The 56322-nt window shown below is 72.9% G+C and carries 54 protein-coding genes (1 of these 54 running past the window's edge); 13 read left to right on the top strand and 41 right to left on the bottom strand.

Translation table 11 applies throughout. The features are described from left to right. Positions 1–23: 23 nt before the first annotated feature. The 18 genes from ABD808_RS12800 to mraZ form a co-directional block, all read right to left on the bottom strand. Entirely contained in the window at positions 24–947 is a 924-nt protein-coding gene (locus tag ABD808_RS12800) for a DivIVA domain-containing protein (protein WP_344894972.1), read from the bottom strand. A gap of 48 nt (positions 948–995) precedes the next feature. Continuing rightward, a complete protein-coding gene (locus ABD808_RS12795; protein WP_344894970.1) occupies positions 996–1280 on the bottom strand; it encodes a YggT family protein in 285 nt (94 codons plus the stop codon). Between the two features lie 21 nt (positions 1281–1301). Then, the gene (locus ABD808_RS12790; protein WP_344894967.1) at positions 1302–1838 is read right to left on the bottom strand and encodes a cell division protein SepF; all 537 of its coding nucleotides are present in this window, start codon (positions 1836–1838) and stop codon (positions 1302–1304) included. Between the two features lie 109 nt (positions 1839–1947). Further along, positions 1948–2694, bottom strand: a complete 747-nt coding sequence (locus tag ABD808_RS12785; protein ID WP_344894964.1) for a YggS family pyridoxal phosphate-dependent enzyme — start codon at positions 2692–2694, stop codon at positions 1948–1950. Then, a complete protein-coding gene (gene pgeF, locus ABD808_RS12780; RefSeq protein ID WP_344894961.1) occupies positions 2691–3419 on the bottom strand; it encodes a peptidoglycan editing factor PgeF in 729 nt (242 codons plus the stop codon). The genes ABD808_RS12785 and pgeF overlap by 4 nt, the downstream gene beginning before the upstream one ends. Further along, entirely contained in the window at positions 3416–4936 is a 1521-nt protein-coding gene (gene ftsZ, locus ABD808_RS12775; RefSeq protein WP_344894958.1) for a cell division protein FtsZ, read from the bottom strand. Before ftsZ ends, pgeF begins: the two co-directional genes overlap by 4 nt. Positions 4937–5362: 426 nt before the next feature. Continuing rightward, positions 5363–6115 (bottom strand): cell division protein FtsQ/DivIB, encoded by a 753-nt coding sequence (locus ABD808_RS12770; protein ID WP_344894955.1) that lies wholly within the window; start codon positions 6113–6115, stop codon positions 5363–5365. A gap of 77 nt (positions 6116–6192) precedes the next feature. Beyond that, positions 6193–7602 carry a UDP-N-acetylmuramate--L-alanine ligase gene (murC, locus tag ABD808_RS12765; protein WP_344894952.1) on the bottom strand — a complete coding sequence of 470 codons (1410 nt, stop codon included), beginning with the start codon at positions 7600–7602 and terminating at the stop codon, positions 6193–6195. Continuing rightward, complete coding sequence (murG, locus tag ABD808_RS12760; protein ID WP_344894949.1) at positions 7599–8693, bottom strand: undecaprenyldiphospho-muramoylpentapeptide beta-N-acetylglucosaminyltransferase; 1095 nt, start codon at positions 8691–8693, stop codon at positions 7599–7601. The genes murC and murG overlap by 4 nt, the downstream gene beginning before the upstream one ends. 39 nt (positions 8694–8732) lie before the next feature. Then, the gene (gene ftsW / locus ABD808_RS12755) at positions 8733–9986 is read right to left on the bottom strand and encodes a putative lipid II flippase FtsW (RefSeq protein WP_344894946.1); all 1254 of its coding nucleotides are present in this window, start codon (positions 9984–9986) and stop codon (positions 8733–8735) included. Next, positions 9983–11446, bottom strand: coding sequence for a UDP-N-acetylmuramoyl-L-alanine--D-glutamate ligase (murD, locus tag ABD808_RS12750; RefSeq protein ID WP_344894943.1), 1464 nt, complete (start codon positions 11444–11446; stop codon positions 9983–9985). Before murD ends, ftsW begins: the two co-directional genes overlap by 4 nt. Further along, positions 11443–12504, bottom strand: a complete 1062-nt coding sequence (gene mraY / locus ABD808_RS12745) for a phospho-N-acetylmuramoyl-pentapeptide-transferase (RefSeq protein ID WP_344894940.1) — start codon at positions 12502–12504, stop codon at positions 11443–11445. The genes murD and mraY overlap by 4 nt, the downstream gene beginning before the upstream one ends. A 73-nt stretch (positions 12505–12577) precedes the next feature. Then, the gene (locus tag ABD808_RS12740; protein WP_344894937.1) at positions 12578–13963 is read right to left on the bottom strand and encodes a UDP-N-acetylmuramoyl-tripeptide--D-alanyl-D-alanine ligase; all 1386 of its coding nucleotides are present in this window, start codon (positions 13961–13963) and stop codon (positions 12578–12580) included. Then, positions 13960–15495: a UDP-N-acetylmuramoyl-L-alanyl-D-glutamate--2,6-diaminopimelate ligase gene (locus tag ABD808_RS12735; protein ID WP_344894934.1), complete on the bottom strand. Its 1536-nt coding sequence runs from the start codon at positions 15493–15495 to the stop codon at positions 13960–13962. Before ABD808_RS12735 ends, ABD808_RS12740 begins: the two co-directional genes overlap by 4 nt. A gap of 84 nt (positions 15496–15579) precedes the next feature. Next, on the bottom strand, positions 15580–17289 hold the full coding sequence (locus ABD808_RS12730) for a peptidoglycan D,D-transpeptidase FtsI family protein (RefSeq protein WP_486303653.1): 1710 nt from the start codon (positions 17287–17289) through the stop codon (positions 15580–15582). 428 nt (positions 17290–17717) lie between these two features. After that, complete coding sequence (gene ftsL / locus ABD808_RS12725; protein WP_344894928.1) at positions 17718–18383, bottom strand: cell division protein FtsL; 666 nt, start codon at positions 18381–18383, stop codon at positions 17718–17720. Next, positions 18380–19372 (bottom strand): 16S rRNA (cytosine(1402)-N(4))-methyltransferase RsmH, encoded by a 993-nt coding sequence (gene rsmH, locus ABD808_RS12720; RefSeq protein WP_344894925.1) that lies wholly within the window; start codon positions 19370–19372, stop codon positions 18380–18382. Before rsmH ends, ftsL begins: the two co-directional genes overlap by 4 nt. Positions 19373–19625: 253 nt before the next feature. After that, a complete protein-coding gene (gene mraZ, locus ABD808_RS12715; protein WP_344894922.1) occupies positions 19626–20057 on the bottom strand; it encodes a division/cell wall cluster transcriptional repressor MraZ in 432 nt (143 codons plus the stop codon). Positions 20058–20496: 439 nt separating this feature from the next. Between mraZ and ABD808_RS12710 the strand changes: the two genes are divergently transcribed. From ABD808_RS12710 to ABD808_RS12700, 3 genes are read left to right on the top strand one after another with little or no spacing between them, the layout of a single operon-like run. Next, positions 20497–21513 carry an AAA family ATPase gene (locus tag ABD808_RS12710; protein WP_425548923.1) on the top strand — a complete coding sequence of 339 codons (1017 nt, stop codon included), beginning with the start codon at positions 20497–20499 and terminating at the stop codon, positions 21511–21513. A gap of 3 nt (positions 21514–21516) precedes the next feature. Further along, positions 21517–22764 carry a DUF58 domain-containing protein gene (locus ABD808_RS12705; protein WP_344894916.1) on the top strand — a complete coding sequence of 416 codons (1248 nt, stop codon included), beginning with the start codon at positions 21517–21519 and terminating at the stop codon, positions 22762–22764. After that, positions 22761–25235 carry a transglutaminase TgpA family protein gene (locus tag ABD808_RS12700; protein WP_344894913.1) on the top strand — a complete coding sequence of 825 codons (2475 nt, stop codon included), beginning with the start codon at positions 22761–22763 and terminating at the stop codon, positions 25233–25235. The genes ABD808_RS12705 and ABD808_RS12700 overlap by 4 nt, the downstream gene beginning before the upstream one ends. Positions 25236–25472: 237 nt before the next feature. On the opposite strand, the gene ABD808_RS12695 is transcribed toward ABD808_RS12700, so the two are convergent. The 8 genes from ABD808_RS12695 to ABD808_RS12660 form a co-directional block, all read right to left on the bottom strand. Then, the gene (locus tag ABD808_RS12695; protein ID WP_344894911.1) at positions 25473–25889 is read right to left on the bottom strand and encodes a DUF3040 domain-containing protein; all 417 of its coding nucleotides are present in this window, start codon (positions 25887–25889) and stop codon (positions 25473–25475) included. A 150-nt stretch (positions 25890–26039) separates the two neighbouring features. Further along, the gene (locus tag ABD808_RS12690; RefSeq protein ID WP_344894908.1) at positions 26040–27302 is read right to left on the bottom strand and encodes a DNA polymerase IV; all 1263 of its coding nucleotides are present in this window, start codon (positions 27300–27302) and stop codon (positions 26040–26042) included. After that, positions 27299–28081 (bottom strand): methyltransferase domain-containing protein, encoded by a 783-nt coding sequence (locus tag ABD808_RS12685; RefSeq protein ID WP_344894905.1) that lies wholly within the window; start codon positions 28079–28081, stop codon positions 27299–27301. The genes ABD808_RS12690 and ABD808_RS12685 overlap by 4 nt, the downstream gene beginning before the upstream one ends. 144 nt (positions 28082–28225) lie before the next feature. After that, positions 28226–28642: a transcription antitermination factor NusB gene (nusB, locus tag ABD808_RS12680; RefSeq protein WP_344894901.1), complete on the bottom strand. Its 417-nt coding sequence runs from the start codon at positions 28640–28642 to the stop codon at positions 28226–28228. Continuing rightward, a complete protein-coding gene (gene efp / locus ABD808_RS12675; RefSeq protein ID WP_344894898.1) occupies positions 28642–29199 on the bottom strand; it encodes an elongation factor P in 558 nt (185 codons plus the stop codon). The genes nusB and efp overlap by 1 nt, the downstream gene beginning before the upstream one ends. Before the next feature lie 32 nt (positions 29200–29231). Continuing rightward, the gene (locus tag ABD808_RS12670) at positions 29232–30323 is read right to left on the bottom strand and encodes a M24 family metallopeptidase (RefSeq protein WP_344894896.1); all 1092 of its coding nucleotides are present in this window, start codon (positions 30321–30323) and stop codon (positions 29232–29234) included. 218 nt (positions 30324–30541) lie between these two features. After that, a complete protein-coding gene (locus ABD808_RS12665) occupies positions 30542–31591 on the bottom strand; it encodes an LLM class F420-dependent oxidoreductase (RefSeq protein ID WP_344894893.1) in 1050 nt (349 codons plus the stop codon). Between the two features lie 59 nt (positions 31592–31650). Next, positions 31651–32328: an enoyl-CoA hydratase-related protein gene (locus ABD808_RS12660; protein ID WP_344894890.1), complete on the bottom strand. Its 678-nt coding sequence runs from the start codon at positions 32326–32328 to the stop codon at positions 31651–31653. Positions 32329–32444: 116 nt separating this feature from the next. On the opposite strand from ABD808_RS12660, the gene ABD808_RS12655 reads away from it, so the two are divergent. Continuing rightward, entirely contained in the window at positions 32445–33020 is a 576-nt protein-coding gene (locus ABD808_RS12655; RefSeq protein WP_344894887.1) for a TetR/AcrR family transcriptional regulator, read from the top strand. On the opposite strand, the gene aroQ is transcribed toward ABD808_RS12655, so the two are convergent. The 11 genes from aroQ to ABD808_RS12600 form a co-directional block, all read right to left on the bottom strand. Further along, complete coding sequence (gene aroQ, locus ABD808_RS12650) at positions 33017–33469, bottom strand: type II 3-dehydroquinate dehydratase (RefSeq protein WP_344894884.1); 453 nt, start codon at positions 33467–33469, stop codon at positions 33017–33019. The two genes, ABD808_RS12655 and aroQ, sit on opposite strands and share 4 nt — an antisense overlap. 82 nt (positions 33470–33551) lie before the next feature. Further along, positions 33552–34625, bottom strand: a complete 1074-nt coding sequence (gene aroB / locus ABD808_RS12645) for a 3-dehydroquinate synthase (RefSeq protein WP_344894881.1) — start codon at positions 34623–34625, stop codon at positions 33552–33554. Further along, a complete protein-coding gene (locus ABD808_RS12640; RefSeq protein ID WP_344894878.1) occupies positions 34622–35128 on the bottom strand; it encodes a shikimate kinase in 507 nt (168 codons plus the stop codon). Before ABD808_RS12640 ends, aroB begins: the two co-directional genes overlap by 4 nt. Positions 35129–35162: 34 nt before the next feature. Next, the gene (gene aroC / locus ABD808_RS12635) at positions 35163–36356 is read right to left on the bottom strand and encodes a chorismate synthase (protein ID WP_344894875.1); all 1194 of its coding nucleotides are present in this window, start codon (positions 36354–36356) and stop codon (positions 35163–35165) included. Between the two features lie 81 nt (positions 36357–36437). Beyond that, on the bottom strand, positions 36438–37133 hold the full coding sequence (locus ABD808_RS12630) for an SseB family protein (RefSeq protein WP_344894872.1): 696 nt from the start codon (positions 37131–37133) through the stop codon (positions 36438–36440). A gap of 71 nt (positions 37134–37204) precedes the next feature. Further along, positions 37205–38368, bottom strand: coding sequence for a pyridoxal phosphate-dependent aminotransferase (locus ABD808_RS12625; RefSeq protein WP_344894869.1), 1164 nt, complete (start codon positions 38366–38368; stop codon positions 37205–37207). Positions 38369–38386: 18 nt separating this feature from the next. Continuing rightward, the gene (locus ABD808_RS12620; RefSeq protein WP_344894866.1) at positions 38387–38992 is read right to left on the bottom strand and encodes a response regulator transcription factor; all 606 of its coding nucleotides are present in this window, start codon (positions 38990–38992) and stop codon (positions 38387–38389) included. Then, on the bottom strand, positions 38989–40266 hold the full coding sequence (locus ABD808_RS12615; RefSeq protein ID WP_344894863.1) for a sensor histidine kinase: 1278 nt from the start codon (positions 40264–40266) through the stop codon (positions 38989–38991). Before ABD808_RS12615 ends, ABD808_RS12620 begins: the two co-directional genes overlap by 4 nt. Before the next feature lie 48 nt (positions 40267–40314). Beyond that, entirely contained in the window at positions 40315–41121 is an 807-nt protein-coding gene (locus ABD808_RS12610; protein WP_344894860.1) for an ABC transporter permease, read from the bottom strand. After that, complete coding sequence (locus ABD808_RS12605) at positions 41118–41699, bottom strand: AAA family ATPase (RefSeq protein ID WP_344894857.1); 582 nt, start codon at positions 41697–41699, stop codon at positions 41118–41120. Before ABD808_RS12605 ends, ABD808_RS12610 begins: the two co-directional genes overlap by 4 nt. Positions 41700–41801: 102 nt before the next feature. After that, a complete protein-coding gene (locus ABD808_RS12600; protein ID WP_344894854.1) occupies positions 41802–42284 on the bottom strand; it encodes an NAD(P)-dependent oxidoreductase in 483 nt (160 codons plus the stop codon). On the opposite strand from ABD808_RS12600, the gene ABD808_RS12595 reads away from it, so the two are divergent. Then, entirely contained in the window at positions 42243–42590 is a 348-nt protein-coding gene (locus ABD808_RS12595) for a hypothetical protein (protein WP_344894851.1), read from the top strand. The two genes, ABD808_RS12600 and ABD808_RS12595, sit on opposite strands and share 42 nt — an antisense overlap. On the opposite strand, the gene ABD808_RS12590 is transcribed toward ABD808_RS12595, so the two are convergent. Beyond that, positions 42587–43978, bottom strand: coding sequence for an acyl-CoA synthetase (locus ABD808_RS12590; protein ID WP_344894848.1), 1392 nt, complete (start codon positions 43976–43978; stop codon positions 42587–42589). The genes ABD808_RS12595 and ABD808_RS12590 overlap by 4 nt on opposite strands. Positions 43979–44018: 40 nt before the next feature. On the opposite strand from ABD808_RS12590, the gene ABD808_RS12585 reads away from it, so the two are divergent. Continuing rightward, the gene (locus ABD808_RS12585) at positions 44019–44609 is read left to right on the top strand and encodes a uridine kinase family protein (RefSeq protein WP_344894845.1); all 591 of its coding nucleotides are present in this window, start codon (positions 44019–44021) and stop codon (positions 44607–44609) included. 379 nt (positions 44610–44988) lie between these two features. Here ABD808_RS12585 and ABD808_RS12580 read toward each other — a convergent pair whose 3' ends face one another. After that, positions 44989–45462 carry a hypothetical protein gene (locus ABD808_RS12580; RefSeq protein ID WP_344894842.1) on the bottom strand — a complete coding sequence of 158 codons (474 nt, stop codon included), beginning with the start codon at positions 45460–45462 and terminating at the stop codon, positions 44989–44991. A gap of 140 nt (positions 45463–45602) precedes the next feature. On the opposite strand from ABD808_RS12580, the gene ABD808_RS12575 reads away from it, so the two are divergent. Next, entirely contained in the window at positions 45603–45977 is a 375-nt protein-coding gene (locus ABD808_RS12575; protein ID WP_344894840.1) for an FKBP-type peptidyl-prolyl cis-trans isomerase, read from the top strand. A gap of 251 nt (positions 45978–46228) precedes the next feature. Next, positions 46229–47077: a polysaccharide deacetylase family protein gene (locus ABD808_RS12570; RefSeq protein WP_344894838.1), complete on the top strand. Its 849-nt coding sequence runs from the start codon at positions 46229–46231 to the stop codon at positions 47075–47077. 115 nt (positions 47078–47192) lie between these two features. Here the strand turns inward: ABD808_RS12570 and ABD808_RS12565 are convergent, their stop codons facing one another. Both ABD808_RS12565 and ABD808_RS12560 read right to left on the bottom strand, forming a co-directional pair. Next, entirely contained in the window at positions 47193–48641 is a 1449-nt protein-coding gene (locus ABD808_RS12565) for a uracil-xanthine permease family protein (protein WP_344894835.1), read from the bottom strand. 55 nt (positions 48642–48696) lie between these two features. Then, positions 48697–50463 carry a PucR family transcriptional regulator gene (locus tag ABD808_RS12560; RefSeq protein ID WP_344894832.1) on the bottom strand — a complete coding sequence of 589 codons (1767 nt, stop codon included), beginning with the start codon at positions 50461–50463 and terminating at the stop codon, positions 48697–48699. A 284-nt stretch (positions 50464–50747) separates the two neighbouring features. Here ABD808_RS12560 and ABD808_RS12555 point away from each other — a divergent pair, with 284 nt between their 5' ends. The 5 genes in view from ABD808_RS12555 to ABD808_RS12535 are tightly spaced (at most 47 nt apart) and all read left to right on the top strand, a layout consistent with a single transcriptional unit that may run on beyond the window. Then, positions 50748–51740 carry an oxamate carbamoyltransferase subunit AllH family protein gene (locus tag ABD808_RS12555; RefSeq protein WP_344894829.1) on the top strand — a complete coding sequence of 331 codons (993 nt, stop codon included), beginning with the start codon at positions 50748–50750 and terminating at the stop codon, positions 51738–51740. Then, complete coding sequence (locus ABD808_RS12550; RefSeq protein ID WP_344894825.1) at positions 51737–52924, top strand: AllF/FdrA family protein; 1188 nt, start codon at positions 51737–51739, stop codon at positions 52922–52924. The genes ABD808_RS12555 and ABD808_RS12550 overlap by 4 nt, the downstream gene beginning before the upstream one ends. 2 nt (positions 52925–52926) lie before the next feature. Then, complete coding sequence (locus tag ABD808_RS12545; protein WP_344894821.1) at positions 52927–54351, top strand: YlbE family protein; 1425 nt, start codon at positions 52927–52929, stop codon at positions 54349–54351. Between the two features lie 28 nt (positions 54352–54379). After that, positions 54380–55288 (top strand): aldose 1-epimerase family protein, encoded by a 909-nt coding sequence (locus ABD808_RS12540; RefSeq protein WP_344894817.1) that lies wholly within the window; start codon positions 54380–54382, stop codon positions 55286–55288. Between the two features lie 47 nt (positions 55289–55335). Beyond that, positions 55336–56322, top strand: partial view of a DUF6986 family protein gene (locus ABD808_RS12535; protein ID WP_344894814.1) — the 5' portion only. Its footprint extends 234 nt past the window's final position; the window shows 987 of its 1221 coding nt (coding positions 1–987); it begins with the start codon at positions 55336–55338; its stop codon lies beyond the right edge, outside the window.

Raw genomic sequence — 56322 nt, 5'->3', positions numbered from 1 at the left:
ACACTTCTCGCCCGGCGCCGGCGTCAGCGCCGGTCGTGCGGCGGGTTGTCGCCGCCGCCCGCGTGGAACGCGCCGGTCGCGGAGTGCTGCACCTGCTGGGCGTGCTCGGCGGGCGCCGGGAACGGGCCGGGGCTCGCGGGGGCGGAGCCGGGGGCGCCGTTGCGGTTCTCGTGCAGGGTCGCCTGCGGGCCGGTCTGGGGGGAGGACGGCTGCGACGGGACGGGGGCCGCGCCAGGGACGGCGGCGAAGGCGCCGGTCTCGGTGCTGCCCGCCTCCAGGTCGCGCAGCTGACCCTCCAGGTAGACCTTGAGGCGGCTGCGGTACTCGCGCTCGAAGGCGCGCAGGTTGTCGACCTCGCGTTCGAGCTCCTCGCGCTGCTGCACGAGCGAGCCCATCACCTGACGGTGCCGCTCCTGCGCGTCGCGGTCGAGGGCCTCGGCGCGGGACCGGGCCTCGCTGACGATCTGGTCGGCCTGCCGGCGGGCCTTGCCGAGGATCTCCTCGGCCTCGCGGCGGGCGCGGCCGAGCGTCTCGTCGGCCTCCCGGCGGGCGTCGGCGATCGCCTGGTCGGCGGTCTGCTGCGCGAGCGCGAGGACGCGGGCGGCGGTGTCCATGTTGTCCTCGCCGGTGGGCGCCGAGGGCGTCATCCCACCGAGGGCGCCGAGGACGGGCTCCGGCTCAGGCTGGTGCTGCGGCTCGGGACGGGGAGGCTCGGGGATCTTCTGCACGTCGGGCTTCGGCTCGACGATCGGCGCGGCCATGGCCGGAACCTTGCCGCGCAGGCACTCGGCGAGCTTGGCCCGCAGCTCCTCGTTCTCCTGGATGAGGCGGTCGAGCTCGGCCTCGACCTCGTCGAGGAACGCGTCCACCTCCTCCTCGTCGTACCCCGGCCTCAGCCTGGTGGTACTGAACTGCTTGTTCCGCACGTCGGCGGGTGTCAGCGGCATGTTCGTCTCCTCGGCGCGCTTGGAGTCTGTCCAAAGGACGGTATCCGATCAGAGCTTCTGCACGAAGATGATCAAGATCCAGACCACAAGGATGAGCACGGTGAAGCTGAGGTCCAGCGCCACGTTACCGAGTCGTATGGGCGGGATGAAGCGCCTCAGGAATTTCAGTGGCGGATCGGTGACGGTGTACGTCGCCTCGGCGATCACCAGAACAACCCCGGTCGGCTTCCACTGCCGGGCGAACGACTGCAGGACCTCCAGGATCAACCTCCCGATGAGGAACAGGAGGAAGAAGTACAGGATCGCCTGTAGCACGGTTCCAACGATGTTCACGGATACTCTCGCATGTGGATCTCAGCTTTGGTTGAAGAACCCTCGTTCTGCCATCCGGGCCTTGTCCTCCGCCGTCACCTCCACGTTGGCGGGCGACAGCAGGAACACCTTGTTCGTAACACGCTCGATGCTCCCATGGAGGCCGAACACGAGACCCGCCGCGAAGTCGACCAGACGCTTGGCGTCGCTGTCGACCATCTCGGTCAGGTTCATGATGACCGGAGTGCCGTCCCTGAAGTGCTCCCCGATGGTCCTCGCTTCGTTGTAGGTCCTTGGGTGCAGCGTAGTGATACGAGCGAGGTCGGTGGTACCGGTCTCGTACAGCGCCACGGAGCGTCGCTCGATCGTGGGCGCCGCGTGATGATCGCGTTCGCGGTCCGGGGTGTCCTCGGCTCGGGTAAGCTGACCGCCGGATTCGTCCTCGCGGCGACGGCTCTGCCCGGTGTCGGACTCTTCGTCGTAGGCGTCGTACTCGTCGTAGTCGCCGTACTTGTCGTCGTACCGGTCGTCCTCCACAAGGCCGAGGTAGACCGCCATCTTGCGCATCGCGCTGGCCATACGCCCCTCCGTGTCCTGTGGCCGCGGCGCCGGGCGCGTCCGGCGCCGTCGTTTGGACTGGTCCGTCGTGGTGTCCCGCCGCGTCGCGGCTGGTACCACTGGGGGGACATTACCTGACGATTGCCCGTCGGCCGCCGAGCAACGCCGTACCGACCCGAAGGTGTGTCGCGCCGCACGCGATCGCCTGTTCCAGATCGCCGCTCATACCCGCAGAGACGATCCGGGCGTCCGGATGGTTCCCTCGCAGATCCGCCGCGATCGCAGCGAGTCGGGTGAAGGCGGGCAGCGGGTCGGCGCCGAGCGGGGCGACCGCCATCACGCCGCCGAGCTCCAGGCCCCCGGCCGCGGCGATCTCGTCGGCGAGCCGCGGCACGTCGTCGGGCACCGCGCCACCGCGTCCCCCCTCCTGCTCCTCCTCGTCCAGTGAGACCTGGACGAGGCAGCGCGGCGTGCGGTCCGCGCGGACGGCGGCTTCCGACAGCGCGGACACCAGTCTGGAGCGGTCCACGGAATGGATCACGTCGGAGTATCCGGCCACGGCGCGCGCCTTGTTGGTCTGGAGGCGTCCGACGAAATGCCAGGTGAGCGGCAGGTCGGCGCATTCGGCGGCCTTCGGCCTGGCCTCCTGGTCGCGGTTCTCGCCGACCTCGGTGAGGCCGAGTCCGGCCAGCAGCCGCACGTCGGACGCGGGGAACGTCTTGGTCACCGCGATGAGGGTGATCTCGCTCTCGTCCCGTCCGGCGGCGGCGCAGGCGGCGGCGACGCGGGCGCGGACGGCGGCGACGCCCTCGGCGATCTCGGCGCGGCGCCGCGAACTCTCGGGGGTCTCGGAGATGGGGCGCTCCTCGTGGGTCACACGTCTTCCTTGAGCCAGACGAACCCGGCGAAGCGGCCGGTGCGGCCGTCACGGCGGTAGGAGAAGAGGCCGGGGTCCTCGATGGTGCAGCGCGGGTCGACGTGCACGGCGGTGACGCCGCCCGCGGCGAGCTGCTCGACGACGCCCGCGCGGATGTCGAGACCCGGCGTGCCCTTGGACGTGGTCGCGTACGCGGCGGGCACGGCGGCGGCGACGTCGGCGCGCATCTCCGCCGGGACCTCGTAGCAGTGGCCGCACGCGGCGGGGCCGATCGCGGCGGTCGTCCTGGCCGGGTCGGCGCCGCGCTCGCACATCGCCTTCAGCAGGGCGGGGACGACGCCGGCGGCGGTGCCGGGACGGCCCGAGTGGGCGGCGCCGACGACCCCGGCGACGGGGTCGGCGAGCAGGACGGGCGCGCAGTCGGCGACGAGAACGCCGAGCGCGAGGCCGGGCGCGGTCGTGACGACCGCGTCGACGGGGCCGGGGAGGTCGGGGGACGTCGCGAACGCGACCTCGGCGCCGTGCACCTGCCGCATCCAGACGACGCGGCCGGGGTCGAGGCCGAGCGCGGCGGCGGCGCGGCGCCGGTTGGTCAGCACGGCCGCGGGGTCGTCGTCGACCGCGCCGCCGAGGTTGAGGGAGTCGAGGGGGGCGGTGCTCACGCCGCCGGCGCGGCCGGTGAAGGCGGCGCCGACGCCGTCGCCCAGGGCGACGGCGGTGATCACTTCAGGAAGTCGGGGACGTCGAGGTCGTCGTCCTCGTCGAACACGACGGGACGGCGGCGCTGCCCGGAGGCGGGCCCGCCGTCGCTCTCGCCCGCGTGCACGCGGGAGGGGGTCTGCTCGGAAGGCGGGCGAGGGCCGGGCGTGCGCGAACCACCGGGGTCGGCGGGCGCCGGGTCGTGGTCGCCGGGCTGGCCCGGCTGCGCGGCCGGGGCGTTCTCCGGCCGTGCGGGCTCCTCGCGCCCGGCGACGACCCGGTCGTCCTGCCCGTGCTGCGTTCCATGCCCGCCCTGCCCCTGCTGGTGGCCGGGGGCGGGCGGCTGTGCGCCGTGCTCGGGCCGTTGCGGCGGCGAGGTCGCGGAGGGCGGCGGCGCGGCGGCGGCCTGCGCCACCGACGGCTGACCCCCCGGCCGCGGCGCGGCCTGGTGCACGGCGTCCGACCGGCCGACGCGGCTCGGGATCGGGTTGGCCTGCGGCGCTGTCGGGGTGGCGGGCGCGGACACGGGCGGCGGCGCGGGACGCGGCGGCGGCGGCATCCGCTTGGTCTCCGGCTCGGGGCCGGGCCGGGCCGGTCGCCCCTCGTCGAACCCGGCCGCGATCACGGTGACCCGGACCTCGTCGCCGAGCGCGTCGTCGATGACCGCGCCGAAGATGATGTTGGCGTCGGGCGCGGCGGCGTTGGACACCAGCTGCGCCGCCTCGTTGATCTCGAACAGGCCGAGGTCGGAGCCGCCGGAGATGGACAGCAGCACGCCGTGGGCGCCGTCGATGCTGGCCTCCAGCAGCGGGCTGGAGATCGCCATCTCGGCCGCCGCGACCGAGCGGTCGTCGCCGCGCGCGGAGCCGATGCCCATCAGCGCCGACCCGGCGCCGGACATGACGGACTTGACGTCGGCGAAGTCGAGGTTGATCAGGCCGGGCGTGGTGATGAGGTCGGTGATGCCCTGGACACCGGACAGGAGCACCTGGTCGGCGGCCTTGAAGGCGTCCAGCACGCTGACCTGCCGGTCGGAGATCGACAGCAGCCGGTCGTTCGGGATGACGATGAGGGTGTCGACCTCGTCGCGCAGGGTCTCGATGCCCGCCTCGGCCTGCATGGCGCGGCGCTTGCCCTCGAAGCTGAACGGGCGGGTGACCACGCCGATCGTCAGGGCGCCGAGCGTGCGGGCGATGTTGGCGACGACGGGCGCGCCGCCGGTGCCGGTGCCGCCGCCCTCTCCGGCGGTGACGAACACCATGTCGGCGCCCTTGATGACCTCTTCGATCTCCTCGCGGTGGTCCTCGGCGGCCTTGCGGCCGACGTCGGGGTTGGCGCCCGCGCCGAGACCCCGGGTGAGCTCGCGGCCCACGTCCAGTTTCACGTCGGCGTCACTCATCAGCAGCGCCTGGGCGTCCGTGTTGATCGCGATGAACTCGACGCCCTTGAGTCCCTCTTCGATCATCCGGTTGACGGCGTTGACGCCGCCGCCGCCGATGCCGACGACCTTGATGACCGCGAGGTAGTTCTGCGGTGCTGCCACGACGAGGGGCCTTTCCGCTCTCTCCGACCGCCCTGCCCGGTCTGCCGACCGTGCCGCCGCGGTATTACCTGACCTGTGTGCGTTTCTGGGCCGAGTCCGAATTGGATCCGGTCGCGAAGACCGATCCCCTTCCGAACCCTCACCCTCAACCTGAGGCTTACAGTTATGTCAACCTGGAACTGATACGGACAGTAGGGCGGCCTTACGGCCAGGGTCAACTAACCTCCCGGCGTGTCGCACTGGGCACGGATTTGCCCAGGTTGGCGAAGGACATCTGCCTCTGTTCATCGCCATCGGCCGTCCCATCAGTCGTTTCACCGGGCAGTTCCCCGGCGTACCGGCCGGGTCGTCCCGGCCGACCGTTCAAGCGTGCCCCATCGGACGGCCGGAATCGTCGCGACACACGCACCGGACCCGAACGATCGCTCACTTCGTCTTGAGGATCTCGGGCGAACTGATGTCGGCGGTGCCGACCGCACGCCCCTCCGGGGTGCGCCACAGCGCGTCCAGGAGCCGGATCTTCTGCTCTGCCCGATCGGCGGCGCCCCACACCACCGTCTGCCCACCTTTCATGTGCAGCGTGACGGCGTCGGGCGCGGTCGCCTCGACCTCGCCCACCTTCCCGCGCACCCGTTCGGGCAGGTCGGACAGCACGGTGAGGGCCGCGATGGACGCCCCGTCGGACGGCCCCGGCGAGGCGACCGTCAACGTCGGAAGCCCGGGCGGCCGGGACTCGTCGTCGGCCACGACGACGCCGTGCCGGTCGATCCGGTGATAACGCCCACCGCTCTCGAACACCGCGACGGGCACCCTTTCGTGGACGACGATACGGACCGTCCCCGGCCAGTCCCGCTCGACCCGGGCGGACTCGACCTCCCGGAGCCGCTCGACGCGGCCGCGGACGGCGCCCGTCCCGAGCCGCACCATCGGCGTGCCGAGATCGATCCCGGCGGCGCCGACGATCCGGTCGCGGGGCGCGAGCCCGGCGCCCGACACCTCGACGTGCCGGACGACCAGCAGCCGCGACCCGAGCAGGACCCAGGTGACCGCGCCGACCGCGCCCAGCACGAGCAGGGTGACGAACACCACCTTCCACCGGTTCGACCGGCGGCCGCCCGAAGAGTCTCCCTCTCCGGGCGGGTCGGTCTGAGCGCGTTGGTCCGCCTGCGCCTCGGTCATGACCCAAGCTTGGCAGTGTTCCCGCCGCGCGCCGCCGACCGCGCCGGGGGCGGCGTGTCACGGACCGGCCCGCGGGCTCAGCGCGCGGTCAGGCGGTCCAGAACAATGGGCCCGAGCTGCGTCACGTCACCGGCGCCGAGCGTGATCACGACGTCGCCGGGCCGGGCGAGGGAGGCCGCGACGTCCGGCGCCTCGTCGCGGACGGGCACGTACACCGAGGCCGTCCCGGCCGGGACCGCGTCGGCGACCAGCGCGCCCGTCACCCCGGGCTCGGGGTCCTCCCGGGCACCGTAGACGTCGAGCACGACGGCGGTGTCGGCGAGGCCGAGCGCCACGCCGAACTCGGTGGCGAAGAACCGGGTGCGGCTGTACAGATGCGGCTGGAACACCGCGACGATCCGCCCGTCGCCGCCCTTCTCGCCGAGGTAGTCGCGGGTGGCGGCCAGGTCGGCGGTCAGCTCGGTCGGGTGGTGGGCGTAGCTGTCGAACACCTCGACGCCGCCCGCCTCGCCCTTGCGCTCCAGCCGCCGCATCGCGCCGCCGAACGCGGCGAGGCCGGTGCGGACGGCAGCGTCGTCGACGCCGAGGGCGCGGGTGACCGCGACGACGGCAGCGGCGTTGAGCGCGTTGTGCCGTCCGGGGACGGCCAGCGTGAACTCGCCGATCCCCGCGATCTCGAACCGGGAGCCGAGCCCGCGCGGGGTGAATCCCGTCACGCGCAGGTCGGCGCCCTCGGCCGTGCCGTAGGTCCGGACGGTCAGGCCCCGGGCCCGCCCCCGGTCGGCCAGGTCCATGGCGACGGGGTCGTCGGCGCCCGCGACGAGCGTCCCGCCGGGCTCCACGCGGTCGACGAACTTGGCGAAGTTCTCCTTCACCCGGTCGAAGCCGCCGTAGTTGTCGAGATGGTCGGCCTCGACGTTGGTGACGACCGCGACGTGCGGGCTGTACATGAGGAACGAGCCGTCGCTCTCGTCGGCCTCGGCGACGAACACGTCGCCGGTGCCCTCGTCGGCGCCGAGACCGGTGGTGACGAGCTGCCCGCCGATGCAGTAGGACGGGTCGGCCCCGGCGTGCTGGAGCGCGACCGTCAGCATCGACGTCGTGGTGGTCTTGCCGTGCGTCCCGGCGACCGCGACCGCGCGGCGGCCCGCCATCAGCGACGCGAGCGCCGCCGAGCGGTGCAGGACGCGCAGCCCGCGCTCGCGGGCGGCGACCAGTTCGGGGTTGGTGTCGCGGATCGCGGTGGACACCACCACCGTGTCGGCGTCGCCGACGTGCGCGGCGTCGTGGCCGACGAACACCTTGGCGCCGAGACCGCCGAGCTGGGTGAGCAGCTCGGAGTCGCGGGCGTCGCTGCCGGTCACGGTGAGACCGCGGCGCAGCATGATGCGGGCGATGCCGGACATGCCCGCGCCCCCGATCGCGATGAAGTGGACCCGGCCGAGGTCTTCGGCGGACACGACGTCTCGGGGATCGATCAGGCTCATCGGGCGGCGCCCGCCGAGCGGACCACGTCGTGCACCATCCGCGCGAGGGCGATGTCGGCGTCGCGGCGTCCCATCCGGCCCGCGGCCTCCGACATGTGCGCGACGCGGCCCGGGTCGGCCAGCACCGGCAGCAGGTGCTGCGCGATCCAGTCGGGCGACAGCTCGGCGTTGTCGACGACCAGGCCGCCGCCCGCCTCGACGATCGGCAGGGCGTTCAGCTTCTGCTCGCCGTTGCCGATCGGCAGCGGCACGTACACCGCGGGCAGCCCGACCGCGGCCAGCTCCGCGCACGTCATCGCGCCCGCCCGGCACATCGCCATGTCGGCGGCGGCGTAGGCGAGGTCCATCCGGTCGCAGTACGGGATCGTGACGTACTGCGGGCCGCCCGCCGCGGGCTCGGGCTCCTCGGTGTTCTTCGGCCCGACGATGTGCAGGACCTGGATGCCCGCCTGCCGGAAGTAGGGAGCGGACGCGACCGCGGCCTGGTTCAGCGACCGGGCGCCCTGCGAGCCGCCGAAGATCAGCAGCGTGGGCAGGTCGGGCAGCAGCCCGAAGTACGAGCGGGCCTTGTCGCCCATCGCGAGCCGGTCGAGCGTGGCGATGTCGCGGCGCAGCGGGATGCCGACGAACGTGGGGTTCGGCAGCGGCGAGTCGGCGTGCGAGACGGCGACGTGGTCGGTGAAGCGGGCGCCGAGCTTGTTGGCGAGGCCCGGCTTGGGGTTGGCCTCGTGCACGATGATCGGGACCTTGCGCTTGCGTGCCGCCAGGTAGCCGGGGGTGGCGACGTAGCCGCCGAACCCGACCAGGACGTCGGCCTGGGCCTGGTCCAGGACGGCCGCCGCCGCGTTGATCGCGCCGCGCAGCCGGCCGGGGACCGACAGCAGCTGCGGGGTCAGCGTGCGCGGCAGCGGCACCGGCGGGATCAGGGCGAGCTCGTAGCCGCGCTGCGGGACGAGACGGGTCTCCAGCCCCCGCTCCGTCCCGAGGCAGACGATCCCCACGGTGGGGTCGTCGCGGCGCAGCGCGTCGGCGAGCGCCAGGGCGGGCTCGATGTGTCCGGCGGTGCCGCCGCCGGCCAGGACAACCCTCATGCTCCTTGACAACTCCTCAGCATGGTTCGAAGGGGGGATTCAACGCCGTGCCAGACCAAGCCAGCTTAGAGCCCTCACGACTGGTCCGGGGCCCCGTGCGGAGAGTGCCTGCCGTGCGCCGGGCTCACGTTTGGCGAAGGCGAGCAGCATCCCGAGGACGAAAAGCGTCGGAATGAGCGCCGAACCGCCGTAGGAGACGAGCGGCAGCGGGATACCGGTGATGGGCAGCACGCGGATCACGGCGCCGATGTTCACCACCGCCTGCACGACAAGCCAGGCCGTGGCGCCCGCGGCGGCCAGCCGGGCGAACGGGTCGTGCACGCGCCGCGCGATCCGCAGGCCCGCGTAGGCGAGGAGACCGAACAGCCCGAGGACGACGAGGGTGCCGACGAGCCCGAGCTCCTCCCCCACGATCGCGAAGATGAAGTCGGTCTCGGCGTGGGGAAGGTAGTCCCACTTGGCGCGTCCCTCGCCGAGGCCGGTGCCGAACAGGCCGCCGGACGCCACCGCGAACAGGCCCTGCGTGCCCTGGTAGTTGGTGGTGAGCTGGTTGCCGGACGAGTCGAGGAACCCGGTGATCCGCTGCATCCGGTACGGCTCGACGACGATGAGGATCGCCACCAGCAGGCACACGAGCCCGGCCATGCCGACGAACAGCCGTCCGGGCGCGCCGACGACCCACAGCAGCGCCAGGAAGATGGTGAGGAGCACCAGCGTGGTCCCGAGGTCGCTGCCCAGCATGACCAGCAGGACCAGCACGCCCGCGCCCGGCATCAGGGGGACGAGCAGCGGCCGCCACTCGGTGAGCTGCCCGAGCCGGTCCTTGCGGGCCAGCAGGTCGGCGCCCCACAGCACCAGCGCCAGCTTGGCGATCTCGGACGGCTGCACCTGCACCGGGCCGAGGTCGACCCAGCGGGTCGCGCCGCCCGCGCTGCGGCCGAGCCCGGGGACCAGCACCATCGCCAGCGAGACGATCGACAGCAGCAGCAGCGGGTAGGCGAGCGCGCGGAACGTCCGCACCGGCAGCCGGGACGCCAGCCACATGCCGGGCAGCCCGATCGCCATCCACATGGCCTGCTTCTGGAACAGCGTGTACGCGGACCCGGTCGCCTGGAGCTGCTTCACGCTGGACGCCGACAGCACCATCGTCAACCCGAGCGCGAGCAGCATCACCGAGCAGCCCAGCACCAGGTAGTAGGACGTGAGCGGACGGTCGAGCAGCCCGACGGCGGCGACCACCTGCTCGCGCGGCCCCGACCGGCGGCCGCCCTTCTCCTCGGCCGCGGCGGTCACCGCTGCGCGGCGTCCCGTCCGGCGGGCCTCGGCAGGCGCTCGACGGCGGCGATGAAGGCGGCGCCGCGCGCGGGGTAGTCGGTGAACATGTCGAAGGAGGCCCCGACGGGGGCGAGCAGCACGGTGTCCCCGGGGCGGGCGAGCGCGGAGGCTTCGTTGACGACGCGGTCCATGGCCCCAGTGTCGGTGTCGGGGACGTCCACGACGGGGACATCCGGCGCGTGTCGCGCGAGTGCCTCGGCGAGCCGGTGCCGGTCGCGTCCCATCAGCACGGCGCCGCGCAGCCGCGGGGCGCACGACCGGACCAGGTCGTCGACGTCGAGGCCCTTGAGGAGGCCGCCCGCGATCCACACGACGGGGTCGTAGGCGGCCAGGGACGCGGCGGCGGCGTGCGGCTGGGTGGCCTTGGAGTCGTTGACGTAGGCGACGCCCGCGATGTCCGCGACGTGCTGAATGCGGTGCGGTTCGGGCACGAACGCGCGCAGCCCGTCCCGGACGGCCTCGGGCGGCACCCCGTAGGCGCGGGCCAGGGCGGCGGCGGCCAGGGCGTTGGCGACGTTGTGCGGCGCGAACGGGTGGACGTCGCCGAGTTCCGCCAGTTCGGCGGCCTCGGTCGGGGAGCCGGTGAACGCCCGGTCGACGAGCAGGTCCTCGACGACGCCCAGCTCGCCGGGACGCGGCACCTTGAGCGTGAACCCGGCCCGCCGGTCGACGCCGTCGGCGCGTTCGGCGAGGGCCGTGGACGTCTCGTCGTCGGCGTTGTAGACGGCGAGGCAGCCCGGCGCGAAGATCTTCGCCTTGGCGTCGACGTAGGCGTCCATGGTGCCGTGCCAGTCGAGGTGGTCGGGCGCGATGTTCAGCACCGTCGCCGCGAAGGGCGCGAGGGAACTCGACCAGTGCAGCTGGTAACTCGACAGCTCCACGGCCAGCACGTCATACGGCTCGGCCTGCTGCCCCTGGGGGGGCGACCCCCCAGACCCCCCGGAACCCCCTATGGCCTCCACGATGGGGGTGCCGACGTTCCCCACGGCGAGGGCCTTGTGACCGGCGGAGGTGAGGATGGACGCGAGCATCCGGACGACGGTCGTCTTGCCGTCCGTCCCGGTGATGGCGAGCCACGGCGCGGCGTTGTCGGGACGCAGCCGCCACGCCAGCTCGACCTCGCCGATGATCTCGATGCCCGCCTCGGCGGCCGCGGCGAGCAGGGGGACGTCCGGCCGCCAGCCCGGGGACGTCACGACCAGGTCGACGCCGCCGGGCAGGGTCTCGCCGTCGCCGAGCCGGACCGTGACCCCGTGCGCCTCCAGCTCGGCGGCGTGCGCGCGCTGCGCCTCGTCGTCGCGGGCGTCGACGCCGGTGACGCGGGCGCCGTGCGCGGCCAGCACGCGGGCGGCGGCCCGGCCGGACACGCCGAGGCCCGCGACGCACACCGACAGGCCGTCCCAGCGGCGTTCGCTCATTTCTTCGGCATCCATTCCAGGTAGAACAGCCCGATGCCGATCGCGACGAACAGCGCCGACATCAGCCAGAACCGCACGACGATCGTGGTCTCGGCCCAGCCGGACAGCTCGAAATGGTGCTGCAACGGGGCCATCTTGAACACACGTTTCTTCGTGAGCTTGAACCCGCCCACCTGGATGATCACCGAGAGGGTGATCATGACGATCAGCCCGCAGAGGATCGCGAGCAGGAACTGGGTGCGGGTGAGGATCGCGAGGCCGACCAGCACGCCGCCGAGGGCCAGCGAGCCGGTGTCGCCCATGAAGATCTTCGCGGGCGGCGCGTTCCACCACAGGAAGCCGAACACGCCGCCGAGCACGCCCGCCGCGACGACCGCGAGGTCGAGGGGGTCGCGGACGCTGTAGCAGTTCGGGGCGAGGGCGAAGTCGGTGCAGCTGTTGCGCAGCTGCCAGTTACCGATGATCACGTAGGCGGCCAGCACCATCCCGGCCGGGCCCGCCGCGAGCCCGTCCAGGCCGTCGGTCAGGTTGACGCCGTTGGACATGGCCGCGATCAGGATCAGCGCCCACACCACGAACAGGTACGGGCCGATCGAGGGGCCGAAGTCGCGCAGGAAGGACAGGTGGGGGTCGGCGGGGGTGATGTCGTACCCGTTGGGGAAGTTGAGGGACCCGACCGCGAACACCACCCCGACCAGGATGATGCCGATCATCTTGGCGCCGCTGCGCAGGCCGAGGCTGCGCTGCTTGAACACCTTGATGTAGTCGTCGACGAACCCGACGAAGCCGAGCCCGGTCATCAGGAACAGCACCAGGACGCCGGAGATGGTCGGCTCGGTCCCGGTGAACAGGTGCGCCGCCGCGTAGCCGACGAGCGAGCCGACGATGAAGACCGTCCCGCCCATCGTGGGGGTGCCGCGCTTGGCGACGTGCGCCTCCGGGCCCTCGTCCCGGATCATCTGGCCGTAGCCGAGCCGGTTCACGATCCGGATCCACACCGGTGTGCCGACCATCACGAAGATCAGCGCGACCCCGGCCGCGATGATGATGTTGGTCATCGGGTCCTGCCCTTCTGGGGGGCGCCCCCCAGACCCCCGCGGCGGACGCCCGAAGATCCTCGCTCCGCTGCGGTCATCGGGCGTCCTCCAGGAGGAGCGCCTCGGCGACCCGTTCCAGCCCGGCGATCCGGGAGGCCTTCACCAGCACCACGTCCGGCGGCGCGAGCCGCCCGCCGACCGCGGTCACCGCCGCGCCGACGTCATCCACCTGCACGCATTCTCCCGTCCATGACCTCACCCGCCGTGCCCCGTCCGCCATCGCCGCCGCGTTCGCGCCGACCACGACGAGGCCGGCGACCCCGCTCCGCGCGGCATGCTCACCGATCTTGGCATGTTCCGCTGTGGACAAGGCGCCAAGTTCGCCCATTTCTCCCAGGACCGCGTAGGCGCGGCGCCCGCGGGCCATGTGCGCGAGGACGTCGAGCGCGGCACGCATCGAGTCGGGGTTGGCGTTGTAGGCGTCGTTCACCACGGTCACGCCGTCGGCCCGCTCGGTGACCTCCATCCGCCACCGGCTCACGGGCCCGGCCTCCGACAGGCCCGTGGCGATGTCGGAGAGCGCCATCCCGGTCGCGCGGAGCGCGGCGGCGGCGGCCAGGGCGTTGGGCACGGCGTGCGCCCCGTGCAGGCGGAGCGCGACGGGCGCGGACCCTTCCGGCGTCACGAGGGTGAACCTCGCGCGGCCCAGGTCGTCGAGGGACTCGCCCTCGGCGCGGACGGTCGCGTCCGGCGACCGGCCGAAGGTGACCACCTCGGCCTCGGTGCGGGACGCCATCGCGGCGACCAGGTCGTCGTCGGCGTTGAGCACGGCGGCGCCGCCCGGCGGGACCGCCTCGACCATCTCGCCCTTGGCGCGGGCGATGTTCTCGCGGCTCCCGAACTCGCCGACGTGCGCGGTGCCGACGTTCAGCACCACCCCGACGCCGGGACGCGCGATGCCCGTCAGGTAGGCGATGTGGCCGATGCCCCGCGCGCCCATCTCCAGGACGAGATGACGGGTGGATGCGTCCGCGCGCAACACCGTGAGCGGCAGCCCGAGTTCGTTGTTGAACGAGCCGGGAGGGAACACGGTCGGCCCGGCACGGCCCGCGACCTGCCCGATGAAGTCCTTGGTGGACGTCTTGCCCGCCGAGCCGGTGACGGCGACGACGGTCACGTCCGGCAGACGTTCCAGGACGCCCCTGGCGAGCCGTCCGAGCGCCTCCTTGACGTCGGCCACGACGACGGCCGGACCGTCGTCGACCGTGCGCTGCGCCAGTACCGCGACGGCCCCGGCCGCGCGGGCCGCGGACACGAAGTCGTGCCCGTCGACACGGTCGCCCTTCAGCGCCGCGAACAGCGCCCCCGGCTCCACGGCACGGGAGTCGATCACCACGGGACCGCTCACCATGACGTCCGGAGGCCCGTGGAGGGCCCCTCCCGTGATCTCCGCGATCGTCGACAGCGGAAGTGGGATCACGCCTGCGCCCCGTCCCCTCTTGGTCCCTTCGCACGGTGTCTGAGCGCCTCCCGGACGACCTCGCGGTCGTCGAACGGGTGCACCGTGCCCGCCACGTTCTGGCCCTGCTCGTGGCCCTTGCCCGCGACCACGAGAACGTCGCCGCGCCGGGCCCGGCCGACGGCCAGCGAGATCGCGGCGGCGCGGTCGGGCTCGACCACGATGTGCGCCCGCTCGCGCTGCGGCACCTTGAGCCCGCCCTCGACCATAGCGGCGAGGATGGACAGTGGATCTTCCGACCTCGGGTTGTCGTCGGTGAAGAACGCCGTGTCGGCGAGCCGCGCGGCGGCCTCGCCCATCAGCGGGCGCTTGCCCCGGTCGCGGTCGCCGCCGCAGCCGAGCACCACCGTCAGCTCGCCTTCGGTGACGGGCCGCAGCGCGGTCAGCACCGCCTCCACCGCGCCCGGTTTGTGCGAGTAGTCGACGAGGGTGATGAACTCCTGGCCCTCGTCCACCCGCTCCAGCCTGCCGGGCACGCCGGGCAGCGACGCCACCCCGCGCACCGCGACCTGGAGCGGGATGCCCGCCTCGACCAGCGCCACGATCGCGGCGAGCGCGTTGGCGACGTTGAACGGCCCGGCGAGCCGGACCTCCCCGTCGGCCTCGACGCCCCCCGGCCCGACGACGCGGAAGATGCCGCCGTCGGCGCCGACGCGGACGCCCTCGGCCCGCCAGTCGGCCGCCGGGTCACCGGTCGCCGAGAACGTCGTCGTCGGGACCGTGGCGATCTCCAGCAGCTCACGGCCGTAGTGGTCGTCGAGGTTGACGACGCCGACGCGCGAGTACTCGGGCGTGAACAGCGCGGCCTTGGTGAGGAAGTAGTCCTGCATGGTCGGGTGGTAGTCCAGGTGGTCCTGGGACAGGTTCGTGAACACCGCGACCTCGTAGGTGACGCCGCCGACCCGGCCCTGCTTCAGCGCGTGGCTGGACACCTCCATCGCGGCGGCGCCCACGGCGCGCTCGCGCATCATCGCCAGCAGCGCGTGCAGGTCGGTCGCCTCCGGTGTGGTCAGCGCGCTCGGCACCCGGTCGCCGCCCACCCGGATCTCGACGCCGCCGACCAGGCCGGGCTCGATCCCGGCGGCGCGCAGGCCCGCCTCCACCAGGAACACGGTGGTCGTCTTGCCGCTGGTGCCGGTGACGCCGATCAGCGTGATGTCGCGTCCCGGCTCCCCGTACACCCAGGACGCCGCGTCGCCGAGCCGCGCCCGGACGTCCGCCACCACCAGGACGGGCAGGCCCGTCGCGGCGGCCTGGTCGTAGCCGTCGGGGTCGGTGAGGACCGCCGCCGCGCCCGCCTCCGCCGCCTGCGCCGCGAACTGGGCGCCGTGGGCGCGGGCGCCGGGCAGCGCGGCGTAGATGTCGCCGGGCAGCACCGCCCGCGAGTCGTGCGTGATGCCCGTCGCCGACACCTCGTCCCAGCCGCGCCGCTCGATCCCGAGAAGGGCCGCGAGCCCGCTCAGCGGGCGGGCCGGATTGGTGGTGGGACGCATGACGTTTCTTTCGCTGCGAACGGAACGGGACTGCTGGTACACGGGTCGTGGTGGACTCACAGGCGAGGAGAGTACTCGCTGCGATCAGTCTCGGGCGTGAATCTGGATGGTCGGCGGCCGGCTCCCCGTCGGCGGGATCTTCGCGGACTGCAGGGCGAAGCTCATCACGTCCTTGAACACCGGCGCGGCCGCATCGCCACCATAGTGGCTGCCCCGCTTGGGATCCCGCAGGACCACCTGGACGACCAGCCGTGGGTCGTCCGCCGGGGCGAACCCCGCGAACGACGCGATGTACCCGCCGCCGCGGTAGCAGCCGCAGCGCGGGTTGACCGTCTGCGCGGTGCCGGTCTTGCCCGCGACCCGGTATCCCTTGATCTGCGCCTTGGGCGCGGTGCCCTCGGCGGTCGTCACGCCCTCCAGCATGGCGCTGATCTGCCGGGCGGTGGCCGCGCTGATCACCTGCGCGCGTTTGGGCGCCGGGGCTGGGGTGAACCTGCCGTCCTCGCCGACGGTGCCCTCGACCAGGGTCGGCGCGACACGGACGCCGCCGTTGGCGATGGTCGAGTAGACGCTCGCCATCTGCACCGCGTTCACCGACACCGTCTGCCCGAACGCGATCGGGTACCGGTCGGTGCCCGACCACTGGTTCGGCGGCTTGAGCAGCCCGGCGGTCTCACCGGGCAGCGGCAGCCCGGTCTTCTGCCCGAACCCGAAGTCGCGCAGCGTCTGGTAGAGCCGCTGCTGGCTGATGCTCTCGCTGGCCATGATCGTGCCGACGTTGCTGGACTTGGCGAGGACCCCGGCGAACGTGAGCGACTCGGGCGCGTGGGGATGCGAGTCCCTGAAGGTGACGTCGTACTTCCTGATCCGGTCGGGGACGGTGAAGGACGTCGTCGGGGTGATGCCGCCGTGCTCCATGACGGCGGCGGCCGTGACGACCTTGCCGGTGCTGCCGGGCTCGTAGGCGTCCTGCACCAGCGGGCTCCCCCACAGGTCCGGGTCGGACTGGCCGTAGTGGTTGGGGTCGAACCCGGGCGCCGAGGCCATGGCGAGCAGCCCGCCGGTGCGCGGGTCCATGACGGTGACGGTGCCGCCCTTCGCCTTGGTCGCCTTGACCTGCGCCTCGATCGCCTGCTGCGCCTTGAACTGGAGGTCGCGCTGCAACGTCAGCCGCACGCCGCGGCCGGGCACGGGCGGGACCTTCTGGTCCTCTCCCATGGGGATGTGCTGCCCCTCGGGGCTGATCTCCACCCGCTGGCGACCGTCGCGCCCGGCGAGCACGCCGTTCATCGAGCTCTCCAGGCCGGAGGCGCCCTTCCCGGTGGCGTTCACGAAACCTATGACGCTCGCGCCCAGCGAATCGTTGGGGTACTCGCGGCGGTATTCCGGCAATGTAGCGATTCCCAGGAAGTTCCAGGACGTGATCAGCCGGGCCTGGTCGGGCCGGACGCCGTGCGCGAGGTACACGAACCGGGTGTTGGGCCTGCTGATCCGCTTCATCAGCGTCGCGGGGTCGAGGCCGAGAGTCGGGGCGAGCGCGCTGACGATGGGCTGCCGGTCGTCCGGCTCGATCAGGGACGGGTCGGCGTAGATCGCGCGCGCCTCCACCGTCATGGCGAGCGGATGGCCCTGCGCGTCGGTGATGTCGCCGCGCCGCGCGGGCAGCTCGATCCGCTGGAGCCGCTGCTGCATCGCCTGCGCCGTGTACTTGTTCGACTCGATCGTCTGGAGCTGGACGAGCCGTCCGGCGAACAGCGACAGCACGAACGCGATGACGAGGAGCCCGATGTTCAGCCGCTTGAGGGGGTCGCGGCGGTGGAAGGTGACCCGGGGCCGCGGTGGGCGGGGCGGCGGGCGCCGTCCCGTCCCCGGCCCGGGACGGGGCCTGCGGGGACCGCCGTCCCCCGGCCCTCCACTCCCGCCGCCACCACCAGAACCGTTCCTGGCCCTGGCGGCGGCGTCACGCGTCGCGCCACCCGCCCGCCCTTTGGCGGGCGCGCCCTTGGCAGGCGCCTTCTTCTGCGCAGGAGCCTTCTTCTGGGCGGGAGCCTTGTTCTGCGCGGCGGGCTTCTTCTGGGCGGGAGCCTTCTTGCGCGGCGTTTCCTTGGGCCGCGTCTCCTTAGGGCGCGCTTCCTTCGGGCGGGGCTCCTTGGGCGGGGCCGGGGCCGTGCCGCCGCGGGCGGGGCGCCGGGCGGTGCCGCCCCTGGTGCCCTGCCGTTCCGTCACCGCGGACCCTGGCCGGTGCCGACCGGCGGGATCCCGTCACCGGGGACCACCGTGCCGGGCACGCCGATCACACCGGCGGCGCCCGCCGACGCGACGGCCTCGGACGGGACGGGCCGCAGCCCGCCGCCGCTCGCCCGGCCGGTGGCCGAGCTGAAGTACCACGCGCCGTCGGACTCGCGCTGGCCCAGCTCCTTGGCCATCTTCGACAGCTGCTCCGGGGAGCTGCCGCGCGCGAGGTCCCACTCCAGGCCCTCGCGCTGCTGGTCGAGCCGCGCGTTGCTCTGCTGGAGCCGCGTCAGCGTGAAGGCGTCCTTCGCCAGGACGGTGTTGAGCAGCAGCAGGCTGACCAGGGCGCCGCCGAGCAGCCCGATGATGAGCAGCACGAACGGCGCGCGCGGCGGCGTGCGGGGCGCCGCCCGCCGGACGGTGCCCTTCGCCGCGGTCGTCTTGGCGGTGGCCTTCGCGGTGGTCCTGGTGGCGGCGGTCCTGGTCGCGGCCTTGGCGGCGGCGGCCTTGCCCGCGCCGGTCTTCGCCGGGGCGCTCGCCTTCTTGGCGGGCGCGGGTGCGGGCGTGGTCACGCGCGGCGCGGGACGCGCGGGCGTGCGCCGCGCGGGCGCCTTCTTCGGTGCCCTGACCGGCGGTCGCTTCGTCGTCGTGGTCATGTCGCCTCCCGGACCCGCTCGGCGGCGCGCATCCGCACCGATCCGGCCCTTGGGTTGGTCGTGGTCTCCTCGTCGGACGGCAGTTCCGCCCCGCGTGTTAGAAGCCGGAACCTCGGCTCGTGTTCGGGCAGCGGGACGGGCAGATCCGGCGGGGTGGTGTCGGCCGCCTGGGCGGCGAGGACCTGCTTGGTGACGCGGTCCTCCAGCGAGTGGTAACTGAGCACGGCGACGCGGCCGCCGAGCGGCAGCGCGGCCAGGGCGGCGGGCAGGGCCCGGCGCCAGCTGTCGAGTTCGTCGTTGACCTCGATGCGCAGCGCCTGGAAGGTGCGCTTGGCCGGGTTGCCGCCGGTGCGGCGGGTCGCGGCCGGGATGGATGTGCGCACCAGGTCGGCGAGACGTCGGGTCGAGTCGAGCGGCGCGCGCCCGCGCTCGCGGACGATCGCCGCCGCGATGCGCTGGGCGAAGCGCTCCTCGCCGTACTCGCGCAGGATCCGGGCGAGCTCGGCGGGCGGGTAGCCGTTGACGACCTCCGCCGCGGTGAGGCTCTGGGTGCGGTCCATCCGCATGTCGAGGGGCGCGTCGTAGGAGTAGGCGAAGCCGCGGTCGGCCTCGTCGAGCTGCGGGGAGGAGACACCGAGGTCGAACAGGACGGCGTCGACGGTGGGAACGCCGAGCCGCGCCAGGACGTCCGGGATCTGGTCGTAGACGGCGTGCTCGAGCGTCACCCGGTCGCCGAACGGGGCGAGCCTGCGCGCGGAGCGCTCCAGCGCGGTGGTGTCGCGGTCGAGGCCGATGAGGCGGAGCCCGGGGACGGCCCCGAGCAGGGCCTCGGCGTGCCCGCCCATGCCGAGCGTGGCGTCGAGGTAGACGGGGGCGCGGCCCGTGTCGCCCACCCCCGGACGGGTCAGCGCGGGGGTGAGGATCTCCAGGACGCGACCGAGCATGACCGGTACGTGACCGGCCTTGGCCGCGTGGTCTCCCACGTCCATGGTTCCACCCCCTGTGGTGCCACTTCGCTCGCGGACTGCGTGGCGTCGCCGGGCCGGACGACCGTTCCAACCCCCCGGCGGCGGCCTCGCCCGGCCAGGTCCCCATCCGCTGCCCTAAGGGAAGTTCGCCGCGTGCGATACGCGGGGGGTCGCCGTCTGGCGCCGGGGAAGCTGCGCCAGTTGGCTCGGAGAGCGGCTGGAGACCTGGCCGAACGTGGGCCATAGCCGGTCGTCGGACCGACGGGTCGTTGACTCAGAGGATCCCTGGCAACACCTCCTCCGAGACCTCGGAGAACGTCTGCTCCTCCTGCTCCAGGTAGGACTCCCAGGCCTGCGCGTCCCAGATCTCCAGCCGCGTGTTGGCGCCGATGACCGTGCAGTCGCGGGTGAGGCCCGCGTACGTGCGGAGCGGTGGAGGTATCGTGACGCGGCCCTGCTTGTCGGGGACCTCGTCGGAGGCGCTGGCGAAGAAGACCCGGCTGTAGCCGCGGACGGCCTTCTCGGTGACCGGTGCGGCACGCAGGGCCTCGGTGATCCGCTGGAACTCCGCCATAGGGAAGACGTACAGGCAGCGTTCCTGGCCCTTCGTGATCACCAGTCCCCCCGACAGCTCCTCGCGATACTTCGCCGGCAGGAACAGTCGTCCCTTGTCGTCGAGGCGCGGCGAATGGGTGCCGAGGAACACCGGCCCCACCTCCCGCGCCGCATGGGGCGCACATGCCCCCCACGGCGCTCCACTGTACTCCACTCTTCCCCACCGTCAACAATAAAAACACGTTCCAGCACGCGATTCGCCGGACGAATCCCCAGTTCAGAGGGGGTGGTGCGGAGTGGGGCGGCACGACGCCCCCTCCGCGTGCCGCGCCACCGGAATCGCCGTCCCGAACCCGGTGGGCCTTGCACGGGACAAGACCCGGGACATCCAATTCGCGCGTGAAGTGGCGGGTGGAGAGAAGTGGTGCGCGGCGGGCGGCTCAGCGCGGCGATCCCGTGGAGCACAATGGGCTCGCGTTCACCATGAACATCGCGGCGGGCCGCCCGACGACGTACTGTCGTTTGGGCGGACGCAGAGAGCGCCGCACGAGGAGGGTTTGGTGGCAGTAGGCACGCACGGCGAGTCGTTCATGGAGACCGACCCCCCGGCATCCCACCCGGCCCGACACGGCGCCTCGGGAGGTGACGGGACCGATCCTGGACTGGACGGCCTCGCCCAGGTCGCGAACAAGATCCGGGACGCGATGGAGTCGGTGATCGAGGGCAAGCCCGCCGTCGTGCGCCTCGCGCTGACCGTGCTGCTGGCCGAGGGGCACCTGCTGATCGAGGACGTCCCCGGGGTCGGCAAGACGATGCTCGCCAAGGCGCTCGCGCGGTCCGTCGACTGCTCGGTGCGGCGCGTCCAGTTCACCCCCGACCTGCTGCCCAGCGACATCACCGGCGTCAGCGCCTACAACCAGGAGCTGCGCGAGTTCGAGTTCAAGCCGGGCCCGGTGTTCGCCAACATCGTGGTCGGCGACGAGATCAACCGGGCGTCCCCGAAGACGCAGTCCGCGTTGCTGGAGTGCATGGAGGAACGCCAGGTCACGGTGGACGGCACCACCTACTCCCTGGAGCCGCCGTTCATGGTGATCTCCACGCAGAATCCCGTGGAGATGGAGGGCACCTACCCGCTGCCCGAGGCGCAGCGCGACCGGTTCACCGCCCGCATCTCGATGGGCTACCCCGACCCGGCCGCCGAGCTGGAGATGCTGGAGAACCACGGCGAGGCGTCCCCGCTCGACCGGCTCAGCCCGGTCGCGCACGCCGCCGACGTCCGCGGCCTCATCGAGGTGGTGCGCCGCCAGCACGTGTCCGCCGGGGTGCGGCAGTACGCGATCGACCTGGTCGCCGCGACCCGCGCGCACCCCGAGCTGCGGCTCGGGGCCTCGCCGCGGGCGACGCTGCACCTGGTGCGGGCGGCGCGTGCGTACGCGGCGCTCGACGAGCGCGACTACGTGCTGCCCGACGACGTCCAGGACCTCGCCGTCCCCGTCCTCGCGCACCGGCTGCTGCCGTCCGCGGAGGCGCAGATGGACCGGCGCCGTCCCGAGCAGGTCGTCGCCGACCTGGTGAACCGGCTGCCGGTGCCCTCCCCCGGGAAGTGACCGTTGAGACGAGCGCTGGCCGGCCTCACCACCCGTGGGCGGTCCTTCGTCGCCGCCGGGGCGACCGCGATCGTGTGCGCGTTCGTCCTCGGCGAGCGCGACCTGCTGCGCGCGGGGGTGCTCGTGCTGGCGCTGCCGCTGCTGTGCACGCTCGCGGTGTCGCGGACGCGGTACCGGCTGGCGTGCGCGCGGCGGCTCGACCCGGGCCGGCTGCCCGTCGGCCGTGAGGCTCGCGTCGACCTGCGGTTGGAGAACGTGTCGCGGCTGCCGAGCGGCCTGCTCATGGTGGAGGACCGGGTGCCGTACGCGCTCGGCGGGCGGGCCCGGTTCGTCCTCGACCGGATCGAGTCGCACGGCAAGCGCCAGCTGGGATACCGGATCCGGTCGGACGTGCGCGGCCGGTTCCGGGTGGGCCCGCTGACCGTCCGGCTGGCCGACCCGTTCGGGATGGTGGAGCTGGTCCGGTCGTTCAGCCTGTCCGACACGCTCACGGTGACGCCGACGATCGTCCCGCTGCCGCCGGGACGCGTGTCCGGCGCGTGGGCGGGCGGCGGGGACAGCGTCGCCCGGGCGGTGTCGGCCGCGGGCGAGGACGATGTGACCCCGCGCGAGTACCGGCACGGCGACGACCTGCGCCGCGTCCACTGGCGGTCCACGGCCCGGCACGGGGAGCTGATGGTGCGGCGCGAGGAGCAGCACCTCCAGAGCAGCGGGACGCTGTTCCTCGACACCCGCCGCTCCGCGCACTGGGGCGACGGCCCCGGCGGCACATTCGAGCACGCCGTGTCGGCGGCCGCGTCGATCGGGGTGCACCTGGCCCGGACGGGCATGAACCTGCGGTACGTCACCGACGCGGGCGAGACGGTGCCTCCCGTGTCGGTCGACGGGGCGTTCGAGGGCGCGTTGCTCGACGCGCTGGCGGTGGCGCGCGTGTCCACGGCACGATCGCTGTCGACGGGCCTGTCGGCGCTGCGCGGCGGGATGGGCACGGCGCGGGAGGGCGACGGCCTGGTCGTCGCGGTCCTCGGCGCCCTGTCCGCCGACGAGGCGCGCTCCCTCGCGGCCGTGCGGCGCGGCACCGGGACCCGCGTGGCCGTGCTGGTCGTCGGGGGCGGCGCGGTGGAACCGGCCGTGGCCCCGTTGCGGGCGGGCGGCTGGCGGGTGGTGACGGTGCGGTCGGCGGCGGAGCTGCCCGCGGCGTGGACGCGGGCCGGGCAGAGCGGCGACGACCTGGTCAGGGACGGCTCATGAGAACCCGGATGACGATCATGGCGGCGGTGGCGACGCTCACCGGGTCGGTCGGCCTCTACCCGCTGTTCGAGAAGGGCTCCTGGTTCTGGGCGAGCGTCGGCGCGGTGCTGGCGGTCTCCGGCGGGGGCCTGCTGGCGCGGCGGCTGCGGCTCCCCGCCGTGGTCAACCTGGTGTTCGGGCTGGCCGGGCTGCTGCTGTACCTGAACCTGATGTACGCGGGCCGCGACTCGTGGCTGCTCATCCCGACGCCGGAGTCGCTGCGCCATCTCGCCGACCTGGCGAACGGCGGCTGGCAGTCGGCGAACCGGTACGCGGCGCCCGTCCCCGTCCTGCCGGGGATCGAGCTGATGACCGCCGCCGGGGTCGGGCTCGTCGCCGTCCTGGTCGACCTGCTGGCGGTGCGGCTGCGCCGGACCGCACCGGCCGGGCTGCCGCTCCTCGCGATGTACAGCGTGCCCGCGGCGGTCCGCGACGACGGCGTCAGTTGGCTGGCGTTCGGCATCGGCGCGCTCGGCTTCCTCGGCCTGCTGATGACCGACGCCCGCGACCAGGTCGGCGGCTGGGGACGCGCGGTCACCGGCCGCCGCCAGTCGGAGGTGCCGCTGGCGGGCGCGGAGCCCGACCGGGACGAACGGGACCGGCAGGCCCCCCAACTGGACGCGGCGGCGCTGGCGGCGTCGGGCCGCCGCATCGCGGTCGGCGCGATCGCCGTCGCGGTGCTGGTCCCGGCGGCCGTGCCGGGGCTCCAGCCGCGCGGCATGTTCGGCATCGGCGGCGACGGCGGCGGCGCCACGCAGACCGTGACGACGCCCGACCCGCTGGTCAGCCTGAAGCGGGAGCTGACCCGGCTGGACGACTCGATCGTCCTCACCTACGAGTCGAACGACACGCAGGCCCCCGACTACCTGCGCCTGTACGCCCTCGACAAGTTCGAGGGCGACCGCTGGACCTACACCGACCTGGACAGCCAGCCGAAGGACCGCCTCGACGAGCGGGACATCCCGCCGCCGCCCGGACTGTCGGCCGTCTCGTCCCGCGAGGTCATGACGAAGATCCATGTGCGGCCCGAGGTCAGGAACATGACGTTCCTGCCGGTGCCGTACGCGCCGTCCAAGGTGTCGATCGGCGGCGACTGGCGGGTGGACGAACGATCGCTGATGATCTACTCGCTGCGCGACTCGGCGGGCGGGCGCGACTTCACCGTCAGAAGCCGCCGCGCGGAGCCGACGACCGGGCAGCTCGCCGCCGCGGGCAACTACCCGGCCGAGATCGTCTCCCGGTACACCGAGGTGCCGAAGAACGTCCCGACGGAGGTCAGGCAGCTCGCGCAGGACGTGACGGCCGGGTCGGCGACGGCACTGTCGCAGGCCGTGCGGTTGCAGCGCTGGTTCACGCTGTCGGGCGGGTTCACCTATGACCTGTCCGCCCCGGCGCCCAAGCACGGCAGCGACCTGGTCGACTTCCTGCTGCGCAGCAAGCGCGGCTACTGCGAGCAGTACGCCGCGTCGATGGCGCTGATGGCGCGGATCCTCGGCATCCCGTCCCGCGTGGCGATGGGGTACACCTCGGGCAGCGAGGTCAGGCCGGGCGAGTGGGTCGTCCGGTCGCGGGACGCGCACGCCTGGCCCGAGCTGTACTTCGAGGGCACCGGATGGGTGCGGTTCGAGCCGACGCCGTCCGGCGCGGGCGGGCAGGGCACCGCCGACGCCCCCCGCTACAGCCTGCCCGCGGTCACCGACGGCGACGGCGAGGAGGGCGAGACCGCGCCCGAGCAGGACGACTCGACGCCCACCGACGACGGCGCCCCCACGGCGCAGCCGTCCGCCCCGCACCGCAACGACCTCGACACGGGACGCGGCGACGGGGCGGGCCAGGACGAGGGCCACGAGTTCTCCCTCACGCCCTGGCTGGCGGGCGGGACGCTGGTCCTGCTGCTGGTGGCCGCGCCGATGGCGCTGCGGGAGCTCACCCGGCGGCGCCGCTGGGCGGGGCTTGCACCGCCGCCGCCCGGAGCGCCGCCCCGGCCCCGGGCCCCGTCCGGTTCACCGCGCGGCGGGGATCCGGCGGGCGCCGCGCACGCGGCCTGGCGGGAGATGCGCGCCGACGCGCTCGACCACGGCCTCGAATGGCGGTCCAGCGACTCGCCGCGCGCCACCGCCCGGCGCCTGGAGGCGACGCTGAAGCTGGACGCGGAGGGCGCGCTGGCCCTCGGCCGCATCGCCCGCGCCGAGGAACTCGCCCGCTATTCGCTGTCGCCGTCGACCGAACCGCCGGAGCGGCTCCGCGCCGACGTCCGGACGGTCAGGGAGGCGTTCGCCGCGTCCGTGGGACCCGGCACCCGGTGGCGGGCCCGGCTGCTGCCGCCGTCCACGGTCGAGCAGACCCGCACCACCTTCCAGGCGGCGGGCAACCGCGCGCTGGACGTCCGAACCCGCCTGAACCGCATCCCCACCCGCTTCACCCGCCACTAACCCAACGACCGGACCCAAGAAAGGCGACGTCCCGGCCCGCACCAATCAAGCGCGCGGCCGGGACGTTTCTCCTGTGGGGGGACGACCCCCCACACCCCCCGCGCGCTGACGGACACCCTCCACCCCACTAGCGCTTCGTTGCGGACGGCCCTTCTTCCTGTGGGGGGACGACCCCCCACACCCCCCGCGCGCTGACGGACACCCTCCACTCCGCTAGCGCTTCGTTGCGGGCGTCCGTCAGCGGTCGTCGCCTTCGGTTCTGCGGCGCCAGCGTTCTTCCATGCGTTCCATGAAACCGGCCTTGGGCCGCGACGACCTGGCGGACTGGCGGGACTGCCTGCCGCCGCGACGCGCGGGTTCGTTGCCGATCCCGGTCATCCGCTTCCAGCTCGTCAACGCCCAGACGCAGCACACCACCATGAGCAGGAAGCCGGTGACGCTGACCGCGATCGTGACCGTGCCCTGGTTGATCACCAGGCCGGCCATCAGGGCGCCGACGCCGACGACGAAGCCGAACGCCGCCTTGACGATCCGGCGTTTGTAGTGGACCTGCGGGCTGGTCGAGCGAACCGCGTGAGCGAACTTCGGATCCTCGGCGTACAAGGCCGATTCGATCTGTTCGAGCATGCGCTGCTCGTGCTCAGAGAGCGGCACGGCACCTCCCAACGACAGCCCCGCGGCGGGGAATCCGATGCAGGACGCGAACGCCAACGGTGATATGCCCAGAATACGAGCACTGTGCCGCGCACGAAAGCGGACCGCCCCCTGAGGGCTCGGTGCCGGTCGCCTCACAGCCTTCTTCCATTATGTTCCGTCCCTGCCGTCACGTGCGTCACCGTCGGTCGCGTCCCGGACCAGCGCGGCGGGGCGCACCGTGCCGTGGCCGAACCGGTGCGCTACCTGGTCCATGGCTCGCTCGGCCTCACGCCAACCGCGTTCCGGCTCGTCGAAGGCGAGCTGGCGGGGGGCCTCGCCGGCGGGGCCCAGGTTCTCCACCCGGACACCGACCAACCTCAGTCGTACCCGTTCCAGACCGGCCCCCTCATAGAGCTCACACGCTGTGATATAGATCACACGCGCCAGATCGGTGGGCTCGGCGAGCGTCCGCGCCCGCGTGATCGTCTTGAAGGAGGCCATCCGCAGTTTGACGCTGACCGTCCGCCCGGCGTTTCCGCTCGCGCGCAACCGGGCGCCGACCTTCTCCGCCAGCCGCAGCAGCTCCCGGCGGATGACGTCCGGGTCGTCGACGTCGGTGTCGAACGTCTCCTCGGCGCCGATGCTCTTGTCGGGCGTGTGCGCGACGACCTCGCGGGGGTCGCGGCCCCAGGCCAGCTCGTGCAGGTGCGCGCCCAGGGCGTTGCCGAGCTCGCGGCGCAGCGTGGCGGGCGGCACCTGGGCGAGCTGCCCGACGGTCCGCAGCCCGAGCCTGGCCAGCGCCTGCTCCGTCCGCTCGCCGACGCCCCACAGGGACGCGACCGGCAGCGGATGCAGGAAGTCGACGACGCCGTCGGCGGGGACGACGAGCAGGCCGTCCGGTTTGCACCGGGTCGAGGCCAGCTTCGCGACGAACTTGGTGGTCGCTACCCCGACCGAGCAGGTGATGCCCTGCTGGTCGCGGACCTGGTCGCGGATGAGCTGCGCGATCTCGGCGGGACGGCCGAGCCGCCGCCCGGCGCCCGCGACGTCCAGGAACGCCTCGTCCAGCGACAGGCCCTCCACCAGCGGCGTGATCGACCGGAAGATCTCGAACACGGCCGCCGAGACGCGCGAGTACTTGCCGTGGCTCACCGGGAGGACGACCGCCTGCGGGCACAGCCGCCGCGCCCGCGTCATCGGCATCGCCGAGTGCACCCCGAACGTGCGGGCCTCGTAGGACGCCGCGGACACCACGCCGCGCGGCCCGGCCCCGCCGACGATGACGGGACGTCCCCGCAGCTCCGGACGCTCCAGCAGCTCGACGCTGACGAAGAAGGCGTCCATGTCCACGTGCAGGACATGGCAGCCGGTGTCGTCGGCGGGCGGCCCGGGCTGCGGCCCCGGCCGATGCAGCTGCTGCTTGCGACTCATGGCTTGCTGCCTCTGGGGGGACGACCCCCCAGACCCTCCGCCGAGGGGAGGCGATCGGCCACCAGATGCAGCTGGGTGGCGAGGTCGCGCAGGACGGGGTGGACGGCCGCGACCGACTCCAGCGCGAGCAGCGCGTCGGCGGACCCGGCGTCGCCCTCCTGCAACCCGTTCGGCACCAGGTCGGCGAAGATCCGGACGCCGTGCAGCTCCGCGACGCGCAGCCCGGACCCGCGCACGAGCTCCGACAGCGTCTCGCGGGTGAACCGGCGGGGCATGCGGTCGCCCTCGCCCCACCGCCCGGACGTCCCGGTCAGCACCATCCGGGCGTCGTCGAAGTGGCCGGACAGCGCGCGGTGCAGCGCGGCGGCGACCTGTCCGGCGACGAGGACGCTGACCGAACCGCCGGGGCGGACCGTCCCGGCGAGCGCGGCCATCGCGGCGCCCGGATCGTCCACGTACTCCAGGACGCTGTGGCACAGCACGAGGTCGGCGGCGTCGGGGCCGAGGAGGTCGGGCAGGTCGACGGCGTCGCCCTGGACCGCCCGCACCGACACCCCGGACTCGGCGGCGCGGCGTTCCAGCGCGGCGAGCGCGTCGGGGTTGGCGTCGACGACGGTGACCCGGTGCCCGAGCTCGGCGAGCGGGACGGCGAAGCCGCCGGTGCCGCCGCCGACGTCCACGACGTCGCTCTGCCCCGCCTCGGGCGCGATACGGTCCAGCACGCCCCGCAGCGCATTCCACATAACCGCGCTGCGGACACGGCTTCCCTTGATCGGCATTTCTCTCCTTCTTCGGGCCCGAGGGCCCTCCATCGTCGAGAAACGCGGTGCGAGCTCGAAACTGCCTTCGGACGCGATCACGACGCTCCAGGTCGTCGCGTGTTCGCGATGGCCGAGGCCCCAGGTACCGGTTCCGTCGTCAGGCTACAGGGAGAGGGACGGTTTCAGTTGTTGGAGGCGTGAAAGGAGACCGTTGACGAAGCGCGGGGACTCGTCGGTGGACAGCTCCGTGGCCAGGCCCACGGCCTCGGCGATGGCGACGCCGTCGGGGACGTCGTCCACCCACAGCAGCTCGTAGGCGCCCATCCGCAGGACGTTGCGGTCGACGACGGGCATCCGTTCCAGCGTCCAGCCGGTCGCGTAGGTGGAGATCAGCTCGTCGATGCGCTCGCGGTGCCCCTGGACGCCCTCGATCAGCCGGACGGCGTGCGGGTACTCGGCCAGCTCGTCCTGGTTCGGACGGCCCCGGCCCGCGAGTACCGCCGTCGGCTCCTCCTCCCGCAACTCCGCCGCGAACAGGATGTCCAGGGCGAGTTTTCTGGCCTTGGTGCGAGCGGCCATCAGCCGCGGCCGAGGTACTCGCCGGAGCGGGTGTCGACCTTGACCTTCTCGCCGGTGGTGATGAACAGCGGCACCTGGACCTGCGCGCCCGTCTCCAGGGTGGCGGGCTTGCTGCCGCCGGTGGAGCGGTCGCCCTGCAACCCGGGCTCGGTCTCGGTGATCTCCAGCACGACGGCGGCGGGCAGCTCGATGTACAGCGGGTTGTCGTCGTTGAACGCGATCACGGCGTTCTGCTCGGGGAGCAGGTAGTTCGCGGCGGCGCCGACGACGGCCTCCGGGATGTGCGGCTGGTCGTAGGTCTCGGTGTCCATGAAGACGAAGTCCTCGCCCTCGCGGTACAGGTACTGCATCTCGCGCTTGTCCACGCTGGCCACGTCGACCTTGGTGCCCGCGTTGAAGGTCTTGTCGACCACCTTGCCGGACAGCACGTTCTTGAGCTTGGTACGGACGAACGCGCCGCCCTTGCCGGGCTTGACGTGCTGGAACTCAAGGACGGTCCACAGCTGGCCGTCCAGGTTCAGCGTCATGCCGTTCTTCAGGTCGTTCGTCGTCGCCACTTGGTTGTTCTCCTGGTCGCCGGACCGCGCGTCTAGAGGACGAGCAGATCCTTGGTGGTCGTGGTGAGGATCTCGGGACCGTCGGAGCGGACCACGAGCGTGTCCTCGATGCGGACCCCGCCCCGGCCCGTGAGGTAGACCCCCGGCTCCGCCGTGATCGGAACCCGGTTGCTCAGCTTACCGGTCTTGTCGTACCCCAGGAACGGATCCTCGTGGACCTCCAGGCCGACGCCGTGTCCGAGCCCGTGCACGAACGCGTCGCCGTGCCCGGCGTCCTTGATGACGTCGCGGGCGGCGGCGTCGACGGCGCCGACCGGCACGCCGGGGGCGGCGGTGGCGATCCCCGCGAGCTGGGCGCGCAGGACGAGGTCGTAGACGTCGCGCTGCCATCCGGCGGGCTCGCCGATCGCGACGGTTCGGGTCATGTCGGCGTGGTAGCCCTCGTACAGGGCGCCGAAGTCGATGGTGACGAGGTCGCCGCCCTGGAGTTCGCGGCCGCCCGGATGGTGGTGCGGGACGGCGCCGTTCGGCCCGGACGCGACGATCGACTCGAACGCGGCGCGCTCGGCGCCGTGGTCGACCATGGCCCGTTCGAGCGCGACGGCGACGGCCCGTTCGGTGACCCCGGCACGGATCTCGGGCAGGACGGTCTCGAACGCGCGGCAGCTGATGGCGCACGCCTCCCGCAGAAGGCCGATCTCCTCCTCGTCCTTGACGACGCGGAGTTCCTCGACGAGCCGTCCGAGCGGCACCAGCTCGACCCGGATCTGGTCGGCGCGGATCCGCTCGGTCAGGGCCGTGTGCTGTTCGACGGTCATGTCGTGGGCCTCGAAGCCGAGCCTGCGGTTGCCCTCGGCGGCGGCCCGCGCCACGAGTTTCCCCGTCACCTGCCGGTCGACGACGAGTTCGACGTCGGGGCAGACCCGTTCGGCCGTCCCGGCGTAGCGCCCGTCGGTCGCGAGCACGGCGGGCCCGTCGGCGGGGACGAGCAGCGCGGCCCGGGAACTGTCGAGCCCGGTCAGGTAGCGGACGTTGACCAGCCGGGTCACCAGCAGAGCGTCGGCGTCGTGTGCGGCGACGAGCGCGGCGAGCGCGCGGCGTCGCGCGAGGTGCGTCTCCCCCATGAGCCGACTGTAGATCACCGTCCGGGCGGGTGGGGAGGCCGTCCCGACCGCGATGTGGCACGGACGGGCAAGGACGCGCGGGCGCGTGCGGTCTAGCGTGATCCGCGGTGTAGGCCCCATATTGGGGCGGGCGGCGTGCCGGGGCGCCCGCGGCACGCCGCCCGCCCCTCACTGGCCGCCGCCCGCACGCGTCGCCGTCCCTCAGCGCCGCCCGTCCTTCACGCGTCGGCGGCCATGGCCTTGACCTTCTCGATGAGGGCGAGGCGGCCCTTGTGGTCGCCCGCGATCGGCGTCACGTTCAGCGTGGTGACCCCGGACTCCTTCAGCGCGGCGAGCCGTTCGCGGACGTGGCCCTCGGAGCCGACGAGCGAGATCTTCTCCAGCAGTTCGCGCGGGACCTTCGCGGCGGCCTCGTCCTTCTTGCCGTCCAGGTAGAGGTCCTGGATCTCCACGGCCTCCTTCTCGAAGCCGTAGCGGCGGGCCAGGTCGTTGTAGAAGTTGGCGCCCTTGGCACCCATGCCGCCGAGGTAGAGCGCGGCCATCGGCCGTCCGAACTCCAGGAAGCCGTCCACGTCGTCGCCGATGGCGAGGGCGGCCTGCGCGACGACGTCCAGCTCGCGCAGGCCCGGGTCGCGACGCGTCCTGCCCGCGGCGAGGGCGGCGCCCCACACGTCGGCGGCCCGCTCCGGCATGTAGAAGATCGGTTCCCAGGCGTCGGCGATCTCGGCGGTCAGCTCGACGTTCTTCGGCCCGATCGCGGCCACCATGATCGGGATGTCGGGCCGCACCGGATGGTTGACGAGCTTGAGCGGCTTGCCGAGGCCGGTGCCCTGGTCGGCGGGCAGTGGCAGCTTGTAGTGCTTCCCGTCGTGGCGGAGCCGCTCGCGCCGCCACACCTTCCGGCAGATCTCGATGATCTCGCGGGTGCGGCCGAGCGGCGCGGTGTAGGGGACGCCGTGGAAGCCCTCGATGACCTGCGGCCCGGACGCGCCGATGCCGAGCGTGAACCGTCCGTCCGACACGAAGTCGAGCCCGGCGGCGGTCATCGCCATCAGCGTCGGGGTCCGGGTGTAGAGCTGGAGGATGCCGGACGCGATCTCCAGCCGTTCCGTCTTGGCGGCGATGTACCCGAGCTGGCTGACGGCGTCGAAGCTGTAGGCCTCCGCGACGTAGACGATGTCGAGTCCGGCCTTCTCGTAGTCGGCCAGCTCCTCGACGGTCTGCTTGAAGCCGCCGTCGGAGTAGGTGAGCGCCATCCCGATGCGCATCGGCGTCCCTCCATGAACCGAATCTGATTCCAGTCGACCGTAACCTACCGCGCGGGACGTCAGCGCAGGACGGGGCCGTTCAACGCGTCGAGCGCGTCCCGGCGCAGTTCGGCGCGGATCTCCGCGACGGCCTTGCCGGCCTTGCCCGCCAGCGACGCGGCCCACGCGACGGCGGCGGGCAGGACCTCGTCCTCGGCGGCCGTGCGCTGGACGATCCCGGCCGCCAGCGCCTCCTCCGCCGGGTACCGGCGGCCGGTGAGCATCGCCTCGTGCGCGGTGGCCCCCGGCAAGCGCGACCGGACGAGTGCGGCCATCCCGGGCGTGAAGCTCAGCCCGAGATCGACCTCGGGCAGGCAGAAGTAGCCGCGGTCGGTCCGCATGACGGCGAAGTCGTGGGCGAGGGCGAGCATGGCGCCGCCCGCGAAGGCGTGCCCGTTCAGCGCGGCGATCGTGGGCATCGGCAGCGACAGGACGCGTGCGTACAGGGCGTGGACGCGGCGCAGGTAGTCCTCGAACTGGTCGGGGTTGGCGCCGAGCCATTCGAGGTCGAGGCCGTTGGAGTAGAACTTGCCGGTGCCCACGGTGACGAGGGCGCGCGGCCCGCCGTCCTTCGCGGCGGCCTCCGCCACGGTGTCGAGCGCGTCCCGCACGGTGTCGAGGAAGTCCGGCCCGAAGCGGTTCTCGCCCGCGTCGAACCGCAGGACGTGCACGTCCCCGTCGCGCTGGAGGTCGATCACGAGGGCTTCCCTTCGCCTATGCCCGGTATATGACGTTCGTCATGGTGCCATATGGTTTTCCATGACTATCGTCATGGGCACTGCGCGACCCATATGATGAATGTCATAATCGAGGCATGGGGACCGACAGCCGGGAGCGCATGGTCCGGAGCGCCGCGACGCTCTTCCGCGAGCGCGGGTACAGCGGCACCGGGTTCCGCGACGTCATCGCGCACAGCGGCGCGCCGCGCGGGTCGATCTACCACCACTTCCCCGACGGCAAGGCGCAGCTCGCCGAGGAGGCCGTCCGCTACGCCGGTGAGTTCCTCAACGCGGGCATCCTCGCCGCCACCGAGGGCGGCGACGCCGCGTCCGCCGTGGACGCGTTCGTCGGCTGGTGGCGGCAGGTCCTGATCAAGAGCCAGTTCCGGGCGGGCTGCCCGGTCGTGGCCGTCTCAGTGGAGTGCCACGACGACGCGCCGCAACTCGCGGCGGCCGCGGCGGCGGCGTTCGACCGCTGGCAGGACACCCTCGCGACCGGGCTCGGCAACGCGGGCGTCCCCGACGACCGCGCCGGACGGCTGGCCCGCCTCATCGTCGCCGCCGTCGAGGGCGCGACGATCCTGTGCCGCGCCCACCGCGACGTCGCCCCGCTGGACGACATCGTCACCGAACTCAAGGACCTGATCCGCGGGGCCGTCCAGGAGACCTAGTCGGCCGCCTGGCCTTCGGCGACCAGCTCCGCGACGGCCTGGAGGGCGAGGACGTACGACATCATGCCGAAGCCCGCGATCGTGCCGGTGGCGACTCCCGCGACTACCGACGTGTGACGGAACTCCTCGCGGGCGGCCGGGTTGCTGATGTGGACCTCGATGAGCGGCGCCGTGCGCTGAGCGAGGGCGTCCCGCAGCGAGTACGAGTAGTGCGTGAACGCCGCCGGGTTCAGGACGATCGGAACACGCTCGTCGGCGGCCTCATGCACCCAACGCAACATCTCGGCCTCGTCGTCGGTCTGCCGCACCTCGACGGCCAGGTCGAGACGCCGACCGGTGTCACGGCACAGCGCGGCCAGATCGCCGAGGGTCGTCGTCCCGTACACGTCGGGTTCGCGAACCCCGAGCCGCCCCAGGTTCGGCCCGTTCAGAACCAGCACACGCGTCATCGGCTGTTCCTTCCTGGGGGGCGACCCCCGGACCCCCGCGGGGTCTCCCGATGATCCTCATTCCGCTGGCGCTCCACTGCGGTCATCGGGAGACCTCTCGGTATGCGGCGGCGAGCAGGTCTTCGTCGGGGCCTTCGAGGCGGCCGGGTTGGGCTATGGCGTCCAGGACGACGAAGCGGAGCGTGGAGCCGCGCGCCTTCTTGTCGATGGTCATCGTGGCGCGCAGGCCCGGCCAGTCGGCGGCGTAGGAGATCGGCAGGCCGACGGAGGCGAGGACGTCGCGGTGCCGCCGGACGACGTCGGCGGGCAGGCGTCCGGCGAGGCGGGACAACTCGGCCGCGTACACCATGCCGATGGCGACGGCGTGGCCGTGCCGGAACCGGTAGTCCTCGGCCTTCTCGATGGCGTGCGCGAGCGTGTGCCCGTAGTTGAGGATCTCCCGCGGCCCGCTCTCCTTCAGGTCGGCGGACACGACGTCCGCCTTAACCTGGACGGCGCGTTCCACCAGCTCGCGGGTGTGCGGGCCGTCCGGGGACGCGGCGCCCTTCGGGTCGTCCTCGACGAGGTCCAGGATCGCGGGGTCGGCGATGAAACCGGCCTTGATGATCTCGGCGAGGCCGCTGATGTAGTCCTCGTGCGGCATCGTGACCAGCGTCGTCAGGTCGCACAGCACCCCGGCGGGCGGGTGGAACGCGCCGACGAGGTTCTTGCCCTCGGGGATGTTGATGCCGGTCTTGCCGCCGACGGCCGCGTCCACCATGCCGAGCAGCGTCGTCGGGACGAGCACGACCGGCACGCCGCGCAGCCACGACGCCGCCGCGAACCCGGCGAGGTCGGTGGTCGCGCCACCGCCGACGCCGACGACGACGTCCGTCCGGGTCATACCGAACTCGGCGAACGACGACCAGAGCCCGGCGAGGACACCGGCCTCCTTGGCGGCCTCGCCGTCCGGGACGGGCAGCGCGTGCACGACGTACCCGGCCTGTTCCAGCGCACCGCACACGGGCCGCGCGATCTCGGGGAGGCCCTCGGCGTGGACGACGGCGACGGTCCTGGCGCGTTCGCCGACCATGCCTGGCAGCTCGCCGAGCACGCCGGTGCCGATGACGACCTCGTACGGGTCGGCGCCGCCGACCCGGACCCGCGACCGCGTCACGAACCCTCCAGCGCCTTGACGACCTCGTCGACGACGTCGGCGGGCTCGCGGCCGTCGGTGTCGACCTGGACGGTGCCGAGCCGCTCGTAGATCGGGAGGCGCTCCTCCAGCAGCTTGCGCATCTGGCTGCGCGGGTTCAGCACGAGCAGCGGCCGCGCCGACGCGAGCCCCACCCGCTTGATCGCCTCCGACAGGCCGACCCGCAGGTAGACGACGGTGTGCCCGGCGAGCAACTCCTGCGTCTCCGCCGCGAGGACGGCGCCGCCGCCGAGCGCGACGACACCCTGATGCCCGGTCAGCGCCGCCGCGACGGCCGCGCGTTCCAGCTCGCGGAATCGCTCCTCGCCGTCGTCGATGAAGATCTCGCCGATCGGCTTGCCCGCCGCCGCCTCGACGTCGGCGTCGGTGTCGCGCAGCGGCACCCCGAGCCGGTCGGCGAGCGCGGCGCCGACCGTGGACTTGCCGGAGCCGGGCGGGCCGATGATGACGGCCTTCGGTCGCATGGTCGGCGGACCTCGTTCCCTTGACGAACAGCGTTCACTTGACGGTCAGCGAGGACAGGTATCCCCGCACGTTGCGGGCGGTCTCCTCCGCGGAGTCGCCGCCGAACTTCTCCAGCGCCGCGTCCGCGAGGACGAGCGCGACCATCGCCTCCGCGACGACCCCGGCGGCGGGCACGGCGGTGACGTCGCTGCGCTGGTTGATGGCCTTGGCGGGCTCGCCGGTCCGCACGTCGATGGTGTCGAGCCGACGCGGCACGGTCGAGATCGGCTTCATCGCGGCACGGACCCGCAGCGCCTCGCCGGTCGTCATGCCGCCCTCGACGCCGCCCGCGCGGTTCGTCCGCCGCCGGACGCCGTCCGGGGTGGCGTCGATCTCGTCGTGGGCGCGCGAGCCGGGGCGCCGCGCGGTGGTGAACCCGTCGCCGAGCTCCACCCCCTTGATCGCCTGGATGCCCATCAGCGCGCCCGCGAGCCGGGAGTCGAGCCGCCGGTCCCAGTGGACGTGGCTGCCGAGCCCCGGCGGGAGCCCGTAGGCGAGGACCTCCACGACGCCGCCGAGCGTGTCCCCGGCCCTCTTCATGTCGTCGACGTGCGCGACCATCGCGGCGGACGCGGCCTCGTCGAAGCAGCGCACCGGGCTCTCGTCCACCCGCGCCAGGTCGCCCGGCTCGGGCAGGACGTCCACCGGCGCCTCGACCTCGCCGAGCGCGATCACGTGGCTCAGCACGTCCACGCCGAGGACCTGCTTGAGGAACGCCTTGGCGACGGTGCCGAGCGCGACCCGCGCCGCCGTCTCCCGCGCGCTCGCCCGCTCCAGGACGGGCCGCGCGTCGTCGAAGCCGTACTTCTGGATGCCGACGAGGTCGGCGTGCCCGGGACGCGGCTGCGACAGCGGCGCGTTTCTCCCACTCTGCCCCCGGCTCAGCGCCTCCAGCACGGCGGCGTCGACGGGGTCGGCGGACATCACCGTCTCCCACTTGGGCCACTCGGTGTTGCCGACCTCGATCGCGACCGGCCCGCCCTGCGTCGTCCCGTGCCGGACGCCGCCGACGATCGTGACCTTGTCCTGCTCGAACTTCATCCGGGCGCCCCGGCCGTGGCCGAGGCGGCGGCGCCGCAGCTCCTCGGCGATGTCCCCGGACGTCACGTGGACACCGGCCGGCAGCCCCTCCACGATCGCGGTCAGGGCAGGTCCATGGGACTCCCCCGCGGTCAACCAGCGCAGCATGCCCTGAATCCTATTGAGTCCGGGCCGCGAAGCGAAAAGGCGCCCTGCCGTAGGACGTGGGTTGGTCGGCGGCGGCGCCGGTCAGGTGCGGCGCGTCACGCTCAGCTCGACGCCGCCGACGATCCGGCCGCGCAGCAGTTCGGCGAGCCGGTCCGACACCCGCTGGACGGTGCGGCGCTCGTCGTGGCCGTCGACGACCGCGAACCGGACGGCCAGCTCGGTGGACTCCCCCGCGCTGACCCGGACCCCGCTGACCGCCTCGTCGGAGCCGAACGCGGCCTCGACGGCGGCGAGGACGTCGGGGTCCTCGTGCGGGAGCGGGACGGGGCCGCCCTCGGCCAGCAGCTGCAACCGCATCCCGTCCACGGCGAACGGGACGGGGCCCGCGACGTCCACGACCAGGGCGTCGGCGCCCTCGTCCAGGGCGGCGCGGCACGCCTCCCCGGCGCGGACCGCGACGGGTCGCGCGTCGGCCCGCCACGCCCGCATCGTCTCCACGCAGGTGAAGCCGAGCACGCCGCGCCGCCCGTCGTCGCCGAGCAGGGTGGGCAACGCCATGTCGCTCGACTTCTCCCGGCGGAGCCCACCGGGAGAGGTCTCCTCCTCGGTGAGGACGGCGACGATCGGCACCAGCAACCGCGTGTCCCGCAGTCGCCGCAGCACCACGTGCGTACCGACGCGGCCGGCCGCGTACCCGGTGAGGGCCTCGCACAACCGGGGGTCGGCGCTTCCGTCGTCCCCGGGGAACTGCGGTTCGGGAATGGTCAGTCCGGACACGGCAGGAAGGCTATAACGTCCGGCGACCACCACGGGCCACAATTACATTACTCTCCGTGTCGCCCGGTACCTCAGCGGAGGCGGGCGAGGCGCTCCACGGCCTCGTCGATGACCTCGTCCTTCTTGCAGAACGCGAACCGGACGAAGTGCGCGCCCGTCTCGGCGTTGTCGTAGAACACCTGCGTCGGGATCGCGACGACGCCCGCCTTCTCCGGCAGCGCCCGCGCCAGCTCGATCCCGTCGGTGAACCCGAGCGGCCGGATGTCGACCTGCACGAAGTACGTGCCCTGCGGCCGGTACGCGACGAACCCGGCGGCCTCCAGCCCGGTCACGAGCCGGTCGCGCTTGGCCTGGAGCGACTTGCGCAGCTCCTCGACCCACTGGGCCTCGTTGGCGAGCGCGTACGCGACGGCCCGCTGGTAGGGGGCGCTGACGGTGAACGTGAGGAACTGCTTCACCGTCTGCACGGCCCGGACGTAGGGGGCGGGCGCGGTGACCCAGCCGGTCTTCCAGCCGGTGACGGAGAACGACTTGCCAGCGGACGAGATCGACACCGTCCGCTCGCGCATCCCGTCGAGAGTGGCGAGGGGGATGTGCTCGGCGTCGTCGAACGTCAGGTACTCGTAGACCTCGTCGGTGATCGCGACGAGGTCGTGCTCGCGGCACACGGCCGCGATGGTCTCCAGCTCGGCGCGGGTGAACACGGTGCCCGCCGGGTTGTGCGGCGAGTTCACCAGGATCGCCCGCGTCCGGGGCCCGACCGCCGCGCGCAGCTCGTCGGGGTCGAACGTGAACCGTCCCTCCACCGGACGCAGCGTGACGGGCCTGCGCACCGCCCCGGCCAGCGCGATCACGGCGGCATAAGAGTCGTAGTAGGGCTCGAAGACGAGCACCTCGTCGCCGGGCTCCACCAGCGCCAGCACGGCCGACGCGATGCCCTCGGTGGCCCCCACGGTCACGAACACCTCGGTCGCCGGGTCGTACGAGAGCCCGTACCGCTCCAGCCGCTGCGCCGCGACCGCCTCCCGCAACTCCGGCAACCCGGGCCCCGGCGGATACTGGTTCGCGCCCGACCGGATGGCCTCGATCGCCGCGTCCAGGACCCCCTGCGCGGGCCCGGAGTCGGGAAAGCCCTGGCCTAGGTTGATGGACCCGGTCCGGACGGCCAACGCGGACATCTCCGCGAAGATCGTCTCGCCGAATTCCCGCATGCGATCAACGAGGGGCTCAGTCACGCCGACCAGACTACGGCGTCAGATCCAGCCCATTTCCTTCGCGGTGCGGGCCGCGGCGACGCGGGTCGTGGCGCCGAGTTTGGTCATGGCGGTGGAGAGGTAGTTGCGGACGGTGCCCTCCGACAGGTGCAGCTGTGTCGCGATGCGGGCGGTCTCCGTGCCGGTGCCGGTGAGGCGGAGGATCTCGCGTTCGCGGTCGGTGAGGGGGTTGTCGCCCGCGGCCATGGCGCTGGCGGCGAGTTCGGCGTCCAGGTAGCGGCCGCCGCCGTGGACCTTGCGGATGGCGGCGGCCAGTTCCTGCGTTGGGGCGTCCTTGGCGACGAAGCCGCGGACGCCCGACGCCATGGCGCGGCGCAGGTATCCGGGACGGCCGAAGCTGGTCAGGATGCAGATCGAGCAGCGGGCTCCGGACGCGCTCAGCCGTTCGGCGACGGTGAGGCCGTCCATGCCGGGCATCTCGATGTCGAGGACGGCGACGTCCGGGTCGTGCGCGGCGACCGCGGCGGGGACCTCGTCGCCGCGGCCGACCTCGGCGACGACCTCCAGGTCGGGTTCCAGGCCGAGCAACGCGGCGACGGCGCCGCGGATGAGGTGCTCGTCGTCGGCCAGCAGGACGCGGATCACGCGCTCCTCCCGGCCGGGACCTCCGCCACGGTTTCGGGCGCGGTGCCGGGCACGCTCTCGGCGAGGCCGGGCGGTGGGAGCGGGACGGCCGCGCGCAGGAGGAAGGCGTCGCGGCCGTGGCGTCCGGACGTGATCTCGCCGCCCAGGACGGCGACCCGTTCGGCGAGACCGGTGAGGCCGGAGCCGCCGGTGTCTCCGCCGCTCTCGACCTGCCCGTCGCGGACGCCGTCGTTGCGCATCTCCAGGACCACCGACCCGTCGAACGGCGTGAGCGTCACGGCGCAGCGCCGCGCCTCGCTGTGTTTGATCACGTTGGTGGTGCCCTCCCGGATGACCCAGGCCAGCACCGAGCGGACCTCGGACGGCAGCGCGTCCGGCAGGTCCCCGATCTCGCAGCGGATCCCGGCGGCCTCCAGCACGGCGCGGGCCCCGGCCAACTCGGCGTCCAACTCCACGGCGCGGTATCCGCTGACGGCGGAGCGCACCTCGCGCAGCGCCTCCCGGGCGGTGCGCCGGACGTCGGCCATCTCGGCGCCCGCGCGGTCGGGGTCGGTGCTCGCCATCCGCATGGCCAGCTCGCTCTTCACCGCGATGAGCGACAGGCTGTGGCCAAGCAGGTCGTGCAGGTCGCGGGAGAAGCGGAGCCGCTCCTCGGTGACCGCGAGACGGGCGAGGGCGTCGCGGGCGGCGTGGGTCTCCTGGTGCATGTCCCACATGCGGCGCTGGTACAGGCTGACGTACACGACGACGCCGCAGATCGCGACATAGAGCGCGAGCATCATCGGCAGGAGGCCGTACCAGGGCAGGTCGCCGTCCGGGAAGAGGCGTTTCGCGGCGAAGGTCGTGACGATCGCGCAGAACGTCCCGGTGCCGAAGCACAGACCGACCAGTTGCCTGCGGCTGAGCGGCGACAGCACGACCGCGGACAGCCAGAAGATCGGGACGATGTTGAACAGCGGGTTCGCCAGGATCATCAGGCTCAGCGCGGCCGCCACGGCACCGCTGAGCACGAAGTCGCGGCGGGACGCCCCGCCCTCCAGGCCCGTCCGGACGAGCCGCGCGTAACACCAGGTCAGCAGAGCGAAACCCACGACCGCCGCGACGACGATGGGGATGCCGATCCGGTCGTCGGCGTAGGCGGCGGCGAGCCCGGCGATGCCCGGCGCGAGGAATCCCGCGGCGGCGCACAGGAACGAGCGGTACGTGACCCGCCGGTAGCGTTCCAGCCTGCGGGTGTCGCGGGCTTCGAGGTCCGCCGTCGTCGCGACCGTCATGTGCCGTTTCCTCCTCGTCCCGCACTGTAACCCGTGGCGCGCGGCCGATCAGGCATGCCGGGGCTCCCAGCGGAACCAGCGGGTGGCGAGCCCGCGGCCGAGCGCGCCCCAGAAGACGAGGACGCAGAACGACGACAGGCACGTCCGCCACCCCTCCAGGATCCCGACGGACGGGTGCGCGCCGTGGTCGTAGAAGTCCTGGCCGAAGTAGCCGGTCCTGGTGATCTCCACGACGGGGCTGAGGGGGACGAACCGGCAGATCTGCTCCAGCCATCCCGGCAGGCCGTCCAGCGGGAACATGACCCCGGCGCCGAGCAGGCAGCCGAACATGACCGGCAGGACGACGAGCTGCGCCAGTTCGGCGTTCGGGGTGATGCCGGACACCGCGAACGCCAGCGTCGCGAAGACGGCGACGCCGCCCGCGAGCCCGGCCAGGACCAGCACCGGGTCGGCGGGGAACCGGCCGCCGAGGACGACGCCGAGGACGACCAGCAGCGCCAGCGTCTGGACGGCGTACATCGCGGCCGCGGTGCCGACGCTGCCGCCGGTGATCTGCGCGTCCGTCAGCGCGGTGCCGCGCAGCCGTTTGAGGGTGCGGTCCTCGCGGCGGGCGGTGAACACGGTGACAAGGTTCATGAACACCGCGAACAGAAGGAAGAAGCCGAGGTGGCCGGTGCCCTGGAACAGCGCGCCGTCCACGCCGCCGATGTCGGTGCCCCGCATCGGGACGAGCATCCCGGCGAACAGCACGGGCAGGCCGAACACGGTGAACACGGCCGTCCTGTTGCGCCACAGCAGCGTGAGGTCGAGCCGGGCGACGCGGAGCATGGGCGTCAGGTTCATCGGCAGGTTCATCGGGTGGCTCCTTCGGCGGTGCGGAGGAAGACGTCTTCGAGGGACGCGCCGCGCGCCTCCAGGCCGTCCAGCCGGACGTGCTCGTCGTCGGCCCAGCGCAGCAGGTCGTACAGGGCGGCCTGGAGCCCGGGGCCGGTGACGGTGTAGGTGGCGACGGCGCGGCCACCGTCCACGGAGATGTCGGCGGGGACGACGCGCAGGTTCGGCAGGTCGGCGGCCTGGAGGTCGCCGGGGAGGCGGAAGCCGATGCGGTCGCCGTGCCCGGCGACGACGTCGGCGACGGTCCCTGACGTCTCGATCCGGCCCCGGTGCAGGATCGCGAGCCGGTCGGCGAGGTGCTCGGCCTCCTCCAGGTAGTGGGTGGTCAGCAGGACGGTGGTGCCGTCGGCGACCAGGTCCCGGACGATCGTCCAGGTGGCGCGGCGGGCCTCGGGGTCCATGCCGGTGGTGGGCTCGTCCAGGAACAGGACGGCGGGACGCCCGAGCAGCGCGAGCGCGAGGTCGAGGCGGCGTTTCTGGCCGCCGGACAGTTGCCGCACCCGCACCCCGGCCTTGTCGGCGAGCCCGGCGATGTCCATGCGTCCAGCGTCGCGATCGGGCGGGCGCGCGGGTAGAAGCGCGTGTCACCGGTTCCGGCGGCGCCTGTCAGCGGATCGGCGTGACAGGTGTCATGCGGGTGCTCAGCCCGCGACGGAGACGACGTGCCCGATGGTGGACGGGTCGGCCGCCGCGTCGAGAAGTGCGGCGGCGAGGGCGGAGCGGGTGATCGACACGCCGCCGAGGACGTTGCGGTCGACGGCCTTGCGGTAGCCGGTCTTGCCGGTGCCGTCGGTGAGACGGGGCGGGCGGACGATCGTCCAGCCGAGCCCGGAGTCGCGTGTGACGCGCTCGGCGACCCGCATGTCGTCGAAGGCGTGCTTCAGGACGCGCTGCAGGATCGGCTTGGCGACGAACCGGGTGACCGGGTCGTCGCCGCGTCCCGAGTGGAGCCCGGACGCGCTGACCAGCACGAACCGCTCCGTCCCCGCCGCGAACATGGCGGCCGTGATGGCGCGCGTGCCGTCCTGGCAGACGCGCGTGGGGACGCGGCCCTCGCGGGAGCCGAGCGCGGAGATGACGGCGTGGCGCCCCTTGACGGTCTCCTCGATGGCGTCGGCGTCCATGACGTCCGCCTGGACTCGGCGGCGGCGCAGCCCCGGCTGATGCGAGCGGCCCGCGACTCGCTCCGCAAGTACGGCGCCGGGCCGCACGAACCGGTCGCCGCGCTCACCCGCTACCTGGACGCCGAACGCGACCTCGGCCGCATCCTGGCGGACGCCGACACCGCAGCCGTCGCCGCCCTGCTGATGGGCACCTGCTTCCAGCAGGGGTTCCTGCGCTACTTCTCCGTGGGCTCCGACGGACCTGCCCCGGAGGAGTCGGCGGCGCGGGAGTTCGTCCGGCCCGTCCTGGCCGAGCTGCTCCCCTAGGCCGGTTCGCCCAGACGGGTCTTGACGACCTTGCCCATCGCGTTGCGCGGCAGCGCGTCGACCAGGTGCACCACGCGGGGGCGCTTGTGGACCGACAGCCGCTCGGCGACGAACTCGATGAGCTGCGGTTCCGCGACCCCGTCCGCGACGACATAGGCGGTGACCTGCTCGCCGAGATCGTCGTGCCGGGTGCCGACGACGGCGGCCTCCCGGACGCCCGGGTGCGCGAGCAGCGCGTTCTCGACCTCGCCCGCGCCGATCCGGTAGCCGCCGCTCTTGATCAGGTCGGTGGACGCGCGGCCGACGATCCGGTGCCACCCGGCCTGCCCGATGGTCGCGATGTCGCCGGTGCGGAACCAACCGCCGTCCGCGAACGACGCCGCGGTCGCCTCGGGACGGTTGAGATACCCCTGGAACAGCAGCGGCGCCCGGACGTGCAGCTCACCGGGCGTCTCGCCGTCCACCGGCCCGGGACCGCCGTCCTCGGCGACCAGCCGGGTCTCCACGCCGGGCAGCGGCAGGCCGACGTATCCGGGCCGCCGGTCGCCGTCCGCGCGGGCGCTGACCGTGATGAGCGTCTCGGTCATGCCGTACCGCTCGACCGGCCGATGCCCAGTGAGCGCGACAAGCCGCTCGAACACGGGCACAGGAAGGGGCGCGCTACCGGACACCAACAACCGCGCCCCACGAAGAGCCCGCGCTGCACCCGCGTCCGCCACCACCCGCGACCACACAGTCGGGACCCCGAAGAACAAAGACCCGCCACCCTCAGCCGCCGCCGCATACCCGTCCGGCTTCGCACGCCCTGTATGAACAAGCGGCGACCCAACCCGCAACGCCCCGAGCACCCCAAGCACAAGTCCATGCACATGAAACAGCGGCAACCCATGAACGAGAACGTCATCGGCCGTCCACGCCCAGGCCTCGGCAAGCGCGTCCAACCCAGCCGCGATCGCACCCCGTGAAACGAGCACACCCTTCGGCGCCCCGGTCGTCCCGCTCGTATAAAGAATCAGCGCCGTGGCATCCGCCGAAACCTCACCCCGAAAACTCCGCCCCCGAGGCACTCCGTCCACCGGAACCAGAGGCGGCTCCTTCTGCCGCCCCCCACCACTAACCCCGAGCAACAAACTCGCACCGGAATCACCAAGAATATGGGCGCGCTCGTCAGGCCCAGAATCCGGCGGCAACGGCACAACAGGAACGCCCGCGAGCAGACCCCCCACAACAGCGACCACAGTCTCCATCGACGCGGTCGCCTGCACCGCAACGACATCGGCGCCCCGGATCTCCGCCGCGACAGCCGACGCCCAGTCGAACAACTCCTCACGAGGCAGTTCCCGTCCCGCGACCCGCACCGGCCCGCCCGCCGCACCGAGCAGATCCATCGTTGGCCCCTCTCCCTGTGGTCCTGGAAGTATGCCGTCCGTGCCGGACACCACCGCGACCTACCCCGCGCTCGCCACGCGCCTGCTCACACTGCCCCCGTCCTGCGGCCCGGCACGCCTCATCGCGGTGGACGGCCCGAGCGGCGCCGGAAAATCAACCTTCACCACCTACCTGGCCGCCGCCCTGGTCGGAGCACCCATCATCCGCTCCGACGATTTCCGCGTCCCCTGGGACGCAGAAATCCTCACCTGGTGGAAACCACTCCAGGAAACCGTCCTGACCCCACTCGGCGAAGGCCGCCCCGCCCACCTCCGCCGCTACGACTGGCACCACGACCGCTACGCCCTCGAAGAAGAAATCCCACCCGCACCACTCATCATCATCGAAGGCGTAGGCGCCGCCTGGACGGGCTCACCCGCCGCCTACCGCATCTGGATCGACGCCCCACTCCCCCTCCGCCGCGCCCGAGCCCTCGACCGCGACGGCCCCGAATACGCCACCGCCTGGGAAACCTGGACAACCCGCGAACAAGCCCACTTCACCACCGACGCCACCCGCACCCACGCCAACCTCCACATAAACGGCACAACCTTCACCCCCCACCACTTCACCACCCTCTACCCGGGTTGACGGACAGCCCTGGGGTAGCCCGAATCAGCTGTCGGTGTCCTTGGGGTGGCGAGGCGAGGCGAGGCGTAGATGACCCACACGACGCGGGCATCGTCGTCGATGACGTAGCGCACGCGGCCTCCGCTGGTGACCTCGTACTCCCACTGCTCCAGCTCGTGGCCGTTGTGGCGGCGAGTGGCGAGGTCACCGCGGAGCCGATGCTGCCGTTGTGGTGGCGCGGGAGCGCGGCTCGCTTCGGAGGATCTCGAAGCATCGCCGGGTGTTGGCCAGAGCGAGGCGGCACAGATCTTCCCAACCGCGCACCGCCTCGCTTGTTCCGAAGCGCAGATCCCATTCGTCGGTTGGAGGGGGACGGTGACCCGGTCGCCTCGTTTGGGGCTCATGGATTGACTTCGACCGGGCCGAAGTCACCGCTGGTGGGCCGCGTCGCGTCCGCGTGTTGCTGCGGGTCCGCCTTGATGCGCGCGGTGGCGCGCCATCCGATGATGACCTCGTGGATCGACACGTCCAGGTCGAGCTCCGCCGCGTCCGAGAGCGCCTCGACGAGTTCCACGGTGAACGCGCGGACTTCGGAGACGCTGAGGTGACGGACCCAGGGAAAGACGTCGGGCATGGCGAGCAGCAGATCGCGGGCGCCCTCGTCCTGCTTCATGAGCGCCATGAAGAGCCGTGAGGCTGTGGCCAGTGTTTCGTCACGCTGCTCTTCACGGTCGGCGGCCGTGAGATAGAAGTCCGGCGCGTCACGATGGGTCACGCGTACCCGTCCCAGCCTCGACGCCCGCTCCGCGACGGCGCGGGGGTTGCGGGACAGGTCAGAGAAGGTGACCGAGTCCGGACGGGTCGTGGTGCTCATAGCCGCAGAATATCAGATCTTATTCTGAAGTACTCGGGTGGACCGCCGTCGTGCTCAGTGTCGACGGTCTGCCATGGGTGTGTGGGGGTGGGGGCTAGGCTGGGCGGTTCCGTATTCGACGAGAGCGATGGAGCCTCTTCATGGCGCTGGAACGCCCCGAGATCGACTTCCCCGAGGGACAGCCGCCCACGTACCTCGACATCACCGACATCACCGAGGGCGACGGCGCCGAGGCCGCCAAGGGCTCGAAGGTGTCGATGCACTATGTCGGCGTGTCGTGGTCGACCGGGGAGGAGTTCGACGCCTCCTGGAACCGGGGTGAGACGTTCGACTTCGACCTCGGCGGCGGGCGCGTCATCAAGGGGTGGGACATGGGGATCGTCGGGATGAAGGTCGGGGGGCGGCGCAAGCTCGTCATCCCGGCGCACCTCGCCTACGGCGACCGGAGCCCGAGCCCGGCCATCAAGCCCGGCGAGACGCTCATCTTCGTCGTCGACCTAGTCGCGGTCAACTGAGCACTCGGACGCGCGGGTCCTGTTCGCTTCGGCGGGTGGGGGCCGCGCGTTCCGCTTGGGTGGGGTCTTCGGGGACGACGGCGTTGCCCGAAAGGGCAGTACACGCCGACGAACGGGCAGATGCGCACGTCCGATAGCGATAAATGATCAGATATGTCCGGCAGGTTCCCGCCGGACGCGAACTCCCCTCGTCACCGGCGCGTCAACCGATGCGACACTCCCGGTCGACAAGTGAACGGAGTACGCGGCACATGCGAGGTAAGACGCCCGTGATCACCATGGTCGCCGCCGGTGTGGTCGGCGTGGCCGCGGGCGGCTGGCCCGTCCTGACCGCGCAGGCGGGTGACTCGGGACCGTCCATGCGGACGCAGCTCGCCTCCGTCCTGGGCGACCAGGCGTGGGAGAAACCGAAACCCGGCTCCTGGACGATGCCAAAACCGGACAAAGACGGGCTTCCCCCCACGATCAGCCGCATCGAGACGCAGGATCGGGTCGTCTTCCTCACCATCGACGACGGCTACACCTACGACTCCGAGTTCGTGAACCTCGTCCGCAAGAACAAGGTCCCCATCATGACGTTCCTGACGTCGACCTACATCCGAGGCCAAGGACAGTACTTCTGGGCCATGCGCAACGCGGGGTCTCCCATGGAGAACCACACCGTTGACCATCCCAACATGGCGTCGCTCGGGGCCGACGCGCAGAAGCGGCAGATCTGTGACGCTTCCGACAGGATCGAGAAGCAGTACGGGCGGCGGCCCGAGGTCTTCCGTCCGCCGTTCGGGAGTTTCAACCACACGACGCGGCAGGTCGCGAAGGAGTGCGGCATCAAGTCGCTGCTGTTGTGGTCGGCGGAGTTCTACAACGGGACGACCGGGCCCGGGGTCGGGTTCAACGGTTTCGCGCGCGGGGACGGCGGCAAGGGCTTCAAGCCCGGGGACATCATCCTGATGCACTACCGCAAGGGTCTGGCCGGTCAGTTCCAGACCATGCTGGGCTGGATCAGGCAGGCCGGGTTCCGGCCCGCCGCCGTCCAGAACTACCTGCCGCGCTCCCTTGGCGGGACGGTGCCCGACCAGCCGGAACCGTCGCACGGGTGAAACCCGACCTTCCCGGAGGAATCACGGTTACGCGGAGCGCTGACCTTCTCTTTTATTAGGGTCAACACGCTGGCGGGGTTGAGGTCCCCCGCTACCCGAGCCGACCCCGCCAGCCTCAACTTCCGTCGGCGTTCGACGGCCGGACGGGGCCGCCGATCTCCCGTTCCGCCGGGGCGATGACGCCGCCGCCCGCGCCGTCCGGCCGCCGGAGCGCGTTCAGCAGGTGGTAGCCGAGCAGGACGGCGACGGTGCCGAGCGCGATGCCCTGCAACGGGAAGTCGTCGGTGATGTCCAGTGTCACGTTCCCGACGGCGAGGATGATCCCGGCCGCGACCGGGACGAGGTTGACGGGGTCGCCGAAGTCCACCCGGTTCTCGATCCAGATCTTGGCGCCGAGCAGCCCGATCATCCCGTACAGCACGACGGTGATGCCGCCGAGGACGCCGCCGGGCGTCGCGGCGACGAGCGCGCCGAACTTCGGGCACAGCCCGAACAGGACCGCGACGACCGCCGCGACGTAGTACGCGGCGGTCGAGTAGATGCGGGTGGCGGCCATGACGCCGATGTTCTCGGCGTAGGTGGTGGTGGGCGATCCGCCGACCGCGGTGGCGAGGACGGTGCCGATCCCGTCGGCGGTGATGGCGCGGCCGAGGACGGGGTCGAGGTCGTCGCCGGTCATCGCGGCGACGGCCTTGACGTGCCCGGTGTTCTCCGCGATCAGCGCGATGACGGGCGGCAGCGCCAGCAGGATCGCCGAGGTCGTGAAGTCGGGGCCGTGCAGGCTCGGGAACCCGAACCAGTCGGCCGCGTCGACGCCCCCGAAGTCGATCCGGTCGTGCGGGAACGCTGTCGCGACGCAGTAGGTCCCCTCTGTGGGGCAGGGTTTGCCCGCCGCGTTCAGGAGGTTCTGACCGGGCAGGACGGAGGTGACCTTGCCCGCGGTGCTGTCCAGCAGCCATGACAGGACAAACCCGAAGACGAGCGCGAGCAGCACCGCGATCCGCGACCAGAATCCGCGCGGCAGCACCGTGCAGAACACCGCGAACCCGAGCGTGGCGAGCGCGACCCACTGGTCCTGCGGCCAGTAGACGGTCGCGACCACCGGGGCCAGGTTGAACCCGATCAGCATCACGACCGCGCCCGTCACGACCGGTGGGAACACCCGGTGGACGACGTCGCCGCCGACGACGTGGACGAGCACACCGACCACCGTCAGCACGGCGCCCGCGACGAGGATCGCGCCGGTCACCGTCGCGGTGTCGCCGCCCGCCGCGCGGATCGCGGCGACCGCGCCCACGAACGAGGCGCTGCTGCCGAGGTAGCTCGGGACGCGGCCGCCGACGATCAGCAGGAACAGGATCGTCGCGACCCCGGACATCATGATCGCCAGGTTGGGGTCCAGGCCCATCACGACGGGGAACACGAACGTCGCGCCGAACATCGCCACCACGTGCTGGGCGCCGATGCCCGCGGTGCGCGGCCAGGACAGCCGCTCGCCCGGCGGGACGACCTCGCCCGGCGGCGGCGTCCGGCCGTCGCCGTGCAGCTTCCAGCCGAACACCATCGGACCCGCCTCTCACCGTCCCGTACGCCGCGTCACCGGGACGGTGAGACTACCCTCAGATCCCGCGCATGCGCAGCACGTGAAGGGCGAGGGTGAGGTTGAGCCGCAGGTGCGCGTCCTCGGTGAACGCCCCGAGCATCCTTTCCAGCTTCCCGATCCGGTAGCGAAGCGTGTTGTAGTGGAAGTGGAGTCGGCGGGCGGTCTCGGCGACGTTGAGGTTGGTCTCCAGCAGCACCTGGAGGGTGCGCCGGAGGTCGACCAGTTCCGGTTCGTCGTCGGAGGCGAGGTCGCCGAGCGTCTCGCGGACGAAGGCGTGCAGTTCCTCCGGGTCGGACACCAGGCTCAGCAGCCGGTACACGCCGAGCTGGTCGAAGTGCGCCCGCGCGCCCGCGCCGTTGAGCTGCCGCCCGACGCGCACGGCCTTGACGGCCTGCTCGTACGCCTCGGGTAGCGCGGCCGGGGACGTCACCGTCCGGCTGATGCCGGTGGAGAACGTCCGCCGCACGGGCAGATGCTCGGCGAAGATCGACGACGCCTCCTTCAGCATCGCCTGGACGGGACCGTCCGCCAGCTCGGCGGAGTCGGTGCCGTCCGCGCCGATGACCGCGACGACCTCGTGCGCGAAGCTCGCGACGGCCGCGCCCCGGTCGTGGCGGCGGACCGCCGACATCCAGGCCGCGGCGAGGCGTTCCTGCGCCGTGCGTTCCTCGGCGCCCCGGCCGCCGCGGGTGCCGCCGTCGGGTTCGGCTCCCCGCACGCGGCCCTTCCCGTCCGTTTCGGGGACGGACGGGTTGCCGCGCGGGCGGCCGTCGAGTTCGGCGACGACCACCATGACGGGACGGTCGAGATCCCAGCCGAATCCCGCGCAGTGGGCGATGACACGGTCGTCGTCGCCCGCGCGTCCCGCGAGGATGTCGCGGAGGAAGTCGGCACGGTACTTGCTCTCGACGGCGGCGACCGCCTGCTGCTTGGTCACCACGAGCGCGGCGACGGTCGCGGCGCGTTCCAGGATGCCGAGATCGGTGCCGCGCAGAGCGCCGCCGGGGCTGAACGCGATGATGCGGCCGTGGTCGAAGCCGCCCGCCATCACGGGCACGACCAGGTGGTCGCCGGTGCCGTGGGCGCCGATGATGCCGCAGCCGCCGCGCCCGCAGGCCGCGTGCCGGCCCGCGTCGAAGCCGCGCATGGCCTGCACGTGCTCGTCCGGCCCGGCGGCGGCCAGCACCCGCTGTTCGCCGTCCACGACGACGACGGCGACGTCGAGCAGGGACGCGACCTCGTCCACGACCTCCTTGAGGCCGCCGCCGCACAGCACGATCTGGACGAGCGCGCGGTGCACCTCCTCGGTGCGGGCGAGCACGGACGCTTGGCGGTTGAGGATGTCTGTCAGGACCTGGTTCAGGATGTCGTCGAAGCCGACGTCGTTGGGGAGCAGTATCAGCGGGAATCCGCGCCGGTCGGCTTGCGCGATCATCTCCGCGGGGAGCGAGTCGAGATAGCGACCGAGCTTGATCGCCAATGCGGCGAGGCCGCGGTCGTCGAGATCGGCGACCAGGTTGTCGAGCGACTGGGGGGTGTTGCGGAGGGGGTAGCCGGTCGTCAGGAGCAGTTCGTTCGGCTTCACCCACGACAGGACGTCGGGGACCTCCATCACGTTGAGGCGCTGGACGACGCGCTCGAGTCCGGCGCGGCCCGCGATGAGGCGGGCGCCGTTCAGGGTGCTGACGCCCAGAACCTCACCGACGGACAGGCCGTAGGTCAGCGTTCCGGTGCTGGCGAGCCTGAGGGCCGGTGGGCCCGGGTCCGCTGTGGTGTAACTCATGCCAGGGGTCACCTCGCCTTTTGGTGCGTACATCGCCTGTTACGGCGTGATCGCTACCGGTTCCTGATCAACAGTGACAACTCAGACGAACGATGACAAGCATCCTTGGCAGCTTTCTCCATACGTCCGATGGAGAGGCCGTTCTACCGTCTCGGCAGAGGCCGGGCCGTCCATGCGCCGGATGGCAACCGAGGCCGGCCCGGAGGTGCGATGACCGCGGCGACGCGAGGTTCGTCGCACCTGTCGCGGGGGCTGGGGGTCGCCCCCCAGAAAGGTGGAGCGCCGTGACCGCACTCGTCCGCGAACCGATCCCGCTCCCGGCTCGTCCCGGACGGAGGCCGCCCGCCGCGGGGGCCGCGAGCCTGGCGCTGCGGCCGGTGCTCGATCCGCCGCGCCGGTCCGCACGCGTCATCGCCGTGTTCCCGTCGGCCCTGTACCTGGAGCTGCGGGGCGGGCCCGAGCCGCGGGTGCTCGCCGTCGTCACGTCCGACGCGCACCGGCTGCCGAACGCGGTGGTGGTCGTCCCGGCGCGCCGGGAGCAGCCGTTCCGCGGGATCGGCGAGGGCGGTGAGGCGTGGGTCGGGGACGGCCGTGTGGAGGCGGGTCCGCTGAGCGTGCGCGTCCGCCGCTGGTGGGACCCGTCGCCGACGCTCGGCCGGATGCGGCCGTCCGCGCTCGCCGACGGCGTCCGGGACCTGGAGGCGGCGCTGGCCGACGCGGGGATGACGGGCGGCGGCCTCGGCGACCACCCGGACCCCGCCGTCCTCGCCGACCGCTGCGCCGCCGGTGACCTGGCGGGCGCCGTGGAGGCGGCCGAACGGATCGTGGGCCTCGGCCCCGGCCTGACGCCGAGCGGCGACGACATCCTGTGCGGGCTGCTGGTGTCGCTGCGGCTGGTCGGCGACGCCGTCCTCCAGCACGGCGAGACCGCGTACCTCCTGCGGGGGGACGACCCCCCGCGCCCCCCGGTTCGCTCCGCTCATGGGTCTGTCTGGATGGCCGACTGGTTGGGTGCCGCCGTCACCGCCGACGCGAGCACCAGGACGACGGCGCTGGCCGCCACGCTGCTGCACTGCGCGGCGGCGGGCGGGGCGTGCGCCGAGGTCACGTCCGTGCTGCGCTGCGTGGTTGGTGGTGAGGCACCGGACGCGGCCGTCCGCCGCCTGCTGGCGGTGGGTCACACGTCGGGCACCGACCTGGCCCACGGCGTCCTCGCGGGTTGCCGCGCCGCGCTGTCCCTCACGGCGGGGCGGGACGCCCCGAGGGCGACTGCGTGAGCGACCGGGACGAGGCGCGGCGGCGCGACCGTCGCGATCCGGGGTCGCGGCGGCCGGATGTGGCCGCGTTCGCGGCACCGCCCCGGACGACGGGCGCGGCGGCGGTCCGCACCGGCGGCGCCGCGACCGTCGCGCTGCTGTCGCTGCCGGGTCCGCATGTGCTGCCCGAGGCGATGGACGCGCTGGCCGCCGGGCTCAACGTCATGATCGTCAGCGCCGACGTGCCGCTCGACCAGGAGATCGCGTTGAAGGAGGCGGCGGCGCGGCGCGGCCTGATCGTGATGGGCCCCGGCTGCCGGACGGCCGTCGTCGGCGGCGCGGCTCTCGGGGTCGCCAACGCGGTGCGTCCCGGCCCGGTCGGGGTCGTCGCGGCGTCCGGGACGGGCGCGCAGCAGCTGATGTGCCTGCTGGACGTGGCTGGCGTGGGCGTCCGGCACGTCCTCGGCGTCGGTGCCCGGGACCTGTCGGCACGGGTCAGCGGCCGGTCGACGCTGGCGGCGCTCGCGGCACTGGACGCCGATCCCGGCACCGAGCTGATCGCGCTGGTGTCCGGGCCGCCCGCGCCGCGCGTCGCGGACCTGATCCGGGAGGCGGCGCGCCGGCTGGACACGCCAGTGGTGTTCGCGACCGGCGAGGACGACTTCACGACGGCGGCGGAGAAGGTGCTGAAGTCGCTGCACCGGACGGTCCCCGAATGGCCGCGCTGGACGGCGGCACGGCGCCCGCGTCCCGCCGCCGGGTCGGCGCTGCGCGGGCTGTTCGCGGGCGGGGCCCTCCGCGACGAGGCCGAGCTGATCGCGTGCGACGCCCTCGGCCCCGACCTGGCGGAACGCGGCCACCGGTTCACCGGCTTCGACGACGTCGTCCGCGCCCGCCCTGACCCGGCGCCGCGGGTGGAGGCCGTCCGGGCGGAGGCGTCCGACCCCGCGTGCGGTGTGCTGTTACTCGACGTGGTGCTCGGCCACGGCGCCGACCCCGACCCGGCGGCCTCCCTCGCCCCGGCCATCGCGGACGCGGTGCGCGACCGCGACGACTTGGCCGTCGTCGTGTCGCTGTGCGGCACGCGTGCCGACCCGCAGGACCGTGATCGGCAGGCGGCGGCGCTGCGCGACGCGGGCGCCGACGTGTTCGTCTCCAACGCCCAGGCGGCCCGGCACGCCCTGACGAGATCCGAGGGGCTGTGACCGTGGCCGACCGTGCGCGTCCACTCGGCGGGTTGCTCGCCCGCGACCCCGTCGTGGTCACCGCCGGGGAGGGCGTCTTCGCCGACGCGCTCGCGGCGCAGGGCGTGCCGGTGCGGCCGGTCGACTGGCGGCCGCCGCCCAGCGAGACCGAGGCGGCGCTCACCGCCGTCCTGAGCGACCCGGGCCACGTGGACGCCAACGCCCGCGCGGTGGAGCGCCTGGTCACGGCCCGTCCGCAGCTGGTGGACGTGCGGCCCGCCCGAGACGTCCTCGACCTGGACGCCGGAACGTTTCTGCATGCGGGCCCACCCCTGGACTGGGAACGCGCGTCCGGCCCGATGCGCGGCGCGCTCATCGGCGCGATGCTCCTCGAAGGGCTCGCGGAGACGCCGCTCGGCGCCGAACACGCGCTGGAACGCGGCGCCGCGACGCTCGAATCGTGCCACGCGCACGCCACGGTCGGGCCGATGGCGGGGGTCGTCAGCCCGTCCATGTGGATGCTGGTCGTGGAGGACGCCGAGTACGGCGGCACCGCGTACTGCCCACTCAACGAGGGCCTCGGGAAGGTCCTGCGGTTCGGGTCGTACGGGCCGGACGTGATCGACCGGCTGGACTGGATGGGCGAGGTCCTCGGCCCCGTCCTCCAGGCGGCGGTGCGGACCCGCGGGCCGCTGGACCTGACGGCGCTCATCGCGGAGGCGCTGCGGATGGGCGACGAGCTGCACGGCCGGAACCGGGCGGCGACGTCGCTGCTGCTGCGCGAGCTGGCGCCCGCCCTGCTCGCCGCCGAGGACGTCCCGCGCGACCGGGCCGCGGCGGCGCTGCGGTTCACGGCGGGCAACGACCAGTTCTTCCTGAACGTGGGCATGGCGGCGGCGAAGGCGTGCGCGGACGCGGCGCGGAACGTCCCCGGCTCCAGCCTGGTCGTCGCGATGGCCGCCAACGGCACGGACTTCGGCGTCCAGGTGTCGGGGACGGGCGACCGCTGGTTCACCGTGCCCGCGAGCGTCCCCGAGGGGCGCTACCTGGGCGGGCACGGCCCGGACGACGCCAACCCCGACCTCGGCGACGCGGCGATCGTCGAGACGGCCGGGATGGGCGGGTTCGCGCTCGCCGCCGCGCCAGCGGTCGTCCGGTCCGTCGGCGGCGACGTCCCGGGCGCCCTCGCCGCCACCCACCGGATGTACGAGATCACGCTCGCCGAGCATCCGCTGCTCCAGATCCCGCTGCTGTCGTTCCGCGGCACCCCGGTCGGCGTGGACGTCGCCCGCGTCGTCCGCACCGGGATCCCGCCGGTCATCGACACCGGCATCGCCGGACGCGCGGCCGGGACGGGCCAGGTCGGCGCCGGGCTGGTCGAGCCGCCCCGGGCCGTCTTCACCGCCGCCCTCACCGCCCTCGCCGAGATCGAACAGGGGCGCGGATAGGCGGCGCGGGCGCGGGTACCGTCCGGCCATGAGCGAGTCGATCACCGGGGAGCAGTACGCCCTGGCCGCGGGCCCGTACCAGGCCGTCGTCACCGAGGCGGGCGCGGGCCTGCGCGAGCTGACCCACGACGGTCGGCCGGTGGTGCTGTCGTACGGCGCCGACGAGCCCGCGCCCGCCGCGTTCGGGCAGTTGCTGATCCCGTGGCCGAACCGGGTCGACCGCGGCCGCTACGAGTACGGCGGCGCCGCGCACCAGCTCGACGTGTCCGAGCCGGAGCGGGACTGCGCGATCCACGGGCTGGTCCGGTGGGCGCCGTGGCGGGCCGCCGAGCAGCACCCCGACCGGGTGCGGCTGGCGCACCGGCTCCTCGGCTCGGCCGGGTACCCGTTCCGGCTCGACCTGGCGGCCGAGTACGTCCTGGACGCGGCGGACGGCCTGCGCGTCCGCGTCACCGCCCGGAACACGGGCACGGAACCCGCCCCGTACGGTCACGGCACGCACCCCTACCTCACGGTCGGGCAGCCCATCGACTCCTGCGCGGTCACGCTCGGCGCCGACCGCTACCTGCCGGTGGACGCGCGGAAGATCCCGTCCGGGCCGTCGCTCGACGTCACCGGCACGAAGTACGACCTGCGGCAGGGCCCGCTGCTCAGCGACCGCCGGATCGACAACGCCTTCACGGACCTGAACCGCGACGGCGACGGCCGCGCGTGGGTCGTCCTGTCCGGCGGGTCCCGTACCGTCCGGTTCTGGGCGGACGAGACGCACCCCTGGATGGAGATCTACACCGCCGACGACACCCCGCACCCCCGCGCGGGCCTCGGCGTCGAACCGATGACGTGCCCGCCGAACGCGTTCGCGTCCGGGGAGGGCGTCACTGTCCTCGAACCGGGCGCCGAGGTCACCGGATCCTGGGGAATCGAGGCCGTGACCTGAGCCGCCACGGGTTCCCCAACCGGCGGGGTGTGCGGGATCATATCGGGGTGAATCTCAGCGTCCCCTCGTTCGACGACCTGTCCGCGCGCATCGCCGCCGCCCGCGACGAGCACGGCGGGCGCCGCCCCGGCGGCGGCGCCGAGGGCAGGCAGCCGGTGCACACGGTGTTCGTGCCGGCCGACAGGTTCTCCCGCTCGACGCCCGCCGACTTCGGCGCCGAGGCGCTGCGGCTGCTGAACACGCACACGCCGGGGGACGGGTCGTTCGGCGCTGCGTTCGGGCTCGACCCGGAGATCGCCGGACCGGTCCGCGAGCGGGTCGCGGCGAAGCTGGCGACCGAGCCGGTCGAGGACGTGCGGATCGACTTCGAGGACGGCTACGGCGACCGGCCCGGCGCCGAGGAGGACGCGCACGTCGAGCAGGTTGTGGAGGCCGTCGCCGCCGCGTACCAGGTCAAGGGCCTGCCCCACTACTGGGGTGTGCGGGTCAAGTCGTTCGCGGACGGCGGGCACGAACGGTCGATGCGGACGCTCGACGGGTTCCTCACCACGCTGCGCGACCGGCTCGGACGGCTCCCCGGCGGGTTCACGATCACGTTCCCGAAGGTGGTCACGGTCGAGCAGGTCGCGCTGTTCACCGAGTGGCTGGACCGGCTGGAGAGCGCGCTCGGCCTGCCGTCCGGCATCCTGCGGTTCGAGGTGCAGGTCCAGACGCCGGAGGCGATCATCGACGGCGACGGCCGGATCGGGCTGCGCGCCGTCGCGGACGCCGCCGCGGGCCGCCTCACCACCGCGCACTTCGGCGCGCACGACTACACGGCCGCGCTCGGGCTGCCGCCGCACGAACAGCACCTCGACCACCCGTCCTGCGACTTCGCGCGCCACGTCATGCAGGTGTCGCTCGCCGGGACCGGGGTGCGGCTGGCGGACGGCGCGTCCAACGTCATGCCCCGCAACGACGGCCCCGACGAGGTCAACGCGGCGTGGGCGGCGCACGCGGCGCACGTCGGGCATTCGTTGCGGCACGGCTTCTAC

It is taken from the genome of Actinomadura meridiana, from assembly GCF_039537545.1.
In the GTDB taxonomy this organism is placed as follows: Bacteria; Actinomycetota; Actinomycetes; order Streptosporangiales; family Streptosporangiaceae; genus Spirillospora; species Spirillospora meridiana.
This window is presented reverse-complemented; position numbering and strand designations above follow the sequence as displayed.

What these genes read in the sequence shown, in the direction of transcription:
- ABD808_RS12710 (WP_425548923.1), top strand. Translation starts at nt 20,497, where the DNA reads ATGGAGACCGACCCCCCGGCATCCCACCCGGCCCGACACGGCGCCTCG.
- ABD808_RS12590 (WP_344894848.1), bottom strand. Translation starts at nt 43,978, where the DNA reads ATGGATCTGCTCGGTGCGGCGGGCGGGCCGGTGCGGGTCGCGGGACGG.
- ABD808_RS12700 (WP_344894913.1), top strand. Translation starts at nt 22,761, where the DNA reads ATGAGAACCCGGATGACGATCATGGCGGCGGTGGCGACGCTCACCGGG.
- murG (WP_344894949.1), bottom strand. Translation starts at nt 8,693, where the DNA reads ATGAGGGTTGTCCTGGCCGGCGGCGGCACCGCCGGACACATCGAGCCC.
- aroQ (WP_344894884.1), bottom strand. Translation starts at nt 33,469, where the DNA reads ATGACGCGTGTGCTGGTTCTGAACGGGCCGAACCTGGGGCGGCTCGGG.
- ABD808_RS12770 (WP_344894955.1), bottom strand. Translation starts at nt 6,115, where the DNA reads ATGACCGAGGCGCAGGCGGACCAACGCGCTCAGACCGACCCGCCCGGA.
- mraY (WP_344894940.1), bottom strand. Translation starts at nt 12,504, where the DNA reads ATGACCAACATCATCATCGCGGCCGGGGTCGCGCTGATCTTCGTGATG.
- murC (WP_344894952.1), bottom strand. Translation starts at nt 7,602, where the DNA reads ATGAGCCTGATCGATCCCCGAGACGTCGTGTCCGCCGAAGACCTCGGC.
- ABD808_RS12560 (WP_344894832.1), bottom strand. Translation starts at nt 50,463, where the DNA reads ATGAGTTACACCACAGCGGACCCGGGCCCACCGGCCCTCAGGCTCGCC.
- aroC (WP_344894875.1), bottom strand. Translation starts at nt 36,356, where the DNA reads ATGCTGCGCTGGTTGACCGCGGGGGAGTCCCATGGACCTGCCCTGACC.
- ABD808_RS12735 (WP_344894934.1), bottom strand. Translation starts at nt 15,495, where the DNA reads ATGCGTCCCACCACCAATCCGGCCCGCCCGCTGAGCGGGCTCGCGGCC.
- ABD808_RS12800 (WP_344894972.1), bottom strand. Translation starts at nt 947, where the DNA reads ATGCCGCTGACACCCGCCGACGTGCGGAACAAGCAGTTCAGTACCACC.
- ABD808_RS12610 (WP_344894860.1), bottom strand. Translation starts at nt 41,121, where the DNA reads ATGAACCTGCCGATGAACCTGACGCCCATGCTCCGCGTCGCCCGGCTC.
- ftsL (WP_344894928.1), bottom strand. Translation starts at nt 18,383, where the DNA reads ATGACCACGACGACGAAGCGACCGCCGGTCAGGGCACCGAAGAAGGCG.
- ABD808_RS12575 (WP_344894840.1), top strand. Translation starts at nt 45,603, where the DNA reads ATGGCGCTGGAACGCCCCGAGATCGACTTCCCCGAGGGACAGCCGCCC.
- murD (WP_344894943.1), bottom strand. Translation starts at nt 11,446, where the DNA reads ATGAGCGAACGCCGCTGGGACGGCCTGTCGGTGTGCGTCGCGGGCCTC.
- ABD808_RS12685 (WP_344894905.1), bottom strand. Translation starts at nt 28,081, where the DNA reads ATGCCGATCAAGGGAAGCCGTGTCCGCAGCGCGGTTATGTGGAATGCG.
- ABD808_RS12580 (WP_344894842.1), bottom strand. Translation starts at nt 45,462, where the DNA reads ATGAGCACCACGACCCGTCCGGACTCGGTCACCTTCTCTGACCTGTCC.
- ABD808_RS12690 (WP_344894908.1), bottom strand. Translation starts at nt 27,302, where the DNA reads ATGAGTCGCAAGCAGCAGCTGCATCGGCCGGGGCCGCAGCCCGGGCCG.
- ABD808_RS12665 (WP_344894893.1), bottom strand. Translation starts at nt 31,591, where the DNA reads ATGCGCATCGGGATGGCGCTCACCTACTCCGACGGCGGCTTCAAGCAG.
- ABD808_RS12600 (WP_344894854.1), bottom strand. Translation starts at nt 42,284, where the DNA reads ATGGACGCCGACGCCATCGAGGAGACCGTCAAGGGGCGCCACGCCGTC.
- nusB (WP_344894901.1), bottom strand. Translation starts at nt 28,642, where the DNA reads ATGGCCGCTCGCACCAAGGCCAGAAAACTCGCCCTGGACATCCTGTTC.
- rsmH (WP_344894925.1), bottom strand. Translation starts at nt 19,372, where the DNA reads ATGGACGTGGGAGACCACGCGGCCAAGGCCGGTCACGTACCGGTCATG.
- ABD808_RS12640 (WP_344894878.1), bottom strand. Translation starts at nt 35,128, where the DNA reads ATGCGACCGAAGGCCGTCATCATCGGCCCGCCCGGCTCCGGCAAGTCC.
- ABD808_RS12540 (WP_344894817.1), top strand. Translation starts at nt 54,380, where the DNA reads ATGAGCGAGTCGATCACCGGGGAGCAGTACGCCCTGGCCGCGGGCCCG.
- ABD808_RS12570 (WP_344894838.1), top strand. Translation starts at nt 46,229, where the DNA reads ATGCGAGGTAAGACGCCCGTGATCACCATGGTCGCCGCCGGTGTGGTC.
- ABD808_RS12655 (WP_344894887.1), top strand. Translation starts at nt 32,445, where the DNA reads ATGGGGACCGACAGCCGGGAGCGCATGGTCCGGAGCGCCGCGACGCTC.
- ABD808_RS12615 (WP_344894863.1), bottom strand. Translation starts at nt 40,266, where the DNA reads ATGACGGTCGCGACGACGGCGGACCTCGAAGCCCGCGACACCCGCAGG.
- ABD808_RS12605 (WP_344894857.1), bottom strand. Translation starts at nt 41,699, where the DNA reads ATGGACATCGCCGGGCTCGCCGACAAGGCCGGGGTGCGGGTGCGGCAA.
- ABD808_RS12790 (WP_344894967.1), bottom strand. Translation starts at nt 1,838, where the DNA reads ATGGCCAGCGCGATGCGCAAGATGGCGGTCTACCTCGGCCTTGTGGAG.
- ABD808_RS12565 (WP_344894835.1), bottom strand. Translation starts at nt 48,641, where the DNA reads ATGGTGTTCGGCTGGAAGCTGCACGGCGACGGCCGGACGCCGCCGCCG.
- ABD808_RS12670 (WP_344894896.1), bottom strand. Translation starts at nt 30,323, where the DNA reads ATGGGGGAGACGCACCTCGCGCGACGCCGCGCGCTCGCCGCGCTCGTC.